The 54,819-nt window shown below is 70.5% G+C and carries 57 protein-coding genes and 1 tRNA gene (1 of these 58 only partly in view); 33 read left to right on the top strand and 25 right to left on the bottom strand.

Features of this window, described 5'->3' with window-relative positions; genetic code table 11:
• Both C5708_RS12310 and purD read right to left on the bottom strand, forming a co-directional pair.
• A protein-coding gene (locus C5708_RS12310; RefSeq protein WP_242921511.1) for a hypothetical protein crosses the window boundary here: on the bottom strand, positions 1 to 418 show its 5' portion. It extends 41 nt beyond the left edge of the window; the window shows 418 of its 459 coding nt (coding positions 1-418); the start codon lies at positions 416 to 418; the stop codon falls past the left edge of the window.
• A 7-nt stretch (positions 419 to 425) separates the two neighbouring features.
• Positions 426 to 1,697 (bottom strand): phosphoribosylamine--glycine ligase, encoded by a 1,272-nt coding sequence (gene purD / locus C5708_RS12305; RefSeq protein WP_242921866.1) that lies wholly within the window; start codon positions 1,695 to 1,697, stop codon positions 426 to 428.
• A gap of 86 nt (positions 1,698 to 1,783) precedes the next feature.
• Here purD and xseA point away from each other — a divergent pair, with 86 nt between their 5' ends.
• The 4 genes from xseA (at position 1,784) to C5708_RS12285 (ending at position 5,156) form a co-directional block, all read left to right on the top strand.
• Positions 1,784 to 3,283 (top strand): exodeoxyribonuclease VII large subunit, encoded by a 1,500-nt coding sequence (xseA, locus tag C5708_RS12300; RefSeq protein ID WP_242921509.1) that lies wholly within the window; start codon positions 1,784 to 1,786, stop codon positions 3,281 to 3,283.
• Positions 3,284 to 3,398: 115 nt separating this feature from the next.
• A complete protein-coding gene (locus C5708_RS12295; protein ID WP_242921507.1) occupies positions 3,399 to 3,629 on the top strand; it encodes a DUF2093 domain-containing protein in 231 nt (76 codons plus the stop codon).
• A gap of 47 nt (positions 3,630 to 3,676) precedes the next feature.
• Positions 3,677 to 4,474 carry a M23 family metallopeptidase gene (locus C5708_RS12290; protein WP_242921864.1) on the top strand — a complete coding sequence of 266 codons (798 nt, stop codon included), beginning with the start codon at positions 3,677 to 3,679 and terminating at the stop codon, positions 4,472 to 4,474.
• A 172-nt stretch (positions 4,475 to 4,646) separates the two neighbouring features.
• A complete protein-coding gene (locus C5708_RS12285) occupies positions 4,647 to 5,156 on the top strand; it encodes a response regulator (RefSeq protein WP_242921505.1) in 510 nt (169 codons plus the stop codon).
• Positions 5,157 to 5,177: 21 nt separating this feature from the next.
• Here the strand turns inward: C5708_RS12285 and C5708_RS12280 are convergent, their stop codons facing one another.
• Positions 5,178 to 6,107 carry a lysophospholipid acyltransferase family protein gene (locus tag C5708_RS12280; RefSeq protein ID WP_242921503.1) on the bottom strand — a complete coding sequence of 310 codons (930 nt, stop codon included), beginning with the start codon at positions 6,105 to 6,107 and terminating at the stop codon, positions 5,178 to 5,180.
• A 138-nt stretch (positions 6,108 to 6,245) separates the two neighbouring features.
• On the opposite strand from C5708_RS12280, the gene C5708_RS12275 reads away from it, so the two are divergent.
• Entirely contained in the window at positions 6,246 to 6,653 is a 408-nt protein-coding gene (locus C5708_RS12275) for a helix-turn-helix transcriptional regulator (RefSeq protein ID WP_242921501.1), read from the top strand.
• A 38-nt stretch (positions 6,654 to 6,691) separates the two neighbouring features.
• The gene (gene hisN, locus C5708_RS12270) at positions 6,692 to 7,516 is read left to right on the top strand and encodes a histidinol-phosphatase (protein ID WP_242921499.1); all 825 of its coding nucleotides are present in this window, start codon (positions 6,692 to 6,694) and stop codon (positions 7,514 to 7,516) included.
• Here hisN and C5708_RS12265 read toward each other — a convergent pair.
• The 5 genes from C5708_RS12265 to C5708_RS12245 all read right to left on the bottom strand — a co-directional run bounded on the left by C5708_RS12265 (position 7,497) and on the right by C5708_RS12245 (position 11,447).
• Positions 7,497 to 8,456, bottom strand: coding sequence for an alpha/beta hydrolase (locus tag C5708_RS12265; protein WP_242921497.1), 960 nt, complete (start codon positions 8,454 to 8,456; stop codon positions 7,497 to 7,499). The genes hisN and C5708_RS12265 overlap by 20 nt on opposite strands.
• Before the next feature lie 6 nt (positions 8,457 to 8,462).
• Positions 8,463 to 8,765: an SCP2 sterol-binding domain-containing protein gene (locus C5708_RS12260; protein ID WP_242921495.1), complete on the bottom strand. Its 303-nt coding sequence runs from the start codon at positions 8,763 to 8,765 to the stop codon at positions 8,463 to 8,465.
• Between the two features lie 135 nt (positions 8,766 to 8,900).
• Complete coding sequence (locus C5708_RS12255; RefSeq protein WP_242921493.1) at positions 8,901 to 9,569, bottom strand: hypothetical protein; 669 nt, start codon at positions 9,567 to 9,569, stop codon at positions 8,901 to 8,903.
• The gene (locus tag C5708_RS12250) at positions 9,566 to 10,426 is read right to left on the bottom strand and encodes a methyltransferase (RefSeq protein WP_242921862.1); all 861 of its coding nucleotides are present in this window, start codon (positions 10,424 to 10,426) and stop codon (positions 9,566 to 9,568) included. Before C5708_RS12250 ends, C5708_RS12255 begins: the two co-directional genes overlap by 4 nt.
• A 127-nt stretch (positions 10,427 to 10,553) precedes the next feature.
• Positions 10,554 to 11,447 (bottom strand): methyltransferase, encoded by an 894-nt coding sequence (locus C5708_RS12245; RefSeq protein ID WP_242921491.1) that lies wholly within the window; start codon positions 11,445 to 11,447, stop codon positions 10,554 to 10,556.
• Between the two features lie 242 nt (positions 11,448 to 11,689).
• Here C5708_RS12245 and C5708_RS12240 point away from each other — a divergent pair, with 242 nt between their 5' ends.
• Complete coding sequence (locus C5708_RS12240) at positions 11,690 to 12,151, top strand: Hsp20 family protein (RefSeq protein WP_242921489.1); 462 nt, start codon at positions 11,690 to 11,692, stop codon at positions 12,149 to 12,151.
• A 75-nt stretch (positions 12,152 to 12,226) separates the two neighbouring features.
• On the opposite strand, the gene C5708_RS12235 is transcribed toward C5708_RS12240, so the two are convergent.
• From C5708_RS12235 to gpmA, 7 genes are all read right to left on the bottom strand, one after another.
• On the bottom strand, positions 12,227 to 13,495 hold the full coding sequence (locus C5708_RS12235; protein ID WP_242921487.1) for a pentapeptide repeat-containing protein: 1,269 nt from the start codon (positions 13,493 to 13,495) through the stop codon (positions 12,227 to 12,229).
• Positions 13,496 to 13,535: 40 nt separating this feature from the next.
• A complete protein-coding gene (locus C5708_RS12230; RefSeq protein ID WP_242921485.1) occupies positions 13,536 to 14,183 on the bottom strand; it encodes a bifunctional diaminohydroxyphosphoribosylaminopyrimidine deaminase/5-amino-6-(5-phosphoribosylamino)uracil reductase RibD in 648 nt (215 codons plus the stop codon).
• 78 nt (positions 14,184 to 14,261) lie between these two features.
• Complete coding sequence (locus C5708_RS12225) at positions 14,262 to 14,750, bottom strand: spore coat U domain-containing protein (RefSeq protein ID WP_242921483.1); 489 nt, start codon at positions 14,748 to 14,750, stop codon at positions 14,262 to 14,264.
• Complete coding sequence (locus tag C5708_RS12220; RefSeq protein ID WP_242921481.1) at positions 14,740 to 17,148, bottom strand: fimbria/pilus outer membrane usher protein; 2,409 nt, start codon at positions 17,146 to 17,148, stop codon at positions 14,740 to 14,742. The genes C5708_RS12225 and C5708_RS12220 overlap by 11 nt, the downstream gene beginning before the upstream one ends.
• An 18-nt stretch (positions 17,149 to 17,166) precedes the next feature.
• Complete coding sequence (locus C5708_RS12215; protein WP_242921479.1) at positions 17,167 to 17,925, bottom strand: fimbria/pilus periplasmic chaperone; 759 nt, start codon at positions 17,923 to 17,925, stop codon at positions 17,167 to 17,169.
• A gap of 11 nt (positions 17,926 to 17,936) precedes the next feature.
• Complete coding sequence (locus C5708_RS12210) at positions 17,937 to 18,407, bottom strand: spore coat U domain-containing protein (protein ID WP_242921477.1); 471 nt, start codon at positions 18,405 to 18,407, stop codon at positions 17,937 to 17,939.
• A 337-nt stretch (positions 18,408 to 18,744) separates the two neighbouring features.
• On the bottom strand, positions 18,745 to 19,455 hold the full coding sequence (gene gpmA / locus C5708_RS12205; RefSeq protein ID WP_242921475.1) for a 2,3-diphosphoglycerate-dependent phosphoglycerate mutase: 711 nt from the start codon (positions 19,453 to 19,455) through the stop codon (positions 18,745 to 18,747).
• Positions 19,456 to 19,544: 89 nt separating this feature from the next.
• Here gpmA and C5708_RS19550 point away from each other — a divergent pair, with 89 nt between their 5' ends.
• The 4 genes from C5708_RS19550 (at position 19,545) to C5708_RS12185 (ending at position 23,740) form a co-directional block, all read left to right on the top strand.
• A complete protein-coding gene (locus tag C5708_RS19550) occupies positions 19,545 to 19,868 on the top strand; it encodes a hypothetical protein (RefSeq protein ID WP_347567018.1) in 324 nt (107 codons plus the stop codon).
• Positions 19,865 to 20,818, top strand: coding sequence for a KpsF/GutQ family sugar-phosphate isomerase (locus C5708_RS12195; RefSeq protein ID WP_242921473.1), 954 nt, complete (start codon positions 19,865 to 19,867; stop codon positions 20,816 to 20,818). Before C5708_RS19550 ends, C5708_RS12195 begins: the two co-directional genes overlap by 4 nt.
• A gap of 105 nt (positions 20,819 to 20,923) precedes the next feature.
• The gene (locus C5708_RS12190; RefSeq protein ID WP_242921471.1) at positions 20,924 to 22,426 is read left to right on the top strand and encodes a phosphomannomutase/phosphoglucomutase; all 1,503 of its coding nucleotides are present in this window, start codon (positions 20,924 to 20,926) and stop codon (positions 22,424 to 22,426) included.
• A 12-nt stretch (positions 22,427 to 22,438) separates the two neighbouring features.
• On the top strand, positions 22,439 to 23,740 hold the full coding sequence (locus tag C5708_RS12185) for a UDP-glucose/GDP-mannose dehydrogenase family protein (protein WP_242921470.1): 1,302 nt from the start codon (positions 22,439 to 22,441) through the stop codon (positions 23,738 to 23,740).
• A gap of 7 nt (positions 23,741 to 23,747) precedes the next feature.
• Here C5708_RS12185 and C5708_RS19450 read toward each other — a convergent pair whose 3' ends face one another.
• Together C5708_RS19450 and glmM are read right to left on the bottom strand one after the other, a co-directional pair.
• Positions 23,748 to 23,882: a hypothetical protein gene (locus tag C5708_RS19450; protein ID WP_278253946.1), complete on the bottom strand. Its 135-nt coding sequence runs from the start codon at positions 23,880 to 23,882 to the stop codon at positions 23,748 to 23,750.
• 243 nt (positions 23,883 to 24,125) lie between these two features.
• On the bottom strand, positions 24,126 to 25,478 hold the full coding sequence (glmM, locus tag C5708_RS12180) for a phosphoglucosamine mutase (RefSeq protein WP_242921468.1): 1,353 nt from the start codon (positions 25,476 to 25,478) through the stop codon (positions 24,126 to 24,128).
• 160 nt (positions 25,479 to 25,638) lie between these two features.
• Between glmM and glmS the strand changes: the two genes are divergently transcribed.
• The 5 genes from glmS (at position 25,639) to C5708_RS12155 (ending at position 30,730) form a co-directional block, all read left to right on the top strand.
• Complete coding sequence (glmS, locus tag C5708_RS12175; RefSeq protein WP_242921466.1) at positions 25,639 to 27,456, top strand: glutamine--fructose-6-phosphate transaminase (isomerizing); 1,818 nt, start codon at positions 25,639 to 25,641, stop codon at positions 27,454 to 27,456.
• 27 nt (positions 27,457 to 27,483) lie between these two features.
• Complete coding sequence (gene galU, locus C5708_RS12170; protein WP_242921463.1) at positions 27,484 to 28,356, top strand: UTP--glucose-1-phosphate uridylyltransferase GalU; 873 nt, start codon at positions 27,484 to 27,486, stop codon at positions 28,354 to 28,356.
• 97 nt (positions 28,357 to 28,453) lie between these two features.
• Entirely contained in the window at positions 28,454 to 28,879 is a 426-nt protein-coding gene (locus tag C5708_RS12165) for an organic hydroperoxide resistance protein (RefSeq protein WP_278253945.1), read from the top strand.
• 109 nt (positions 28,880 to 28,988) lie between these two features.
• On the top strand, positions 28,989 to 29,852 hold the full coding sequence (locus tag C5708_RS12160) for an SDR family NAD(P)-dependent oxidoreductase (RefSeq protein WP_242921459.1): 864 nt from the start codon (positions 28,989 to 28,991) through the stop codon (positions 29,850 to 29,852).
• A gap of 14 nt (positions 29,853 to 29,866) precedes the next feature.
• Positions 29,867 to 30,730 (top strand): patatin-like phospholipase family protein, encoded by an 864-nt coding sequence (locus C5708_RS12155; RefSeq protein WP_242921457.1) that lies wholly within the window; start codon positions 29,867 to 29,869, stop codon positions 30,728 to 30,730.
• 3 nt (positions 30,731 to 30,733) lie between these two features.
• Here C5708_RS12155 and C5708_RS12150 read toward each other — a convergent pair whose 3' ends face one another.
• Positions 30,734 to 31,486, bottom strand: a complete 753-nt coding sequence (locus tag C5708_RS12150; RefSeq protein WP_242921455.1) for an alpha/beta hydrolase — start codon at positions 31,484 to 31,486, stop codon at positions 30,734 to 30,736.
• A 66-nt stretch (positions 31,487 to 31,552) separates the two neighbouring features.
• Here C5708_RS12150 and C5708_RS12145 point away from each other — a divergent pair, with 66 nt between their 5' ends.
• The 11 genes from C5708_RS12145 to C5708_RS12095 all read left to right on the top strand — a co-directional run bounded on the left by C5708_RS12145 (position 31,553) and on the right by C5708_RS12095 (position 43,795).
• On the top strand, positions 31,553 to 32,731 hold the full coding sequence (locus C5708_RS12145; RefSeq protein WP_242921860.1) for a glycosyltransferase family 4 protein: 1,179 nt from the start codon (positions 31,553 to 31,555) through the stop codon (positions 32,729 to 32,731).
• An 8-nt stretch (positions 32,732 to 32,739) separates the two neighbouring features.
• Entirely contained in the window at positions 32,740 to 33,735 is a 996-nt protein-coding gene (locus C5708_RS12140) for a glycosyltransferase family 9 protein (protein ID WP_242921454.1), read from the top strand.
• 121 nt (positions 33,736 to 33,856) lie between these two features.
• Positions 33,857 to 34,378 (top strand): translation initiation factor IF-3, encoded by a 522-nt coding sequence (gene infC, locus C5708_RS12135; protein WP_242921858.1) that lies wholly within the window; start codon positions 33,857 to 33,859, stop codon positions 34,376 to 34,378.
• Positions 34,379 to 34,495: 117 nt separating this feature from the next.
• A complete protein-coding gene (locus C5708_RS12130) occupies positions 34,496 to 36,433 on the top strand; it encodes a S9 family peptidase (RefSeq protein ID WP_242921452.1) in 1,938 nt (645 codons plus the stop codon).
• 97 nt (positions 36,434 to 36,530) lie between these two features.
• Complete coding sequence (locus C5708_RS12125) at positions 36,531 to 37,739, top strand: MFS transporter (protein ID WP_242921450.1); 1,209 nt, start codon at positions 36,531 to 36,533, stop codon at positions 37,737 to 37,739.
• Between the two features lie 133 nt (positions 37,740 to 37,872).
• Positions 37,873 to 38,070 (top strand): 50S ribosomal protein L35, encoded by a 198-nt coding sequence (gene rpmI / locus C5708_RS12120; RefSeq protein WP_242921448.1) that lies wholly within the window; start codon positions 37,873 to 37,875, stop codon positions 38,068 to 38,070.
• A gap of 42 nt (positions 38,071 to 38,112) precedes the next feature.
• A complete protein-coding gene (gene rplT / locus C5708_RS12115; RefSeq protein ID WP_242921446.1) occupies positions 38,113 to 38,469 on the top strand; it encodes a 50S ribosomal protein L20 in 357 nt (118 codons plus the stop codon).
• A 118-nt stretch (positions 38,470 to 38,587) separates the two neighbouring features.
• Positions 38,588 to 39,700, top strand: coding sequence for a phenylalanine--tRNA ligase subunit alpha (gene pheS, locus C5708_RS12110; protein ID WP_242921444.1), 1,113 nt, complete (start codon positions 38,588 to 38,590; stop codon positions 39,698 to 39,700).
• A 10-nt stretch (positions 39,701 to 39,710) separates the two neighbouring features.
• On the top strand, positions 39,711 to 42,101 hold the full coding sequence (gene pheT / locus C5708_RS12105) for a phenylalanine--tRNA ligase subunit beta (RefSeq protein WP_242921442.1): 2,391 nt from the start codon (positions 39,711 to 39,713) through the stop codon (positions 42,099 to 42,101).
• A 147-nt stretch (positions 42,102 to 42,248) separates the two neighbouring features.
• On the top strand, positions 42,249 to 42,803 hold the full coding sequence (locus C5708_RS12100; RefSeq protein WP_347567017.1) for a TIGR00645 family protein: 555 nt from the start codon (positions 42,249 to 42,251) through the stop codon (positions 42,801 to 42,803).
• A 95-nt stretch (positions 42,804 to 42,898) separates the two neighbouring features.
• A complete protein-coding gene (locus C5708_RS12095; RefSeq protein ID WP_242921440.1) occupies positions 42,899 to 43,795 on the top strand; it encodes a cation transporter in 897 nt (298 codons plus the stop codon).
• Positions 43,796 to 43,805: 10 nt separating this feature from the next.
• On the opposite strand, the gene C5708_RS12090 is transcribed toward C5708_RS12095, so the two are convergent.
• Positions 43,806 to 44,510 (bottom strand): DUF1134 domain-containing protein, encoded by a 705-nt coding sequence (locus C5708_RS12090; protein ID WP_242921438.1) that lies wholly within the window; start codon positions 44,508 to 44,510, stop codon positions 43,806 to 43,808.
• 145 nt (positions 44,511 to 44,655) lie between these two features.
• Between C5708_RS12090 and lepA the strand changes: the two genes are divergently transcribed.
• Together lepA and C5708_RS12080 are read left to right on the top strand one after the other, a co-directional pair.
• Positions 44,656 to 46,464: a translation elongation factor 4 gene (gene lepA / locus C5708_RS12085; RefSeq protein ID WP_242921436.1), complete on the top strand. Its 1,809-nt coding sequence runs from the start codon at positions 44,656 to 44,658 to the stop codon at positions 46,462 to 46,464.
• A 104-nt stretch (positions 46,465 to 46,568) separates the two neighbouring features.
• Entirely contained in the window at positions 46,569 to 46,709 is a 141-nt protein-coding gene (locus C5708_RS12080) for an entericidin A/B family lipoprotein (RefSeq protein WP_242921434.1), read from the top strand.
• A gap of 44 nt (positions 46,710 to 46,753) precedes the next feature.
• Here the strand turns inward: C5708_RS12080 and C5708_RS12075 are convergent, their stop codons facing one another.
• The gene (locus tag C5708_RS12075; RefSeq protein ID WP_242921432.1) at positions 46,754 to 46,948 is read right to left on the bottom strand and encodes a hypothetical protein; all 195 of its coding nucleotides are present in this window, start codon (positions 46,946 to 46,948) and stop codon (positions 46,754 to 46,756) included.
• Positions 46,949 to 47,119: 171 nt separating this feature from the next.
• Between C5708_RS12075 and C5708_RS12070 the strand changes: the two genes are divergently transcribed.
• Positions 47,120 to 47,302: a YegP family protein gene (locus C5708_RS12070; protein ID WP_242921430.1), complete on the top strand. Its 183-nt coding sequence runs from the start codon at positions 47,120 to 47,122 to the stop codon at positions 47,300 to 47,302.
• 79 nt (positions 47,303 to 47,381) lie between these two features.
• Here the strand turns inward: C5708_RS12070 and C5708_RS12065 are convergent, their stop codons facing one another.
• From C5708_RS12065 to C5708_RS12055, 3 genes are all read right to left on the bottom strand, one after another.
• Positions 47,382 to 47,633: a hypothetical protein gene (locus C5708_RS12065; RefSeq protein WP_242921428.1), complete on the bottom strand. Its 252-nt coding sequence runs from the start codon at positions 47,631 to 47,633 to the stop codon at positions 47,382 to 47,384.
• Between the two features lie 155 nt (positions 47,634 to 47,788).
• Positions 47,789 to 49,618, bottom strand: a complete 1,830-nt coding sequence (locus tag C5708_RS12060; protein ID WP_242921426.1) for a DUF885 family protein — start codon at positions 49,616 to 49,618, stop codon at positions 47,789 to 47,791.
• Positions 49,619 to 49,711: 93 nt separating this feature from the next.
• Positions 49,712 to 50,923, bottom strand: a complete 1,212-nt coding sequence (locus C5708_RS12055) for a cyclopropane-fatty-acyl-phospholipid synthase family protein (RefSeq protein ID WP_242921424.1) — start codon at positions 50,921 to 50,923, stop codon at positions 49,712 to 49,714.
• A 150-nt stretch (positions 50,924 to 51,073) separates the two neighbouring features.
• On the opposite strand from C5708_RS12055, the gene C5708_RS12050 reads away from it, so the two are divergent.
• On the top strand, positions 51,074 to 52,381 hold the full coding sequence (locus C5708_RS12050) for an MFS transporter (RefSeq protein ID WP_242921422.1): 1,308 nt from the start codon (positions 51,074 to 51,076) through the stop codon (positions 52,379 to 52,381).
• Between the two features lie 11 nt (positions 52,382 to 52,392).
• Positions 52,393 to 53,175 carry a DUF599 family protein gene (locus C5708_RS12045; protein ID WP_242921420.1) on the top strand — a complete coding sequence of 261 codons (783 nt, stop codon included), beginning with the start codon at positions 52,393 to 52,395 and terminating at the stop codon, positions 53,173 to 53,175.
• Here the strand turns inward: C5708_RS12045 and C5708_RS12040 are convergent.
• Together C5708_RS12040 and msrA are read right to left on the bottom strand one after the other, a co-directional pair.
• A complete protein-coding gene (locus tag C5708_RS12040; protein ID WP_242921418.1) occupies positions 53,104 to 53,451 on the bottom strand; it encodes an MmcQ/YjbR family DNA-binding protein in 348 nt (115 codons plus the stop codon). The genes C5708_RS12045 and C5708_RS12040 overlap by 72 nt on opposite strands.
• Before the next feature lie 49 nt (positions 53,452 to 53,500).
• The gene (gene msrA / locus C5708_RS12035) at positions 53,501 to 54,154 is read right to left on the bottom strand and encodes a peptide-methionine (S)-S-oxide reductase MsrA (RefSeq protein ID WP_242921416.1); all 654 of its coding nucleotides are present in this window, start codon (positions 54,152 to 54,154) and stop codon (positions 53,501 to 53,503) included.
• Positions 54,155 to 54,329: 175 nt separating this feature from the next.
• On the opposite strand from msrA, the gene C5708_RS12030 reads away from it, so the two are divergent.
• A tRNA-Ser gene (locus C5708_RS12030) sits at positions 54,330 to 54,419 on the top strand.
• Positions 54,420 to 54,819: the final 400 nt, after the last annotated feature.

Genomic DNA, 54,819 nt, shown 5'->3' with positions numbered 1-54,819 from the left:
CGATCAGACGGGTCAGAGGGAACAGCGGCGCGCCGTTCGGCTCGCCGCTCATCGCGTAGACTTCCGAAACCGCACGAACCAGCGACGAGGCGGTGTTGGAGCTGATCTTGTAGCGGTCCCCCGACCACGCCGCGCGAGGACCGCTCGGCTCGATCAGCACGAAGGAGACCGAACAGCCCGAATAGGTCGCCTGATAGGCGATGCAAGCGCGTGCGCCGTCGCGCCGGCCGCATCGCCTTGGCATACGGTCCAGATCATAGGAGCCGTACAGATCGGAGTGATCGTAGGCCACGCTGTAGCGCCGCGTCTGAACCCGCCTTTCGAACGACAGCCCCAGGGGCGGCGTTTGCGTCGCCGGGCCGTTTTCGCCCGTCAAGCAGAGCAGCCCCAGGACCGTCAGGCAGGCGGGCGTCGGCACGACCGGCTCACCCTTTCAGCGCCCGCCAGCCGATGTCGGCGCGGTGGAAACCTTCCGGCCAGTCGATCCTGGCGATGGCGGCGTAGGCCCGGTCGCGGGCTTCCTGCAGCGTCGCGCCACGGGCGCAGACGTTCAGAACCCGGCCGCCGGCCGCGCGCAGGGTCCCGTCCGGGTCTTGCTTCGTCCCGGCGTGGAAGACGACGACATGCTCGCCGAAGTCCTGGTCGGCGCCCTTGATCGTCGAGCCGGTTTTGGGCGCGTCCGGATAGCCGTCGGCTGCCAGCACCACGCAGATCGCCGCATCATTGCGCCATTCCGGCGGGTCGAGCTCGGCCAGCTGGCCGGTCGCCGCGCACAGCAGGTAGGGCACGATGTCGCTGTCCAGGCGCAACATCAGCACCTGGCATTCGGGGTCGCCGAAGCGGGCGTTGTACTCGACCAGCTTGGGACCTTGTTCCGTGAGCATCAGGCCGGCGTAGAGCACGCCGCGATAGGGCGCGCCCTCGGCCGCCAGCCCCGCCACAGTCGGGGCGATCAGTTCGCGGCGGGCGCGCTCGACCAGGGCGTCGGTCAGGACGGGGGCCGGCGAATAGGTGCCCATGCCGCCGGTGTTCGGGCCCTGATCGCCGTCGAAGGCGCGCTTGTGGTCCTGGGCGACGCCGAACAGCACCGCCGTCTTGCCGTCGGCCAGGGCGAACAGCGAGGCCTCCTCGCCGACCATGAACTCCTCGATCACCACGCGCGCGCCGGCCTGGCCGAAGCGGCCGCCCAGCATGTCGTCGATGGCGGCCTCGGCCTCGGCGCGGGTCTCGGCGATCACCACGCCCTTGCCGGCCGCCAGCCCGTCGGCCTTGATCACATAGGGGGTCGAGAACCGGTCGAGGAAAGCCTTGGCCTCGGCGGCGTTCTCAAAGGTCCCGTGGGCGGCGGTGGGCAGGCCGTTACGGACGGCGAAATCCTTGCTGAACGCCTTGGAGCTTTCCAGGCGCGCCGCCTGGGCGGTCGGGCCGAAACAGGCGATCTCCAACGCCTCCAGTCGGTCGGCGAGACCGGCCTCAAGCGCGACCTCGGGCCCGACCACGACCAGATCGGCCTCGATCTCCTGGGCCAGGGCGACCAGGCCGTCGACGTCGGTCGCCTTGATGTCGCGGGTCTCGCACAGGGCGGCGACGCCGGGGTTGCCGGGAGCCGCGACCAGGCGAACCACCAGATCCGATTGGGCGATCTTCCAGGCCAGGGCGTGTTCGCGGCCGCCGGAGCCGACAAGCAGGATGTTCATGGCGCGGGGTGTGGCGTGGGCGGGCCGCAGCGTCAAGCCGCAGATCGACCGCGTCCGCCCCGCCGATTCGCCCCTATACTGCCGGCATGACCTTCGCCGACGCTCCCGCCGCCGGAGCCGACAACGCCCGCCCCTACTCCGTCTCGGAACTCGCCTTCGCCCTGAAGCGGACGCTCGAGGACGCCTACGGCTTCGTGCGCCTACGCGCCGAACTGTCCAAGGTGACGTTCCACTCCAACGGCCACGTCTATCTGACCCTCAAGGACGAGCGCGCCTCGATCGACGGCGTGGTGTGGAAGGGCCAGGTCAAGAACCTCAACGTCCGCCCCGAACAGGGGCTGGAAGTGATCGTCACCGGCAAGATCACCACCTATCCGGCCGGGTCGCGCTACCAGATCGTCATCGAGACCATGGAGCCGGCGGGCATGGGCGCCCTGCTGGCCCAGCTCGAACGACTCAAGGCCCGGCTGCAGGCCGAGGGCCTGTTCGAGGCCGCGCGCAAGCGGCCGCTGCCCTCGATGCCGGCGGTGGTCGGCGTGGTGACCAGCCCGACCGGCGCGGTGATCCGCGACATCCTGCACCGCATCCGCGACCGCTGGCCCTGCCGGGTGATCGTGTGGCCGGTGGTGGTCCAGGGCGACCAGGCCGCCGCCCAGGTCGCCGCCGCCGTTCGCGGCTTCAACGCCCTGGCGCCGGGCGGCGCCGTTCCCCGCCCCGACGTGCTGATCGTCGCCCGCGGCGGCGGCTCGGTCGAGGACCTGTGGGCGTTCAACGACGAAGCCCTGGCCCGCGCCGTGGCCGAAGGCGAAATCCCGCTGATCTCGGCGGTCGGCCACGAGACCGACACCACCCTGATCGACTTCGTCTCCGACCGGCGCGCGCCGACCCCGACCGCCGCCGCCGAGATGGCCACCCCCGTGCTGGCCGAGCTGCGCGCGGCCGTCATCGACTACGAGCGCCGTCTGGTCCGTAGCGGCGGCCGCGTGGTCGACGAGCGCCGCCATCGCCTGTCGGCCGCCAGCCGCGGCCTGCCCAAGCTGGACGACCTCCTGGCCCTGGCCACCCAGCGCTTCGACCTGTCGGCCGGGCGGCTGAAGGCGGCGCTGGAACGCAACACCGCCGCCCACGCCCACGACATGGCCAAGGTCGCGCCGCGCCTGACCCCGGCCCTGCTCGACCGGCCGCGCCGCCTCAAGGCCGAGCGCCTGTCCGAGCTGTCGGCCCGCCTCGACGCGGCCGTGGCGCGCGGCGCCGACCAGGCCGCGCGCCGGGCCCGGCTGCCGGAATTGAACCTGCGGCTGAACGCCGCCCTGGCCAGGCGGGTCGCCCAGGCCGAAGAGCGGCTTTCGGCCCTCGACAAGCTGCGCCTGTCGCTCGATCCGAATCGCCCGCTGCAGCGCGGCTTCGCCCGCGTCCACCGCGCCGACGGGGCGTTGGCCCGGTCCGCCGCCGTGCTGGCGCCCGGCGAGGCGGTGCGGCTGGTGTTCGGCGACGGCGAGCGCGGCGCCGTGGTCGACGGCGCGAAGCCCGCCCCCGCGCCGCGTCCCAAGGCCGCGCCCGACGCCGGCCAGGGCGACCTGTTCTGACAACCGCCCCGCCGCGCGGGTTTCAGAAGTTTCCGAATTGACAATTAACCGCGCGGCGGACGGCCAAAGCGCGTATCGAGTTTGTGAATGCGCCCGGCGGCGCTACATTGGGACCATGAACGCTTACGATCGCGATCTTTCCGGGAACCCCGCGGACCTGGCCGTCGTCCACTATGGCGACGGCGAGTTCGTGGTCATGAAGCCCGGCCGTTTTGTCGAGTGCGCGGTCAGCGGCGTGCGCATCCCTCTCGACGCCTTGCGCTATTGGAACCCCGAGCTTCAGGAAGCTTATGCGGGGCCCAAGGAGGCTTTGGCGCGGTGGCGGACTCTGAACGGACAAGCCTGATCCGGCCAAGCCGGCGCCTGCTGCTGCTCGCGGCGGCGGCGGCTCCCTTGGCCGCGCCCGCCTACGCCGCCCCCCCCTCGCTGCTGCTCACCGGTCCCTATGTCCAGGGCGGCTTCGCGTTCGGCCGCACCGCGCCCCGCGCCACCATCCTGGTCGACGGCGTGGTGGAAGGCGCGGCCTCGGCCGACGGCGCCTTCTTCGTCGGGTTCGACCGCGACTCGCCGTCCCGGGTGACCATCGCCGTGCGCACGCCCGAGGGCGAGGCCAGCCACGTCCAGTCGGTCGCGCCCCGCAGCTTCGATATCCAGCGCATCGACGGCCTGCCGCCGGACCAGGTCACGCCGCAGGACCCGGCCCTGCTCGCCCGCATCGCCGCCGAGGCGGAGCGCAAGGCGGCCGGCTTCGCCAGCCGCCTCGACCGCGAGGACTTCGTCGCGGGCTTCATCCTGCCGGTCGAGGGCGCGCGGATCACCACCCGCTTCGGCGGCCAGCGCATCCTGAACGGCCAGCCGAAGACCCCGCACTACGGCGTCGATCTCGCCGCGCCGGTCGGAACGCCGGTGCGCGCGCCGGCCGACGGCGTCGTCGCCTTCGCCGAGACCGGCCTTCATTTCGACGGCGGCCTGATCCTGATCGACCACGGCCAGGGGCTGATCAGCGCCTATCTGCACCTGTCCAGGATCGACGTGGCGCGCGGCGAACAGGTCCGGCGCGGCCAGCTCATCGGCGCGGTCGGCCAGGAGGGCCGCGCCACGGGCCCGCACCTGTGCTGGCGGCTCAAATGGCACGGCCGCAATCTCGACCCGCTGCTGATGGTCGGCGCCGAGGCCCCCGCCAAATTGTGAAGAAAACCTATCCCGCGCGGGGGCGCGGTAACGTTTCGGAAGCCAATCCCGGGCGATCCTGAGTCCGTTGATTCCTGTCGGCCGCGACGGCGCATCCCGCGTGGCCCAGGATAGCAGAATCCAGCCGTTCACGAAGAAGGGCGGCCGCAGAAGTCGCGGGAGAAACGCGCGTATGGCGTCTGGCTTGGAAGCGTTGCGGGTGTTGTTGGTCGACGACAACAAGCACATGCGCGCCATCATCACCACGGTGCTGCGCAGCCTGGGCGTCCACGACCTGAGGCAGGCCCACGACGGCGCCGAGGCGCTGGAGACCCTGAAGACCTGGCCGGCCGACGTGGCCTTCGTCGATTTCCGCATGTCGCCGGTGGACGGCGTCGAGTTCACCCAGCAGGTGCGCACCGCGCCCGACAGCCGCAATCCCTACCTGCCGATCATCATGATCACCGGCTACGCCGAACGGCACCGCGTCTGCGAGGCCCGCGACGCCGGCGTGACCGAGTTCGTGGTCAAGCCGCTGACCGCCCGCGCCCTGATCGAGCGGCTGAACGCGGTGATCTATCACCCCCGGCCCTTCGTGCGGACACGCAGCTATTTCGGTCCATGCCGCCGGCGCATCGACGACGTGGCCTATATCGGCCCGGAGCGGCGCACGGCCAATCTGCGCCCGGCCTTCGAGCTCTAGCGCGGACCGCCGCCGCCGGCCTCAGACGCCGAGGCCGGCATAGACCTCGTTGGGCCAGCGCTTGTGGACCCAGAACCATTCCTCCGGCCGTTCGCGGATGCGGTCCTCCATGAAGGTGTTGATCGCACGCACGCACGCCTCGATGTCGGCGGTGCGGTCCTCGGTGTGCGGCGGCTCGATGGGGTCGTACACCGTCACCCGGAAGCGCGCGCCGCGGGTCCGCTGCACCGACATCGGCTGCAGCACCGTGCCAAAACGGATCGCCAGCCGGCTCGGCCCCTCGGCGGTGCGGGCCTCGTGGCCGAAGAACGGGGCGGCGACGCCGCCGTTGAACTTCTGGTCGTTCATCAGGGCGACCGACTGGCCGTCCTTGAGGGCCAGCAGCATGTCGCGCGCGCCGTCGCTGCCCTTGGGCGCGAACAGCTGGATGCCGTAGCGGGCGCGGCTTTCCTTGATCCGCTTGTCGACATAGGGATTGTTGGCCGCGCGATAGGTCATGTAGCAATCGACCCCCGCCTTGACGATCGCCGCCGGCATCACCTCCCAGTTGGCCAGGTGGCCCGAGACGAACACCACCGGCTCGTTCTGGCCGGCGATCTGGCCCAGGCGCTCGCCGTTGATCAGCTCGATGCGGTCGTCGGCCAGGGCGATGCGGTCCATGATCGGGAATTCGGCGAAGGTCCGGCCCACGCTCTCCCATTGCGCCTTCAGCAGGCGCCGACGGTCGGCCTCGGGCATGTCGGGAAAAGCCAGGGCGATGTTGCGGCGGGCGGTCTTGTGCGCGCCGCTGAGCGGCCCGAGCAGTTTCAGCAGCCCGCCCCCGGCGGCCGAGGCCCAGTCCACCGGCATGGCGCGGACCATCGCCGTGAACAAATCAAAGCCGAACGCCTCGATCCGCCACAGGAAATCCTGCAGGGCGCCGGGCTGAGACGGGGAATGCGGTTCGGACATGGACCTAAATAGGCTGTCGGCTCCGCTTCGCGCAATTGGGGCGACCTTCAACCGTCACGGCATGTGGCTTGCGGGTGACTCACCCGGCCGTCCCGTTCTGGGACGGGAAGGACCGACCTTTTTGGGGGGCTTGCGCCCATGAGAAACGACATCGACCTTCACCTCGGCAAACGCCTCCGCCGCCGCCGCCGCCTGCTGGGCCTGACCCAGCAGCAGCTCGCCGGGGCCTGCGGCGTCCGCTTCCAGCAGATCCAGAAGTACGAGTGCGGCGCCAACCGCATCTCGGCCGCCCGCCTGTGGCAGCTCTCCGAAGCCCTGGAGGTGCCGGTGGCCTATTTCTACGACGGCCTGGCCGAGGACCCGCACGAGGTCGCGGTCCGCGACCGCCGCGAGGAGCGCGCCGAGAGCCAGGGCGAGGTGTTCGCCCGCAAGGAGACGCTGGACCTGATCCACGCCTATTACAGCCTCGACGAACGCCCCCGCCGCCGCCTGCTGGACCTGGCCAAGTCGCTGAACGACGAAGGCGAGGAGGCGTTGAGCGCCTGAGGCTTCTCAGCGAGCGGCCAGGAGGCTAAGCCTCGAGCATGCCTGCGCTGAGCCCCGACCGACTCGCCGAACTCGACGCCTTCCTGATCGCGCTGAACGGCGCGTCCGGGGCGGCGATCCTGCCCCTGTTCCGCGCCGATCACGGCCTGGAGGACAAGGGCGAAGCCAAGGGCCAGGCGTTCGACCCGGTCACCGAGGCCGACCGCGGCGCGGAGGCGGCGATCCGCCGCCTCATCGCCGAGCGCTATCCCGCGCACGGCGTGATCGGCGAGGAGTACGGCGAGGACCGTCCGGACGCCGAATTCGTCTGGGTCCTGGACCCTATCGACGGCACGCGGGCGTTCATTTCCGGCCTGCCGCTGTGGACCACCCTGATCGGCCTGCGCTGGAACGGCGCGCCGGTGCTGGGCTCGATCGGCCAGCCCTATCTCGGCGAGGTGTTCATCGGCTCGCAGGCGGCGGGCTCGCGGCTGATCCACGCCGGCGGCGAGACGCCGCTGCGCGTGCGGCCCTGCCCGCGCCTGACCGACGCCCTGATCGCCACCACCGACCCGGAAGCCTGCTTCGACGGCGCCGAGCGCGGCGCCTGGACCCAGGTGCGCGCCGCCGCCCGCCTGGCGCGTCTCGGCTGCGACGCCTACGCCTACGCCATGGTCGCCGCCGGCAAGATGGACATGGTCATCGAGGCCGGCTTGAAGAGCTGGGACATCGAGGCGGCGGTGCCGTTGGTCGAAGGCGCTGGGGGCGTCGTCGCCGACTGGCGCGGCGCGCCCGTCGGCCGCGACGGCGGCCAGGTGGTCATGGCCGGCGACCGCGCCTGCTTGGACGAGGCCCTGGTCGCCCTCAGGCGTTCGGCGAAATAACCGGTCCGGTCAGGGCGTCGAACTCGCGCCAGAAGGCGGACCGAACCGGGTCGGTCTCGACCAGCAGCTCATGATAGGCGCCGGCGATCTCGACATAGCGGCCGTGCGGCAGGCGCGCGGTCACGGCCTTGAGGTCGCGGTTGACCACCCGGCTGTCGTCGCCGGCCCCGACCACCACGACGGGCATGGCCACCCGGCTGACCGCCGGCGCGGCCTGCAACCAGGCGCAGGCGCTGAAGGCGAAGTCGAGCCAGCCCCAGGTCAGCCCGCCGAGGGCCAGATCGGGACAGGCGAGGATCTGGGCGTGGTAACGGTCGTAGCGCGCCTTGTCGTGGGTCAGGCGGCTGTCTTCGAAATCATAGGCCAGCGGGTCGGGCGCGTCGCCGAACAGATAGTCGCCGGCGCGGCCGGTATGGACCATCCACCAAGCCCAGGCCCGGCCGAGCAGCGGCGAGCGCCCGCCGGTGTGGAGGCCCAGCATCGGGGCCGACAGCGCGCAGGCCGCGAAGCGGTCCTCGCCGTGCGCCAGCGCCAACAGGGTCAGGCAACCGCCCATCGAATGCCCCAGCGCGATCCACGGCTTGGGCAGGCGGTCGGCGAAGCGGTCGAGCAGCAGGCCATAGTCGGCCAGGAAGGTCTTGAAGCCCCGGGCGTGCCCCTTGCTGCGGTCCGCGAGTTCGCGGTGCGACAGCCCCTGCCCGCGCCAGTCGTGGACCAGGACGACGAAGCCCCGGGCCTGAAGGTCGGCGACCACCTCGTAGTATTTTTCGATGGGTTCGGTGCGGCCGGGGCTGACGACCACCGAGCCCTTCGGCGCGCCCTTCGGCGAAAACAGAGCGGCGCGGAGGGGAGCCCCCCCCGCGCCGTCGAACCATTCCGCCGCGCCGTCGGCCGGCGCGGGCGCCTCGGATATCGAGAGCAGAGGCGCTTGCTCAGACACGCCGGATCAGCCGCGGGCCTTGGCCAGGATCGGTTGCAGTTTCATGGCGACCGACATGTCGCCGTTGATCTTCAGCTTGCCTTGCATGAAGGCCATGGTCGGGTCGAGCTTGCCCTCGGCCATCGACTCGAAATCGTCCTTCGAGATGACGATGGTGCAGTCGGCCGGCTTGTCTTCGTTGGTGACCGAGCCGCCGTCGACGAAGATGAAGCCGTCGCCCTTGAAGTCGAACTTCAAGGTCTTGCCGAGGCCGGAATCGGCGCCCACGGCTTTTTGAAGTTGTTCGGTGATGTCTTGCAGCGTGGCCATGGACCGTTCTCCTCGGAAGTGGCGTGCTGGGCTGCGCCCTGTTCAGCGGGCGCTAACTTGGCGGCTCCTGACACGAATGTAAACAACGTTCAGACGTTGACGTTAGCGTCAACATCAAGCCTCGAAAGGACGCCGTTACTTCGCCGGCGCCAGCAGGATCCGGCTGGGCGGGTGGGTGAACCTGAGGCTGCGGGCGCCGCGGATGACCGACGGGTTGAAGGCCGGCTGCCCCTCGGCCGTGGGCAAGGCGACGTTGCGCCCGTCGGCCAGGACCGCGACCCCCGATCCCGCGCCGAAGAACACCGCCCGCGACATCTTCGGGGCCATCAGGCCGAGCAGCGGGCCCGAGGCCTTGATGCCGGCGTTGGCCTGCTCGATGGCCCTGGCCACCTCGGCCGCGCCGATCTCGGGCGCCGGGGCGATCTTGGCCTGCAACTCCATGTTCATGCCGAACTTGGCCTTGGCCGGGGCGTCCAGCACCAGCTTGCGGTGCGCCTTGATCATCGGCAGGGTCGGCAGGGTCTGGACGCGGCCGTCCGCGCCGATCGGCAGGTGCACCCTGCCCTGCGGCGTCTCCACCCAGATATGGACCCCCGTGGCCGGACGGCCGTCGACCGACAGGTAGTAGACCAACTCATAGGCGGTTCGCTGCTCCGGCGGGATGCGCAGGAAGTGGTCCAGGAACGGGAACACCTTGGCGACGTCCACCGGCGGGCGCGCCGCCAGGGCCGGCGCGGCGGCGGCGGCCAGGCCGAGGGCCAGGGCCGCGCCGAGCAGCTTGCGTCTGTCGGGCGCCACGGTCATTTCGGCTTCACAAAGCGCAGGGTCATGCGGTCGCTTTCGCCTATGGCGTCATATTTCGAATGGTCGAAGCCCGGCTTGGCCGGCTGGCCGCGCGGGGCCGAGAGCCGGGTCGGCGGCAGGGTCCACACGCCGAACGGATAGTCCTTGAGGTCGGCCGGGTTGGCGTTGATCTCGCTGGACTTGTCGAAGGCGAAGCCGGCTTCCTGGGCCAGTTGCCGGACATAGGCCTCTTGCACGTAGCCGTTGCCGGCCAGCACGTCCTGAACCCCGCCCGGGGCGGCGCGATGCTCCTCGACGCCCAGCACCCCGCCCGGCTTGAGCACGGCGAACGCGTCGTGGAAGGCCTTCTCGGCGAAGCCGCCGGCCATCCAGTTATGGACGTTGCGCAGGAACAGGACCATGTCGGCGCCGCCAGCCGGCGGCAGGGGTCCCGAGGTGGGGCCGAAGGCGGCGATCTCGACCTTGCCGTAGACGCGCGGGCTGGCCTCGAGCTTGCGTCGATAGGCTTCGACGATCTCGGCGGCGGCCGGTTCGGACGGGTCGCCGACCTGCAGATCGGCCGCATAGAGCTTGCCGCCCGTCTGTTTCAGATAGGGCGCCAGGACATCGGTGTACCATCCCGCGCCCGGCCAGAACTCCACCACGGTCATGCCCGGCTTGAGCCCCCAGAAGGTCAGGCTCTCGACCGGGTGGCGCCATTTGTCCCGCGCCTTGTCGGCCGCCGGCCGCCAGTCGCCGGCGACGACCTCCTGGAGCGTGACCTCGTGCACCTTGGCCGCGGCGGGCGAGGCCCGCTCGGCCGGCGCCGCCGGCTTGCGCCCGCAGCCGGCCAACGCCGCCGCGCCGGCGGCCAGCATCAGGCCTCGCCGAGAGAAGTCGGACGGAAAAGCGTACTTCACGCGAGCATTCCCCTAAGACGTCGATCGCCCCCGCAACCGCGCGTCACACATGGCTTATCGCGCCGGGCCCCGGCGGTCAAAGCGGTCAGCCCGGCTTGCGGAACCGCAGGGTCATCCGATCGCTCTCGCCGATGGCGTCGTACTTGGCGTGGTTGAAGGCCGGATTCTCGGGCTGACCCGACGGCGCGCTGGCGCGCGTGGGCGGCAAGGTCCAGACGCCGAACGGGTGGTCCTTCGAATCCTTGGGGTTGGCGTAGAGCTCGCTGCGGGCGTCCAGCTTGAGCCCCGCCTTCTCGGCGGCGGCGATCACCGCCTGCTCGTTGACATAGCCGTCGGAGGCGTCGGGCCGCATCGGCCGGGGATCGGCGCGGTGGTCCTCGACCGCCAGCACGCCGCCGGGCTTCAGCGCGGCGGCGATGTCGGCCATGGCCTTGTCGAGATAGCCGCCGGGAATCCAGTTGTGAATCTCGCGGGCGGTCAGGATCAGGTCGACGGAGCCGGCCGGCGCCAGGGCGCCGGAGACGCCGCCGAAGTTGGTCGCCTCGACCTTGCCCCAGACCGAGGCGTCGGCGTACTTGGCCAGGAAGTTCGCCCGCCCCTTGCGGGCGCTCTCGGACAGCTTGGGATTGTCGAGATCGGCCAGGCCGGCCACGTAGCGGCCGCCGGTGGCCTTGGCGTAGGGGGCCAGGATTTCGGTCCAGTAGCCGCCGCCCGGCTGCAGGTCGATCACCACGTCGCCCGGCTGCAATCCCCAGAAGGTCAGCGCCTCGACCGGCTTGCGGACGCCGTCGCGGGCCCTGTTGGCCGCCGCGCGCTGCGGGCCGGCCACGGCCGCCGCCAGGGCGGCGTCTTCCGAGAAGGTCGGCGCGATCGCCGGCGTGGCGTTGGGGAAGGCCTTGGTGGCCGCCGAGACGGGCGCGGAAGAGACCGCCGCCACAAGAGAGACGCAGCCCAGGGCGGCCAGTCTGGAGAGGTTCATGGTGCGGTTCTTTACGGTGGACGTGCGCGAGGGTTCGCCGTCCGCCCGCCGCAAGGCAAGTGAATTAATCTCCATCCCCGTCCAGCCGCTCTCCCCTTGAACCCCCGCAGCCGCATCCCACCTAGGTTGGCGAAGGCGCTGGATGTCCGGGCCTTCCGGATCACCGCGCGAGGCCGTTCCGGCTCGCGCACGGTCCGCCCCAGAAACGCAACCTTGCTTGAACCAAGAAGGATGTGACGCACATGCGTACGATCGATTTTTCCCCCCTCTATCGTTCCGTCGTCGGCTTCGACCGCCTGGCCGCGCTGCTTGACGCCGCCAGCGCCGACAGCGCCTCGGGCTATCCGCCCTACAACATCGAGCGCACTGACGAGAACCTTTACCGCATCGAGATCGCCGTCGCCGGCTTCAAGCCCGAGGACCTGAACATCGAGGTCAAGGAGAACCTCCTGACCGTGCAGGGCCGCAAGGTCGCCAACGACGAGGACCAGGGCCGCCGCTACCTGCATCGCGGCCTGGCCGAGCGCAATTTCGAGCGCCGGTTCCAGCTCGCCGACTACGTGATCGTGACCGACGCGTCGCTGGCCGACGGCCTGCTGACCGTGTCGCTGAAGCGTGAACTGCCCGAACAGCTCAAGCCGCGCCGCATCGAGATTTCGACCGCGCCATCGGCCAGCCTGATCGAGGGCGAGAAGGCCGCCTGAGGGACCGGCCGGACCTGAAATCCACGAAGGGCGGCGCCGATGGCGTCGCCCTTTTTTCCGTCGGAGCCGACGGCGTCAGAGGATGGCGGTCTCCAGGCCCTTGGCCCCTTCGCGGAAGGCGCCGGCCAGTTCGGCCTGGCGCAGGACGGCCCCGCTGAAATTGGCCCGGCTCAGATCGCTGTCGACCAGCAGCGCCTGACGCATGTCGGCGCCGGTGAAATCGGCGCCCTTGGCGATCACCCGGCTCATGTCGCAGGGCAGCAGGCGGTCGGCCCCGAGCAGCAGAGGGCCCATCTGCGCCTCGCGCAGGTCCGCCCCCGACAGCTTGGCCCCCTTCAGCCGCGCGCCGCGCAGGTCGGCCCGGCGCAGGTTGCAGGCCCGCAGGTCCGCCCCTTCCAGGTGCGCGCCCTGCAGCTGGGCGCCTTCCATGTCGAGGCCGTAGAACACCGCCCCCTTGGCCGACAGGGCGGTCAGGTTGTAGCCGCGGATCGACTTCAGCGCCCGCAGGTCGGCGCCGTCGAAGACCGAGGGCCGCCCCTCCGCGCCGTCGGTCTCGCACCATAGGGCGTGCTCGCGGATCATGTCGCCGTAGGGCAGCGCCTCGACGTCCACCCCGGCCAGACCGTCGGTCAGCGCCCCGTCCATCTGGGCGTTGGTGATGTCGGCATGGGTCAGCGAGGCTCCGACCAGGATGGCGTCGCGCAGGTCGGCCCCAGCCAGGTTGGCCCCCGAAAGGTCGGCGCCCGCCAGGTTGGCGCCCGACATCGACGCCTGTTTGAGGTTGGCGCGGACCAGCTTGGCGTCCTTGAGGATGGCGTCGGTGAAGTCGGCCCGCACGGCGATCACGCCGGACATCCGCGTGCGCTCCAGGTTGGCGCCGGCCAGAATGGCGCCCTGCGCCTCGCTGGCCCGCTTGGCGGGCTCGATCACCCGCAGGCCCTTCTCGCGGTCGGGCGTGGTGATGGTGCCCTCGCGCAGGTCGGCCTCGAACATGTCCGCGCCGGTGAGGTCGGCGCCGCGCAGGCAGGCGCCGCGCAGGTCGGCCCGCCGCAGCGAGGCTTCCGTCAGGTCGGTGTTCTGCATGTCCGCGCCATAGAAGATGGCGTGGTCCAGGCGCGCGCCGACGAACTTGCAGCCGTCGAGCACCGCTCCGGTGAAATCGGCGTCGGCGAGATTGCGCCCCCGGAAGTTCAGCCCCGACAGGTCCATCCACGAAAACACGGCTCGGGCGCCGCCCGGCCGCGCGGCCCACAACCGGTCATGCCTTGCGCAGATCAGATCGGCTTCCTGTTGCGTGAGGCGGCGGTGATTCCCGGCCGTCCCGATCGCTGGCATGGGGAACATCACTCCGACGAATGGACCGTCCGATGCTGACAGGCCAATGTTAACGCAAGGCTGACGCCACGGCCGGGTCGAGAAGCCCCTGCCCGGCCAGCTCCCAGGCCAGCGGCCCGCCGCGCGGCGTCCACAGCCGCGTATAGCCGGCCGCGCCATAGCGGTCGAGCGCCAGGGCCAGTCCCTCGCCGGGCTGGGGCTCGAACAGGGCGTCGAAGCCTTGCCCGTCCTCGGACGCCTCGACCAGCGGCCGGCCGACGGCCAGCCGGTGGAAATAGCCGCGGTAGAGGCCGCGCGCCTCCTCGGCGAGCAGGCCGATCTCGGGCTCGAGCCCGGCCGCCCGCAATCGCGCGAGGCCACGTCCGTCGGCGTAGGGCGACGGATCGTCGCAGGCGATCACCACTCGCGCCACGCCGGCGGCGGCCAGCCGCTCGGCGCACGAGGCCAGGCCGGACGACCGCTCGCCGCAGGGTTCGAGAGTGACATAGGCGACGGCGCCCCGCGCACTCTCGCCGATCTGGTCCAGGGCCTGCTCCTCGGCGTGGGGCCGCCCGCCCGGCGCGGTGGCGGCGACGGCCGCCGCCAGACCGTCCCTGGCGATGACGCAGCCCACGGTCGGATTGGGCCAGGTGCGCCCCAGATTGGCCCGCGCGGCGGCGATGGCGCGGCGCATCAGCATGACGTCGTCGGAGATCATGACCCAGCCCGCTCGCTCGACGCCGCCCAGCCCGGCGCCAGGGGCGGTATAGCCTCCAGCGCGGCCGGCGGCGACCGTTCAGTAGGTCACCGTGACCACCAGGGTGTCGGCGTAGGCGCCGCTGGCGACGTACTGGCCGACCGGAACGCGGCCGTAAGCCGTATAGGTGATCGAGCCGAGGACCAGCACGGTCGAGTAAGACTGGGTCACCGTGCCGGCGGTGCCGTCGCCCCAGATCGTCGTCCGGCCTCCGTCGGTATAGATGTTGTAGTTCAGCCGGGAGGCTCCGAAGGCCATCTTGCGGGTCGCGAAGCTGCCCGATCCGGCGGAGATCGACACCGTGAAGGCCGGCAGCAGGTCCAGGCCGAGCCCGCAGCTGACGGTCACCGAACCGGTCGCGTCCCTGGGCGTGGGCGAACTGGCGTTGTACGAGCCGAAGGCCAGGGTGGTCGCCGACACGCTGAGCGGATCGAGGATCGTGCCGCACAGCAGGGCGTGGGCCGGGCGCGGCGCGGCCGCCAGGACCAGGGCCGGCGCCATGGCCAGGAGGCGCGGGTCAACCCTCATGGGCGGGAGCCTCTTCGCACCGCGCCGGCCCCAGGCGCGGAATCTGGTCGCCGACGGCCTCAGGCGCGGCCGGCGCCGAGAAGCGGCAGGCGCCGCCGTCGAAAATCACCGTCCCAGTCACCGGCTGCGACAGGTCCTGAAGGAAGATCTCGCCGTTCCGGCCCAGGATCAGCTCGCGCCCGTCGGCGAGGCGCACGCGCGAGCCCGCGGGCGGGGCGGCGCCATTGGCCCTTCGCAGGGCCAGCAGGGCCGGACGGCCGGCCTTGGGCGTGAAGTCGACCACCACGCCGCTGCGCGCGCGGGGCGCCACGGCCTTGACCTCGTCGTCGAGGCGGGTGGTGATCGGAAAGCTGGCCGTGTCGACCCCGATGCGGTTGGTCGCATAGGGGGTCAGGTCGGCGATCATGGCCTCCCCGCGGGCGTTGGTGGTCGCCGCCTCGCGGTTCTCGCGATAGATCTTCACCCCTGGCTGGCCGGTGCGCACCAGGGCGAACGGCCCGTCCGACGGCCGTGTGGCGAACACCGAGCCGTCGACGTCGACGATGTCGCCAGAAACCAGCGCCCGTCCCCACTGGCCGGCGCTGTTGGACAGCACGCCCACGTCGACGGTGGCGTTGGAGCCGACCCAGGTGGCGTTGGCCTGGAAGCTCTGGGTCCGGTCGGCCGAGGCGGCGACCAGATAGCCGAAACCGCCGTCCGGGTTCACCGAGCGCGTATAGGAGACGCCGGGGTCGAAGCGTCCGTCGTGGGCGTCGCCCCACACCGACGCCGCGCGGTCCTGGCCCAGGGGCACCCGGAAGAACACCTGGCCCGACCAGGCGCCCGGATCGCTGTGGAAGGCCGAGGCCCCGAAGTACCAGCCGTTGGACAGCATGCGGGTATAGGACACCGTCGTCAGCGAAATCCGCCCCGACCCGCCGGTCTGGGATATCCAGGAGGCGGCGATCGAGCCGAAGCCGGGATCGCCGTAGCTGGCCCCCAGCTGCAGACGCGACCTGGGCAAGGGCGCGCCCTCGGCCGCGGCGATGTCCGCATAGGCGCCGCTGGAGCCCGAATAGGAGCCGAACAGCCCGAGCCGCCGTCCCTGGAGCTGGGCCGAGACGGCGTAGAGCGCCCCGTCCCCGAAGCGGCTGTGGCTGCCGGCCAGGGCCGCCGTCGCGGAGCCCAGCGTCCCCAAGGCGACCGCGCCGCCCCCGCCCACCACCTGGGCGTCCTTGGTGGCCTCGGCGTGGCCCTCGAGGGTCAGCCAGCCGGTCGCGCCATAGCGGAAGGTGCCCGCCGTCATCCCGGTCCCGTAGTCGAAACTGCGCAGGCCGTAGCTGCGGCGCAGGACGCCGACCTCGACGGCGTAGCTGCTCAGCCCCTTGGCCAGCAGGTCGGCGCTGACATAGAGCGGCAAGGTGGTGGTCACGTCCCGGCCGAGGGCGTCGCGCACCACCACCACCGCGTCGCCGCGGCCGGTCACCACCGGAATGTTGCGGATGGCGAAGGGGCCAGGCGAGACGTCGGCGCTGTAGACCCGCGCGGAATCGACGAAGACGTCGACGGTGGACGGGGCGGCGACGCTGCCCATGAAATCGGGAAGCGGCAGGGTCGACATCTCGGGCCGCAGCGAGAAGTCCTTGGCGAATTGCAGACCGGCGAAGCGGACGGCGCGCGACCAGCGCAGGTCCGAGGACAGCGCGTCGCCGATCACCCACCGTTGCAGCCGGGCCGGGTCGTCGTACTGGTAGGCGGTGTCCAGCCGCACGAAGCTGTCGACGGCCGGCGAGGCCCGGGCGAGCGCCGTCGAGGTCACCACGCCCCACGGCGCGAACAGCGTCGCCGACAGCGAGCCGCCCACCGACCAGCTCCCGCCGGCGGCCGAGCCCGGGCCGGTCAGGGCCGAGATGTCGTAGCGGCCGATGAAGCCGCCGCCCGAGGCGCCGCCGCTCCAGGCCTGCACGCCGCGAGCGTCGAAGACCTGGACCGGACCGCCGGCCGGCGTGGTCAGCATCAGTTGCTGGCTGGGGCCGACCACCTGGGCGCGCCCGGGGCCCAGCGCCGCCAGGGGCACGAAGTCGCCGACGACCGCCGGGTCGACCGCCACGCCGGCGGCGGTCAGGGCCGCCCGTTCGACCTGGGCCCCGGGACCTGCGCCCCGGACCCGGGCCAGGACATGGTCGGTGCGGCCGTTGACCCAGAGCTCCAGCAGGCTGTCCTGCCCCGGCGGCGTCCTGGCCGGACGCGGCGCTATCGAGGCCTGCTGGAGGAAGGCGTCCGGCGGCGGGGCCGGCGACGCGGCGGCGGGAATGGCGCCGCGCAGTCCCAGCGACGCGGCGTCGGGCTGGATCTCCGGGCGGAGCCCGAGGGTGGAGGACGCGGCGCTGGCGGCGATGGCGGCGGCGAAACTGGCCAAACCCGCACCCATGTCGACCTAGGGCCGTATCACCACGGACGCGGCGATGAGCTTGCCGCTGTCGCCGTCCCGGCTCTCGATGGCGACGGAATCTCCTGGCTTGAGGCCGGCGGCCGGGGCGGTCCACACCCGGCTGGCGCCGGCCAGCACATAGACGGGGCCGCCGGCCACGGCGCGGCGGCCGGCGGCGGCGGCGACCAGTTGGGCGTCGGTGAACTTGCTGCGGCGCGCGCCGGAATTGGTGGCGGTCAGGACCAGCCGGTCGCCGTTCAGCACCGCGTCCCAGGCCAGGGCCGCCCGGCCGCCCGAAGGCGCCCGCTCGAAGACCGGCATGTTGAACTGCAGCAGCACGCGGACCTGCTGCTCCTGCCCGCCGCCAGGCGGCGGCAGCTCGCTGACCACCAGCCGGTAGGCGCGTTCGCTCGCCCCGCCGGCGCGCGGCGAGGCGCGCAGGCGCACGATCTGGGTGCCGCCGGGGGCCAGCTCGGCGATCGGCGGGCTGACCTCCAGGCTGATGCTGGGGGTCAGACGGTCGCCGCCGCCGTCCTGGCTCCAGTCGAAGGCCTCGACCTGGAAGGCCAGCGGCCGGTCGCCCCGGTTCGAGACGTAGAGAACGCCGGCCCGGCTGCCGGGCGCGAGCTCGATGGTGGTCGGCGCCGTCTCCAGCGAGGCCGCGCCGGCCGCCGGGGCCATGACGAGCGCGAGGACGGCGAGAGCGAGGGCGAGCGCCGCCGGCGGCGCGGGCGGATGGCGGCCGGTCGACGGGGCGGCGCGCATGTCGCTCCCCTTCAATAGGTGATCGTCACGGTCACGGTGTCGGCGTAGCTGCCGGCCGCCACGTACTGATTGATCGGTATGCGGCCGTAGACGGTGTAGGCCTGCAGCGCGCCGCTGCCGGAGCCCGCCACGGTCGAGGTCGACAGCGAGCCGTCGCCCCAGATGGTGGTGCGGGCCGAGCCCGTATAGAGCGCATAGGACAGGGCGTTCGCCCCCGAGGCCATGGTGCGGGCCGCCACCGTGGCGCCCGTGCCGGCGCCGGCGTCCAGGGCGATGGCGTAGGGCTGGCCGTTGCTGCACGTGACGCTGACGCTGCTGCTGGCGTCGTCGGGCGTGGCGTTGGTGGCCGAATAGGAGCCGAAGGCCAGGTTGGTCGCCTGCACGTTGCAGACGGCCAGCACCGTGGCGGTCACCGAGAAATTGGTGGTGGCCGTGGAGGCCAGGGCGGCGCACGGGGCGGCCGCAAGGATCAACGAGGTCAAACCGGCGACCGGCGCCCGACGCAATACGAACCTAAGCCAGTACGAATGCGGCATCGTTTTCCCCTGAATTCAACTCATCAAGAACAGAACCTCGGGTCGTCGCGGTGTTCGCGACTCAAAATTTGATACGATGATTGTATCCAATACCGGAAAATGGTGAATCGGGGGTGGACGAATACTAATGTCGCATGGAGGTTATGCGTACTCAAATCAGTGTACGCAGATCAGCGCGCCGGCGACGACACACGCCGACGGGCTCGTTCCGCCGCCGGGCGGGAGCCTGGATCGAAAGGGGATTCCCTAAGGGGTTGTGCGCGGGGGCGCCCGCCCCCGGACCTCAGATCCTGGGCAGGGCCTGGGCCCGGCCCTCGTCCAGATAGCGGGCCGAGACCGGCTTCAGGCCGGCGTCCAGCTCGACGAGCAGCGGGTTGCCGGTGGGGATCTCGACGTCGACGATGGCCTCGTCCGGCACGCCGAACAGGTGCTTGACGATGGCGCGCAGCGAATTGCCGTGGGCGGCGACCAGCACGGTCTCGCCGGCGGCCAGCTTCGGCGCGATCTCGGCCTCCCAATAGGGCAGCACCCGCTCCAGGGTGGTCTTCAGGCTCTCGGTGTCCGGGATCGGCGCGCCGGCGTAGCGGCGGTCGCGGGCGAAGTCGTATTCGCCGCCGGCCGCCAGCGGCGGCGGCGGGATGTCGTAGGACCGGCGCCAGACCTTGACCTGTTCGTCGCCGTGCTTGGCGGCGGTCTCGGCCTTGTCCAGCCCGGTCAGCCCGCCGTAGTGGCGCTCGTTCAGCCGCCAGTCCTTGGTCAGCGGAATCCACAGCTGGCCGGCGGCCGCCAGCGCCGTGTCGGCGGTGCGGATGGCGCGGATCAGCACCGAGGTGTAGGCGCGGTCGAAGGCGACGCCGGCCGCCTTGAGCAGCTCGCCGGAGCGCTGGGCCTGGGCCTCGCCTTCCGCCGTCAGGTCGACGTCCACCCAGCCCGTGAACCGGTTTTCGAGGTTCCAGCGGCTCTGGCCGTGACGGAGGAGAACGAGGGTGGGCATTGGGCGCGCTTCCGGCAGAGGGTCGACGGAGGGGCGGTAGAGCGCACGGACCGGCGCGTCAAGCTGGAGGCCGGCGCGAGGCGTGCTATATGCGGCCCATGCCCGACCGCATCCTTCTGCCGCTTTTCGCCCTGACCGCCGCGGCGATGATCGCCCTGGCGGCGATCTGGCCCCAGGGGCTGGGCGACCGCTCGCCCCGCCCGTTCGGCCACATGCCCGTGCAGCGCACGCCCGAGATGCGGGCGGCCATGCAGCGCGAGACGGCCGCCGCCGTGGCGCAGCAGCAGCGCGACAAGGAAGCCGCCGCCGCCGCCGAGACCGGCTCCTCGCAGCCGGCCCCGGGCAAGTCCCCGGCCGCCAAGCCGCCCAAGCAGAAGGGCCCGGTGATCGACCCCACCGCGCAGCTGCCGTGAGCGGCTTCGACGTCCTGGCCGTCGGCCGCCGAGTCCTGGCCGCCGAGGCCGAGGCGCTGACCCTGCTGGCCGACGGGCTGGGCGACGCCTTCGTCTCGGCCGTCGAGACCCTGTTCGCCGCGCGCGGACGAATCGTCTGCACCGGCATCGGCAAGTCGGGCCACGTCGGGCGCAAGATCGCCGCCACCCTGGCCTCCACCGGGGCCCCGGCCATGTTCGTCCACGCCACCGAGGCCAGCCATGGCGACCTCGGCATGATCGGCCCCGACGACGTGATCCTGGCCTTGTCCAAGTCGGGCGAGACCAAGGAGCTGTCGGACATCCTGGGCTACGCCAAGCGTTTCTCGATCCCGCTGATCGCCATGACGGCGGCGGCGGCCTCGACCCTGGCCAAGGCGGCGGACGTGCTGCTGCTGCTGCCCGACGCGCCGGAGGCGACCGCCGAGATCAACGCCCCGACCACCTCGACCACGCTGCAGATCGCCCTGGGCGACGCCCTGGCCGTGGCCCTGGTCGAACGGCGCGGCTTCACGCCCCGCGATTTCCACGTCTTCCACCCTGGCGGCAAGCTGGGGGCGATGCTGCGCACCGCCGGCGGCCTGGCCCACGGCGGCGGCGAGCTGCCCCTGGTCTCGCCGCGGACCCCGATGCGCGACGCCCTGCTGGTGATGACCGAGAAACGGTTCGGCTGCGTGGGCGTGGTGGACGAGGCCGGCGTGCTGGTCGGCCTGATCACCGACGGCGACCTGCGCCGGCACATCGACGGCCTGATGGATCACGTCGCCGGCGACGTCATGACCCGCGACCCGCGCACCGTCTCCCCCGACACCCTGGCCGCCGAGGCGCTGAAGATGATGGAAGGCCGCATCACGGTGCTGTTCGTCGTCGACCAGGGCCGGCCGGTCGGCATCCTGCACGTCCATGACCTGCTGCGGGCCGGCGTCATTTGAGGTGCGCCGCCGCCCGAACGCGCGCATGACGAGCGTCATAAAACCGTCGATGGCGCGCCGCCTAGCCGCCGTCTAAGAGCAAGATCCGTACACGACGAGACTCAGATGTTTTCAACGCCTCGCGCCGACCTCGCCCCCAACACCCTGGCCTATGAGAACGAACCGCTGGTCAAGGCGACGGGCTTTCGCGAATACGACGCGCGCTGGCTGTTCGGCCCGGAGATCAACCTTTTGGGCGTGCAGGCCCTCGGCCTGGGCCTGGGGACCTACATCCACGAGCTCGGCCAGTCCAAGATCGTGGTCGGCCACGACTTCCGCTCCTATTCGCTGTCGATCAAGCAGGCCCTGACGCTCGGCCTGCTGGCCGCCGGCTGCGAGGTGCTCGACATCGGCCTCGCCCTGTCGCCGGTCGCCTATTTCGCCCAGTTCGACCTCGACGCCCCGTGCGTGGCCATGGTCACCGCCAGCCATAACGAGAACGGCTGGACCGGCGTGAAGATGGGCGCCCAGCGCCCCCTCACCTTCGGCCCCGACGAGATGGGCCGGCTCAGGGACATCGTGCTGACCGGTGCCTTCAAGGAGCGGCCGGGCGGCAAGCTGACCCGCGTCGACGGCGTGCGCGAGCGGTATGTCGCCGACGTCGTCAAGCGGGTCCAGGTGCGCCGGCCGCTGAAGGTGGTCTGCGCCTGCGGCAACGGCACCGCCGGGGCCTTCGCGCCCCAGGCCCTGCGCGACATGGGCGTGGCGGTGGTGGTCGAGATGGACTGCGAGCTCGACTGGACCTTCCCCAAATACAATCCGAACCCCGAAGACCACGTCATGCTCAAGGCCATGGCCGAGCAGGTGAAGATCTTCGAGGCCGACCTGGCCTTCGGTTTCGACGGCGACGGCGACCGCTGCGGCGTGGTCGACGACGAGGGCGAGGAGATCTTCGCCGACAAGATCGGCCTGATGCTGGCGCGCGACCTGGCCCCGCACCATCCGGGGGCGACCTTCGTCGTCGACGTCAAGTCGACCGGCCTCTACGCCACCGACCCGGTGCTCGAGGCCAACGGCTGCACCACCGTCTACTGGAAGACCGGCCACAGCTACATCAAGCGCAAGAGCGCCGAGATCGGCGCCCTGGCCGGCTTCGAGAAGTCCGGCCACTTCTTCCTCAACGAGCCGCTCGGCCGCGGCTACGACTGCGGCCTGACGGCGGCGGCGGCGGTGCTGGCCATGCTCGACCGCAACCCGGACAAGAAGCTGTCGGACCTCAAGAAGGCCCTGCCGGTCGCCTACACCTCGCTGACCATGTCGCCGCATTGCGCCGACGAGGTGAAGTATCAGGTCGTCGACGGCGTGGTGAAGGAATACCAGGCCCTGGCCGCCTCGGGCGGGACCATCCTGGGCCGCGCGATCAGGGACGTGATCACCGTCAACGGCGTGCGCGTGGCGCTGGAGGACGGCTCGTGGGTGTTGGTGCGCGCCTCGTCCAACAAGCCCGAGATCGTGGTGGTGGTTGAAAGCACGCGCTCCGAGGACGATATGCGCGCTCTGTTCCGCCAAGACGTCAAGCCCCGCCTGGCCAAGCGTCCCGACGTCGGCGCCTACAACCAAGAAATCTAAGGACTCTACCCCATGCGCGTCGCGATGATCGGAACCGGGTATGTCGGCCTGGTGTCGGGAGCCTGCTTCGCCGATTTCGGCCACACGGTGACCTGCATCGACAAGGACGCCGGCAAGATCGAGCGGCTGAAGGACGGGGTGATCCCGATCTTCGAGCCGGGGCTGGACAAGCTGGTGGCCGACAACGCCCGCGAGGGCCGCCTGCACTTCGACGTCGACGCCGCCGAGGCCGTGCGCGGCGCCGACGCGGTGTTCATCGCCGTGGGCACGCCCTCGCGGCGCGGCGACGGCCACGCCGACCTGTCCTACGTCTACGCCGCCGCCGAAGAGATCGCCGCCCTGATGGACGGCTTCACCGTGGTGGTCACCAAATCGACCGTGCCGGTCGGGACCGGCGACGAGATCGAGGCCATCATCCGCAAGAAGCGGCCCGACGCCGACTTCGCCGTGGTGTCCAACCCCGAGTTCCTGCGCGAGGGCGCGGCGATCGAGGACTTCAAGCGGCCCGACCGCGTGGTCGTCGGCGCCGACGACGAGCGCGCCCGCGAGGTGATGCGCGAGCTCTATCGGCCGCTGAACCTCAACGAGACCCCGATCGTGTTCACCAGCCGGCGCACCTCGGAGCTGATCAAGTACGCGTCGAACGCCTTCCTGGCGATGAAGATCACCTTCATCAACGAGATGGCCGACCTGTGCGAGGCGGTCGGCGCCGACGTGCAGCAGGTGGCCAAGGGCATCGGCCTGGACAACCGCATCGGCTCCAAGTTCCTGCACGCCGGCCCCGGCTACGGCGGCTCGTGCTTCCCCAAGGACACCCTGGCCCTGGTGCGCACCGCCGACGACGCCGGCGCGCCGGTGCGGCTGATCGAGACCACCGTCAAGGTCAACGACGCCCGCAAGAAGGCCATGGCCGGCCGCGTCGCCGACGCTCTCGACGGCGACCTGCGCGGCAAGACCGTCGGCGTGCTGGGCCTGACCTTCAAGCCCAACACCGACGACATGCGCGACGCCCCCAGCCTGGACATCATCCCGGCCCTGCAGGCCATGGGCGCGAAGATCCAGGCCTTCGACCCGGAAGGGCACGAGGCGCGCCAGCTGTTCCGGGACGTCGACTTCAAGACCGGGCCTTACGAGGCCGCCGAAAGCGCCGACGTGCTGGTGCTGATCACCGAATGGGACCAGTTCCGCGCGCTCGACCTCGACCGCGTGAAGATGCTGATGAAGCAGCCGATCGTCGTCGACCTGCGCAACGTCTACAAACCCGACGACATGCGCGCGCGCGGGTTCAAATATTCAGGCGTCGGACGGGGCTGAGGTCCCGTCAGCCGAACCAGCGGGCGATCACCCAGTAAAGGCCGGTCCAGAACAGCGCCGCCGCCGCCAGCAGAAAGGCCAGGCAGGTGAAGGTCGCCGCCGGTTTCGGCCGGCCGCCCGCGAAGGCGAGGTTTCGCCGCATCGTGTCTCTCTCCCGTGCGCCGCCTATGCTCGCGACGTCACGGAAGCAATGGTCTCACCGTTCTCCCCGGCTGACCAGTAAAATGAACATCGGATGAAGCCTCGGCGCTCCAAGGCTGGGCCATGGGGCGTCGTCCCGAGATGAGGTCCAAGCAAGCGGTGAACGCGACGCCGTCTGGAGCCTCTTCAAAAGCCGGGCGCGCGCCGGGCGGGTGAGCCAGCTTCCACTTCACCCAGGCGCGCTCTAGACGGCCGCGCTCTTCACCGCCCCGGCGATGTCGCTGACGATCTGGGACACCAGCTTCTCGTCGTCGCCCTCGGCCATGATGCGGATCAAGGGCTCGGTGCCCGAGGCGCGCACGACCACCCGGCCCGAGCCGTTGAAGCGGGCCTCGGCCTCGGCGATGACCTTCTTGACCTTGGCGTCCTCCAGCGGCTTGCCGCCGGCGAAGCGCACGTTCTCCAGCAGTTGCGGCGCCGGTTCGAACTGGTGGGCCAGCGCGCTCATCGGCTTGTCCGACTGGACCAGCACGGCCAGGATCTGCAACGCTGCGATCAGCCCGTCGCCGGTGGTCGAGAAGTCCGAAAGGATCATGTGGCCGGACTGCTCGCCGCCGACGTTGAAGCCGCCCTCGCGCATGCGGGCCATGACGTGGCGGTCGCCGACGCCGGTGCGCTCCAGCTTCAGGCCCCTGGCGGTCATGAAGCGCTCCAGGCCGAGGTTCGACATCACCGTCGCCACCACGCCGCCGCCCTTCAGCGTGCCGGCCTCGGCGAAGGCGGCGCCGATGACAGCCATGATCTGGTCGCCGTCGACCGCCACGCCCTTCTCGTCGCAGATCACCAGCCGGTCGGCGTCGCCGTCCAGGGCGATGCCGATGTCGGCGCGATAGGCCTTGACCGCGTGGGCCATGGCGTCGGGATGGGTGGAGCCGCACTCCTCGTTGATGTTGAAGCCGTTGGGCGCGACCCCGACCTCGATCACCTCGGCGCCCAACTCGTAGAGGGCGGTGGGGGCGACCTTGTAGGCGGCGCCGTTGGCGCAATCGATCACCACCCGCAGACCGGCCAGGGACAGGTTGCGCGGGAAGGTCGCCTTGACGATCTCGACATAGCGGGCCTGGGCGTCGTCGATGCGGACCACGCGGCCGAGGTCGCGCGGCGCGGCCAGGCCTTCCTGCAGGCCCTCGTCCATGTGGGCCTCGATCTCCATCTCGCGTGCGTCGGACAGCTTGTAGCCGTCGGGGCCGAACAGCTTGATGCCGTTGTCGGCGAAGTTGTTGTGCGAGGCCGAGATCATCACGCCCAGGTCGGCGCGCATCGAGCGGGTCATCATCGCCACCGCCGGGGTCGGCAGCGGGCCGAACAGGCGCACGTCCATGCCCAGGCTGGTGAAGCCGGCCACCAGCGCCGGCTCGATCATGTAGCCCGACAGGCGCGTGTCCTTGCCGATGACGACCAGATGGCGGCGGTCGCTCTTGGTGCGGAACAGCTTGCCCGCCGCCAGCCCGACCCGCAGCGCCACTTCGGCGGTCATGGGGTGGCGATTGGCTTCACCGCGAATGCCGTCGGTGCCGAAATAGGCTCGCTTGCTCATATGATCAGATAGTCCCGCGAAACGATCGGTAATGCAGATTTATTCCAGAAGCCGCCGCCCCGATGGTAAAGGCGGCTCCCGAACTGGCCGGGCCAGTCGGTCAATCTAAACCACAGCCCGCGCCTACGGAAGAAATTGCGGCGTAACGGAAACCCAGAGCATGTGCGGCATCATCGGCATCGTTGGAACCAAGCCCGTCGCGGAACGGCTGATCGAGAGCCTGAAGCGCCTCGAATATCGCGGCTATGACTCAGCGGGGATCGCGGCGATCGAGGACGGCCACGTCGTGCGCCGCCGCGCCGCCGGCAAGATCAAGGCGCTGGAGGAGGTGGTCGCCGCCGAGCCGGTCGTCGCCACGGTCGGCATCGGCCACACCCGCTGGGCCACCCACGGCGCCCCGTCCGAACGCAACGCCCACCCCCACGTCGCCGGCCGCGTCACCCTGGTCCACAACGGCATCATCGAGAACTTCGCCGAGCTGAAGGCCGACCTGACCGCCGAAGGCGAAACCTTCGAGAGCGACACCGACACCGAGGTCATCGCCAAGCTGATCAATCGCCGCCTCGCCGCCGGCGACGCCCCCCTCGCCGCCTTCAAGCACACGCTCGACCGGCTGACCGGCGCCTACGCGCTGGGCGTGCTGGTCGACGGCGAAGACAAGCTGGTCCTGGGCGCGCGCCGCGGCTCGCCCCTGGTGGTCGGCCACGGCGACGGCGAGATGTTCATCGGCTCCGACGCCCTGGCGGTCGGCCCGTTCACCAACCGCGTCACCTATCTGGACGAAGGCGATTACGTCGCCATCGACCACGACGGCGTCCAGATCTTCGACGTGGCCGGCGCGCCGGTCGAGCGGCCGGTCCGCACCGTCTCCAGCTCGGCCGCCCTGGTCGAGAAGGGCAACTACCGCCACTTCATGGAGAAGGAGATCCACGAACAGCCGGAGTCGGTGCAGCGCACCCTGGCCGCCTATGTGGATCCCGTCACCAAGAAGGCCGCCGCTCCCGGCGACTTCGACTTCTCGCTGATCAGCCGCGTGCAGATCATCGCCTGCGGCACCGCCTTCTACGCCGGCTTGGTCGCCAAGTACCTGTTCGAGCGCCTGGCCGGCCTGCCGGTCGACGTCGAGATCGCCTCGGAATTCCGCTATCGCGACCCGGCCGTCGCGCCGGGCACCCTGGCCCTGGCCGTGTCGCAGTCGGGCGAGACCGCCGACACCCTGGCCGCCCTGCGCTGGTGCAAGGCGCAGGGCCTGAAGACCGCCGCCCTGGTCAACGCCCATGAATCGACCATGGCCCGCGAGGCCGACGTCATGTGGCCGACCCACGCCGGCCCGGAGATCGGCGTCGCCTCGACCAAGGCCTTCACCGCCCAGGTCTCGGCCCTGACCGCCCTGGCCGTCGCCGCCGGCGTCAAGCGCGGCAAGCTCAGCGCCCACGAAGAGGTGCGCCACGTCCGCGCCCTGCTGGAGGCGCCGCGCCTGCTGGCCACCGCCCTGCAGGACGACAGCGCCATCCGCCAGCTGGCCTATGAGTTGTCCAAGGCCCGCGACGTGCTCTATCTCGGCCGCGGCGTGATGTATCCGCTGGCTTTGGAAGGCGCGCTTAAGCTCAAGGAAATCAGCTATATCCATGCCGAAGGTTACGCCGCGGGCGAACTGAAGCACGGCCCGATCGCCCTGGTCGACGAAGAGACCCCCGTGGTGGTCATCGCCCCCTTCGACGAGATGTTCGAGAAGACCGCCTCGAACTTGCAGGAAGTCGCCGCTCGCGGCGGCAAGGTGGTGCTGATCACCGACGAGGCCGGACGCGCGCCGCTGGAACAGGCTTACCGTGTGCTGGAATCGCCGCCCTGCGACAGCCTGATCGCGCCCCTGGTGTTCTCGGCCCCGATCCAGCTGCTCGCCTACCATGTGGCGGTGCAGAAGGGCACCGACGTCGACCAGCCTCGCAACCTCGCCAAGTCGGTCACCGTTGAGTGACGGCGCCGAAGCAGGCATAGGGGGCGCATGACCAAGCCGATCCGCAAAGCGGTCCTGCCGGTGGCGGGACTGGGCACCCGCGTTCTGCCCGGCACCAAGATGGTGCCGAAGGAACTGCTCAACGTCGTCGACCGGCCGATCCTGGCCTACACCGTGGCGGAGGCGCGGGCGGCGGGCATCGAGCACTTCGTGTTCGTCACCGGACGCGGCAAGCAGGCGATCGAGGACTATTTCGACCACCACGTCGAACTTGAGGCCCAGCTCGCCGCCAAGGGCAAGACCGGTCAGCTCGACGAACTGCTGGCCGAGTTGCCGCGTCCGGGCGAGATGAGCTTCGTGCGCCAGATGCAGCCGCTGGGCCTGGGCCATGCGGTGTGGTGCGCGCGCGACGTGGTCGGCGACGAGCCGTTCGCGGTGCTGTTGCCGGACGACATCGTCGACGGCGAGACCTCGTGCCTGAAGCAGTTGGTCGACGCCTTCGGCCAGACCGGCGGCAACCTGGTCGCGGTCGAGGAAGTGCCGCACCAGGAAACGCGCAAGTACGGCGTCATCGACCCGGCCGGGCGCGACGGGCGGCTGATCTCGATGAAGGGCATGGTCGAAAAGCCTTCGCCCGACCAGGCGCCGTCCAACCTCGCCATCATCGGCCGCTACATCCTGCAGCCCGAGATCTTCGATCTGCTGTCGGCCCAGGAAAAGGGCGCCGGCGGCGAGATCCAGCTGACCGACTCGATGGCCAAGTTGATGACTCGCCAGCCGTTCCACGCCTACGCCTATGACGGCGTGCGCTACGACTGCGGCGACAAGATCGGCCTGCTGCGGGCCAATGTCGCCCTGGCCCTCAAGCGGCCCGACCTGGGCGCGGCCGCGCGCCGGGCGATCGAAGACCTGCTCGGCTAGACGCCTTCCGACAAAAAAGTCGCCATCGGACGCCTCTGCGCCCTTGATCTAATTACATTGTGCACAATTTAATTTTGACCAAGCCATGGAGACCGAAATGTCCGACATCCTCTACCGCACCCGCGCCACCGCCGTCGGCGGCCGCGACGGCCACGCCCGCTCGGAAGACGGCGCGCTCGACGTCACCCTGTCGACGCCCAGGGAAATGGGCGGCCCCGGCAAGGCCGGCGCGACCAATCCCGAGCAACTGTTCGCCGCCGGCTACGCCGCCTGTTTCGAGAACGCCGTCCGCTTCGTCGCCCGCCAGCAGGGGATCAATGTCGGCCAGACCTCGGTGACCGCCGAAGTCGGCATCGGCCCGCGCGCCGACGGCCCCGGCTTCGGGCTGGACATCGGCCTGGCCGTGAGCCTGCCTGACCTCGACCGCGAACAGGCCGAAGCCCTGATCGCCGCCGCCCATCAGGTCTGCCCCTATTCCAACGCCACGCGCGGCAATGTCGACGTCCGCCTGACGCTCGCCTGATCCGCGGCGGTCGAGCCCGCCCCTCGCGTTTCTGGGGCGCGGACTTGGCCCGACGCCGCCGAGGCCCTACTCCTTTAGCACAGGAGCAGGGTTTCGGTCGGAGGGGGATTTGCCCCGTCTTTTCGTGTTCGGATACGGCTTCGCCGGGGCGGCGCTGAGCCGCCGCCTGATCGGCGAAGGCTGGGAGGTGTTCGGCGCGGCCCGCGATCCGGCCCGCCGCGCGGCCATGGCCGCCGAGGGCGTCGTCGCGGTCGACCCGGCCTCCCCCGACGCGATCGCCGACGCCGTGGCCCAGGCCCGGGCCCTGCTGGTGGCCGCGCCGCCGGGGCCGAACGGGTGTCCGGCGCTGGAGGCCGTCGTTCCGCAGATCGCCCGCACCGGCGCCTTCCCCGACTGGATCGGCTACCTGTCGACCACCGGCGTCTATGGCGACCGCCGCGGCGGCTGGGTGAACGAGCGCAGCCGGCTCGCGGCCGCCTCGCTGGAAGGCGCCCGGCGGGTGGCGGCCGAGCGCGACTGGCGCCAGGTCGGCCGGGGCATGGGCCTGACCGTCGCCGCCTTCCGCCTGCCCGGCATCTACGGCCCCGGCCGCTCGCCCTTCGACCGCATCCGCGCCGGCGCCGCCCAGCCGGTGACGCGCCCCGGACAGGTCTTCTCCCGCATCCATGTCGACGACCTCGCCGCCGGCCTGCAGGCGTCCATCGCCCACCCGCGCGCGGCCGGCGTCTACAATCTGGTCGACGACGAGCCGGCCCCGTCGGCGACGGTGCTGGCCTATGCGGCGGCGCTAATCGGCGCGCCCCTGCCGCCCGTCGTCGACGCCGACGATCCGAGCCTGTCCGAGGCCAGCCGGCGCTTCTACGCCGAGAACAAGCGGGTTTCGAACGCCCTGGCCAAGGCCGAGCTGGGCTGGCGGCCGGCCTATCCCACCTATCGCGAGGGCCTGAAGGCGATCCTGGCGGCGGGCGGCTGAACATGGAGAAGCGAATGGATACGCGCGCGCTGGTGCTCGGCGGCGGCGGGCCGGTCGGCATCGCCTGGGAGAAGGGCCTGCTGGCCGGCCTAGCGGCCGAGGGCGTCGATGTCGAGGCCGCCGACCACATCCTCGGCACCTCGGCGGGCTCGGTCGTCGGGGCCGAACTGGCTTCGGGGCGCGGCCCCGCCGCCATGCTCCAGGCCGAAATGGCCTACGCCGCCCGCGCCGCCGAGGCCGAGGGCCGCCATGGCCCCGCACCCGACCTGGGCCCGGCCCTGGCGCTGATGGCCCGGCGGCCGCTCGACCGGGAGACGCCGGTCGATCTGCGGATCGAGTTCGGCGCCATGGCCATGGCCGCCCGCACCGTCTCCGAGGACGCCTATCTGGCCGGTTTCGGCGGCCTGGCCGACGCCCATCGCCCCTGGCCGCCGCGGTTCGCCTGCACGGCCGTGGACGCGGTCACCGGCGCGTTCGTGGTCTGGGACGAGGACGCCGCCGCCCCGCTGGGCCGGGCCGTGGCGTCGAGTTGCGCGGTGCCGGGCGTGTTCCCGCCAGTGACCATCGACGGCCGCAAGTACGTCGACGGCGGCGTGCGCTCGGGCTGCAACGCCGACGTCGCCCACGGCCATGGCCGCGTGTTGGTGGTCGCGGTCGTCCCGCCCCTGCTGGCGGGCCTGCTGCTGCCCGGCGTGCGCCGCGAGATGGAGGTCATCGCCGCCGCCGGCGGCCGCGCCGAGTTGATCGTCCCGGACGCCGAGGCGGCCGCGACCTTCGGCCCCAACCTGCTGGACGGGGCGCGGCGCGGCGACGTCGCCCGCGCCGGAGAGCGTCAGGGCCGGGCCGAGGCGGCCCGTATCAAGGCGTTCTGGAACTGAGGATCAGGCCGAGGCCAGCTCCTCCACGGCCGCGATCAGCCGGGCGATGTCCTGCGGCCGCGACAGGCGGTGGTCGCCGTCGCGGATCAGGCTGAAGACCACGTCCTCGCCCTCCAGCGCCTGGGCCAGGGCCAGGGCGTGCCGCCAGGGCACGTCCGGGTCGGCGCCGCCCTGGAGGATGCGGACCGGCGCGGCGATCCCCACCGGCCCCGGCAGGATCGACCAGCGGGCGCCGTCCTCGATCAGCCCTCGCGTGATCGGATAGTCGCCGTCGTCATAGGCCGAGGACCGCAGCCACACGCCCTGCTCCACGATGTCGCGGCGGGCCTCGTCGGTCAGGTTGGGCCACATCAGCTTCTCGGTGAAGTCGGCGGCCGGCGCGATCATCGCCAGCCCCTTGACCCGGTCGGGACGCGACAGGGCCGCCAGGCACGACAGCCACCCGCCCATGGACGAACCGACCAGCACCAGCGGCCCCTCGGTCAACTCGTCGATCACCGCCAGGGCGTCCTCGCGCCAGCGGCTGATCGTCCCGTCGCGGAAATCGCCGGACGAGGCGCCATGGCCGAAATAGTCGAACCGCACGAAGGCGCGGCCCGACGCGCCGGCCCAGGCGGCCAGGGCCTCGGCCTTGGAGCCGGCCATGTCCGACTTGAACCCGCCGAGCCAGACCACCGTCGGCCCCCGCCCGGCCACGCGCCGCCAGGCCAGCCGCTCGCCGCCAGGCCGCGACAGAAATCCCTCGGCTTCGCTCATGGCGCCCGGCTCCCTGGTTCGCTATTAGGCGTTCCTGATAGCGTATCGCCGACCAGGATCGCCACCCTGCCCCTTCCCCCCGATTTCACCCTGCTGCAGGTCGCCCCCGAACTGGAGACCGGCGGGGTCGAACAAACCACCGTCGACGTCGCCGCCGCCGTGGCGCGCGCCGGCGGCCGCGCCCTGGTGGCCTCGCGCGGGGGTCGGATGACGGACCGGCTGCTGGCGGCCGGCGGCCGGCTGTTCGCCATGCCGGCGCACTCCAAGAACCCGCTGACCATCGCGGCCAACGCCGGCCGGCTGATCCGGCTGGTCCGTCGCGAGGGCGTCAGCCTGATCCACGCCCGCTCGCGTGCGCCGGCGTTCAGCGCCCTATGGGCGGCCCGCGCCACCGGAACGCCGTTCGTGGCCACCTATCACGGCGTCTACAACGCCCGCTCCGGCCTCAAGCGCTGGTACAATGCGGTCATGACCCGCGGCGACGTCGTCATCGCCAATTCCGAATTCACCCGCGCCCACGTGATCGCCGAGCACGGCGTCGCGCCCGAACGGGTGATCGCCATCCCGCGCGGCGTCGACCTGGCCCGCTTCGACCCGGCGGCCGTGTCCGACGAACGGGTGGGCGCCCTGCGCCGGGCCTGGGGCGTCGAGGCTGAAGACCGGCGCGTGAAGGTCCTGCTCGCCGGCCGGCTGACCCGCTGGAAGGGCCAGGCGCTGCTGGTCGAGGCGGCCGCGCGGCTGAAGGCGCAGGGGCGGGAGGACTTCCTGATCCTGCTGGCCGGCGACGACCAGGGCCGCGCCGGCTATCGCGCCGAGCTGGAGGCGGCGGTCGCCGCCGCCGGCCTGGGCGGCCAGGTCAGGCTGGTCGGCCATTGCGACGACATGCCGGCCGCCTATCTGCTGGCCGACCTCGCCGCCGCGCCGTCGCTCGATCCCGAGGCGTTCGGGCGGACCGCCGTCGAGCCCCAGGTCATGGGCCGCCCGGTGCTGGCGGCCGACCACGGCGCCTTCCGCGAGACCATGCGGCCGGGAGAGACCGGCTGGCTCATCGCGCCTGGCGACGCCGCGGCCTGGGCGGCGGCGCTGGCCGCGGCGATCGCCCTGCCGGCCGAGACGCGGCGGCGCATGGGCGAGGCCGGTCAGGCCCGCGCCCGGCGGCTCTATTCCGTCGACGCCATGTGCGCGGCGACGCTGGATGTTTACGAAGGCGTGCTAGAGGCGCGTCGAAGACAACCGAGGTCTTGAGGACGGGCGTGGCGAAGGAGATCAAGAAGATCCTGGTCATCAAGCTGGGCGCCCTGGGCGATTTCGTCCAGGCGCTGGCGGCGATGAAGCATATCCGCCAGGCCCACCCCAAGGCCAAGATCACCCTGCTGACCACGCCGCCGTTCGAGGCGCTGGCCAAGGCCAGCCGCTATTTCAACGCGATCGAGACCGACGGCCGGCCCAGCGGGATCGCCGACACCCTGGCCCTGGCCCGGCGGATCAAGGCCGCCCGCTACGACCGCGTCTACGACCTGCAGACCTCGGGCCGCTCCAGCTTCTATTTCCAGTTGCTGCGGCCGTTCCCGCCGCAATGGTCGGGCATCGCGGCGGGCGCCTCGCACCCGCACCGCAACAAGAACCGCAACGCCATGCACACCCTGGAGCGGCAGGCCGACCAGCTCAAGGACGCCGGCATCTGGCCGGACGCGCCGGTGACGCCGGGCAGCGCGCCGCCGCCGGACCTGTCCTGGATCCTCAAGCACCATCCCGCCGGCAAGGCCGCGCCGGGCGCGGGCGCGCCCAAGCCCTATGTCCTGCTGGTGCCGGGAGGATCGGCGCACCGGCTGGAGAAACGCTGGCCGACCGAATCGTTCGGCATCCTGGCCGCCAACCTGCGCGAGCAGGGCTACGACGTCGTCATCATCGGCGGCGTCCAGGAAAGCGCCCTCGCCCGCCAGATCCAGAAATACGTGCCCCAGGCCCGCGACCTGACCGGGCGGACGGATTTCGCCCAGCTGGCCGTGCTCGGCGCGCGCGCGGCCCTGGCCGTCGGCAACGACACCGGGCCGACGCACCTGATCGCCGCGGCCGGCGCGCCGACCATCGCCCTGTTCTCCAGCGCCTCCGATCCCATCCTGTGCGGGCCGCGCGGCCACGTCGCCGTGCTCCAGGCGCCCGACCTCAAGGACCTGCCGGTGGCGGCGGTGCTGACCACGGCCAAGTCGCTTGCGCCGCCGCCGGGAAAATTCCCCGGAAAGTCTTGAATATCTTTGGCCCCGCTTGATCCGCGAGGCGCCTTTAGTCATATACGGATGACGCGGGCCCGCACGTTTACGGGCGCGTGCAGTTCCATGGCTTCAGGAGAAGACGCCTATTCGCCGCCCCATCCAAGCGCCGCCCGTCAAGGACGGTCCGCGCATGAACGAAGACATCCGCGTCCCCCGCGTCCTGCTGATCGACCAACACGGCGAAAAGCAAGGCGTCATGCCGACGTCGTCCGCCCTCGAGGCCGCCGAGGAGGCCGGGCTGGACCTGGTTGAAATCGTTCCGACCGCCGATCCGCCCGTCTGCAAGATCCTGGACTACGGCAAGTTCCGGTTCCAGGAGCAGAAGAAGAAGAACGAAGCGCGCAAGCGGCAGAAGATCGTCGAGATCAAAGAGATCAAGCTGCGGCCCAACATCGACAAGCACGACTACGACGTTAAGGCGCGCTCGATGCACCGCTTCTTCGAAGAAGGCGACAAGGTGAAGGTCACCCTGCGCTTCCGCGGCCGCGAGATGGCCCACCCCGAACTCGGCATGAAGCTGCTGCAGCAGGTCAAGGCCGATTTCGACCCGGTGGCCAAGGTCGAGTACGAACCGCGGATGGAAGGCAAGCAGATGATCATGATCCTGGCCCCGCGCTAGGAGCCGGCTTCCGGCGATCATCCGCCCTCCAACAATCGACAGCATGTGGAGCGCTTCGGGCTTGATCGGCCCGGAGCGTTTTTCCATTGTGGGTCGAGCTTCGGGGGGGCCTCAACCATGATACGCATCTTCGCGGCGGCCGCGGCCGCCACCGCCGCTCTGGCCGCCGGGACCGCCGCCGCCGCGCCGCTGGAAGCCTATGGCAAACTGCCCAGCATCGAGCAGGTCCAGATTTCTCCGGACGGAACACGGCTGGCGATCGTCGTGGCGACGGACGGCGTCAACCGGCAGATGCGGGTCACCACCATCGGCGAGAAGTCGACCGTGATCGGCGGCGTCAATCTGGGCGACGTCAAGCTGCGCGGGATCGACTGGGCCGGGTCCGGCCACGTCATCATCACCGTCTCGACCACCGCCTACGCCCAGGGCGTGATCGGGCGGCGCCAGGAATATTTCATGGCGAGCGATTACGACATCGCCACGGGCAAGCAGTTCAACCTGCTCGACAACGCCGACAACGGCATGAACGTCGTTCTTGGCCCGCCGCAGATTCGCCAGGTCGATGGAAAGCCGACGATCTTCGTGCCGGGCGTCTATTTCCCGCCCGATCAGCCCAGCCACGTCGCCCTCTACCGCATCGACCTCAAGCAGCGCAGGCCGCAGAGGATCGAGGACGGCTACGACGACACCACGGAATGGCTGGTCGGCGCCGACGGCCGCGCCCTGGCCGAGACCGAATATGTCCAACGGACCGGCAAATGGACCTTGAAGATCAAGGACAAGAGCGGCTGGCGCGTCCACCGGACCGATGACGCGCCCATCGACACGCCCGATCTGCTGGGCCTTGGCCGCGACGGAAGCTCGGTCCTGATCGGCGACTGGAACGAGGAAGAGGAGCGGCTGAGCCTCACCGAGTACACGGCCGCCTCGGACAAGGGCGAGCCGCTGCCGCCTTCGGAAGTGCGCGGCGTCATCCACGACCCGGCCCTCCACACCCTGATCGGCGGCCGGGCCATGGTGGGCGACGAACTTCGCTACACCTTCTTGTCGCCTCAGGGCCAGGCGCAGTGGAAATCCGTCGCCAAGGCCTTTCCGGGCGCGCAGGTCGAACTGGTCTCCTGGTCCGACGACCGGCGCAAGATCGTGGTCAAGGTCGATAGTCCGAAGGAAGGCGCGGCCTACGCCCTGATCGACGTCGACGCCAAGCGCGCCAGCTGGATCGGCGAGGTCTACGACGCCATCAAGCCCGAGGACGTCTCGCCGACGCGCCCGATCCGCTACAAGGCCCAGGACGGACTGGAGATCACCGGCTACCTGACCGTGCCCGCCGGCCGCGAGGCCAAGAACCTGCCGCTGGTCGTGCTGCCGCACGGCGGCCCGGCCGCGCGGGATACGCCGGAATTCGACTGGTGGACCCAGGCCCTGGCCTCGCGCGGCTACGCCGTGCTGCGGCCCAACTTCCGCGGCTCGACGGGCTTCGGGTCGAAGTTCCTCGCCGCCGGCTTCGGCGAGTGGGGCCGCAAGATGCAGACCGACCTGTCCGACGGCGTCGCCGACCTGGCGGCCAAGGGCCTGATCGACCCCAAGCGGACCTGCATCGTCGGAGCCAGCTACGGCGGCTACGCCGCCCTCGCCGGCGCCACCCTGCAAAGCGGGGTCTATAAATGCGCGGTCTCGGTGGCCGGTGTGTCCGACCTCAAGCGGTTCATCGTCTGGCGACAGGCCGACTACCGCAGCCGGGACAACGTGTCGCTGCGGTTCTGGACCCGCTTCATGGGCGCCGATGGGATCAAGGACCCCAACCTCGCCGACATCTCCCCGGCCATCCACGCCGACCGGGCGAACGTTCCGGTGCTGCTGATCCACGGCAAGGACGACACCGTGGTCCCCTATGTGCAGAGCGAGATCATGGCCAAGGCGATGACCAAGGCCGGCAAGCCGGTCGAGTTCGTCACCCTGGAAGGCGAGGACCACTGGCTGTCCAAGGGCGTCACCCGCCTGCAGATGCTGAAGGCGACAGTCGCCTTCCTGGAGCGCAACAACCCGCCCAACTGAGGCATGAACAACACGGCGCCGTTGCAAAAATAACGCCACCACTCGAAGAACGCCGTCACGCCATGGCGGGCGGGCGGGCGCGGTCGTATAGGCGGACATGGCCGCCAATCCGACCGCTTCCGACGCCGGCGACAGCCGCGCGCTCTACGTCCTCCTGCTCGTGGTGTTCATCAACATCGCGGGCTTCGGGCTGGTCCTGCCGCTGCTGCCCTTCTACGCCCTGGCGTTCAAGATCTCGCCGGCCCTGATCGGGGTGCTGTTCTCGGCGTTCTCGGTCGGCCAGTTCCTCGGCGAGCCGTTCTGGGGGCGGATGTCCGACCGCATCGGCCGCCGCCCGGTGCTGTTGGCGACCATCTTCGCCGGGGCGCTGACCTATGTCGCCTTCGCCTTCGCGCCGAACTTCGCGGCGGCCGTGGCCATCCGCCTGGCCAGCGGCTTCCTGTGCGGCAACATCTCGACCATCCAGGGCTATATCGCCGACATCACCCCGCCGGCGCGACGGGCCGGCCGGCTCGGTCTGCTCGGCTCGTCGTTCAGCCTGGGCTTCGTCACCGGCCCCGGGATCGGCGGACTGCTGGCCCACCCGTCGGAAGGAACGGCCGGTTTCCACGCGCCGTTGCTGGCCGCCGCCGCCTTCGGCCTGGCCTCGGCCGCCGGCGTGCTGCTGTTCGTGCGCGAGAGCCGCGCGCCGCGGCAGGCCGGAGCCGCGCCGCAGCGCCGCACCGCCGTGCTGGCCGAGGCCCTGGGCCATCCGCTGATCTCGCGCATCCTGGTCATCAGCCTGATCATCATCGCCGGCTTCGCCGGGGTCGAGGCCACTTTCGGCCTGTGGAGCCAGAGCCGGTTCGGCTGGGGCCCGCAGCAGATCGGCTTCTGCTTCATGGTCGTCGGCGGCGTCGCGGCCGTCACCCAGGCCGCCGTCACCGGCCGGCTGGTCCGCCGCTTCGGCGAGGTCGCAACCCTGGTCGGCGGCCTTGGCCTGATCGCCATAGGCATGACCACCCAGGGCCTGTCGCCGAACTGGCAGGTCGCCACCGCCGGCTTCGTCCTGGTGGCGTTCGGCCAGTCGCTGACCTTCCCCAACATCGCCGCCCTGATCTCCAAGGCGACCGCGCCCGACCGCCAGGGCGAGATGCTGGGCCTCAACATGTCGACCGGCGCCCTGGCCCGCATCGTCGGCCCGCTGATCGCCACGCCGCTGTTCGGTCTCGCCGCCGCCCTGCCCTTCCTCAGCGGCGCGGCGCTGGTCGCCGGCTCGCTGTGGATCGCCGCCCAGGTCGGCCGGCGCCTGAAGACGGCGGTATAGGCCGCCTCGCCGTCCTTGCCTTGGCGGCCGGTTTCGCGTATTGACCCCGCTCTTCGGAGTCGCCTGGCCATTGGCATGCCACGGCGGCTCATCAATGCTGTATTAGAGGACGGCTCCCCGGAGCCGCTGCAAAATGCCGAAGTTGAAGACCAAGTCGGGCGCCAAGAAGCGCTTCAAACTGACTGCGACGGGCAAGGTGAAGGCTGGCGTCGCCGGCAAGCGCCACCGCCTGATCAGCCACAACGGCAAGTACATCCGCTCGAACCGCGGCACCAAGGTGCTGAACGATTCCGACGCGCGGATCGTCAAGTCCTACATGCCGAACGGCTGATTTCGCCCCTCCCACCGCATTCTGATCTGAAGGTTTACTGACATGGCGCGTGTGAAACGGGGCGTTACGTCCCACGCCAAGCACAAAAAGGTTCTCGAGCAGGCCAAGGGCTTCTTCGGCCGCCGCAAGAACACCATCCGGGCCGCCAAGGCCGCGGTCGACAAGGCCGGCCAATATTCGTACCGCGACCGCAAGGTCCGTAAGCGCAGCTTCCGCGCGCTGTGGATCCAGCGCATCAACGCGGCGGCTCGCCTGGAAGGCTTCACCTACTCGCAGTTTATCCACGGCCTTGAACTGGCTGGCGTCGTCATGGACCGCAAGGTCCTGGCCGATGTCGCGGGTCAAGACCCGGCTGCGTTCAAGGCCATCGCCGACAAGGTTCGCGCCGCGCTGGCTTAAGGCTGTGGGACGACACGTCCCCTACGCTTTTCGAAAAGCCCTCCGGTCGCGAGCCGGGGGGCTTTTTGCTGTCCGGCCCATTCTTGAATTTGGCAAAGCGCGCTAGAGCACACCCGCCATGACCGACCTTTCCCAACTCGAAGCCGACCTGTCGGCCCAGATCGCCGCCGCCGGCGACCTTTCGGCCCTGGAGGCCGTCCGCGTCGCCGCCCTCGGCAAGACCGGCTCCGTCTCCGCCCTGCTCAAGACCCTGGGCGCGATGAGCCCCGACGAGCGCAAGGAACGCGGCCCGCAGATCAACGGCCTGCGCGACCGCGCCACCGCCCTGATCGCCGAGCGCAAGGCCGCCCTGGAGGCCGCCGCCCTCGACGCCCAGCTGGCGGCCGAGCGCCTGGACCTGACCCTGCCCGCCCCGCCGCGGCGCAAGGGCGGCGTCCATCCCACCATGCAGGTGATGGACGAGATGGTCGCCATCTTCGCCGAGATGGGCTTCTCGGTCGCCGAGGGGCCGGACATCGAGGACGATTTCCACAACTTCACGGCGCTGAACTTCCCGCCCAAGCACCCGGCGCGGGAGATGCACGACACGTTCTTCTTCCATCCCGGCGAGGACGGCGAACGCAAGCTGCTGCGCACCCACACCAGCCCGGTGCAGGTGCGCACCATGCAGCGCACCAACACCCCGCCGCCGGCCCCGTGGATCGCGGGCGGCCAGGAGCCGCCGATCCGCGTGATCGTGCCCGGCCGCACCTATCGCAAGGACTCGGACCAGACCCACACGCCGATGTTTCATCAGGTCGAGGGCCTGGTGATCGACAAGGGCGTCCACATGGGCCACCTCAAGTGGACCCTGGAGACCTTCATCGCCCGGTTCTTCGAGACCGACAGCGTAGTCACCCGCTTCCGGCCGCACCACTTCCCGTTCACCGAGCCCAGCGCCGAGATGGACGTCGGCTGCGACCGTTCGGGCGGCGAGTTGCGCATCGGCCAGGGCTCCGACTGGCTGGAGATCCTGGGCTGCGGCATGGTTCACCCCAACGTGCTGCGCGCCTGCGGCGTCGATCCTGACGTCTATCAGGGCTTCGCCTTCGGCATGGGCGTCGACCGGCTGGCCATGCTGAAATACGGCATGCCCGACCTGCGCGACCTGTTCGCGGGCGACGGCCGCTGGCTGTCGCACTACGGCTTCTCGGCCTTCGCCGATCCCAATCCCGCCTCCGGCCTGAGCTGAGAGCGAACCAATGAAATTCACCCTGTCCTGGCTCAAGGACCACCTTGAGACCACCGCTTCCGTCGACCGGATCGTCGAGGCCATGACCATGGCCGGCCTGGAGGTCGAGGACGTCGAAGACCCGGCGACCAAGCTGGCCGCCTTCTCCGTCGCCAAGATCGTCGAGGCCGTCCAGCACCCCAACGCCGACCGCCTGCGCGTCTGCCAGGTCGAGACCAGGGACGGCCGCAAGGAGATCGTCTGCGGCGCCCCCAACGCGCGCGCCGGCCTGACCACCATCTACGCCCCCATCGGCGCCTATGTGCCGGGCCTGGGCGTGACCCTGGTCGAAAAGCCGGTCCGCGGCGTGGTCTCCAACGGCATGATGTGCTCGGCCTCGGAACTGGAAGTCGCCGAAGAGTCCGACGGCATCCTGGAACTGCCCGACAGCCTCGCCGTCGGGACCTCGGCCGCCGAGGCCCTGGGCCTGGAAGCGGTCATCGACTTCGAGGTCACCCCGAACCGCCCCGACTGGCTGGGCGTCGCCGGCATCGCCCGCGACCTCGCCGCCGCCGGCGTCGGCCGCCTGAAGGACCTGTCCGTGCAGGCCGTTGCGGGCAAGTTCCCCTGCCCGGTCGAGATCCGCCTCGACGGCTCGGACGCCTGCCCGGTGTTCGCCGGCCGTCTGGTGCGCGGCGTGCGCAACGGCCCCTCGCCCGAATGGCTGCAAGCCCGCCTGAAGGCCATCGGCCTTCGGCCGATCAGCGCCCTGGTCGACATCACCAACCTGCTGTCCTACGACCGCGCCCGGCCGCTGCACGTCTATGACGCCGCCAAGCTGACCGGCGGCTTCATCGAGGCCCGCCTGGGCCGCGAGGGCGAGGAAGTCCACGCCCTCGACGGCAAGACCTACGCCGTGACGCCGGACATGTGCGTGATCGCCGACGCCAAGGGCCCGCTGGGCCTGGGCGGGGTGATGGGCGGCGAGGACAGCGGCTGCTCGGAAACCACCACCGACGTCTTCATCGAAAGCGCCTGGTTCGATCCGCTGCGCACGGCCCAGACCGGCCGCGTGCTCGGCATCACCTCCGACGCCCAGTATCGCTTCGCCCGCGGCGTCGATCCGGGCTTCGTGGTCCCCGGCCTGGAGCTGGCCACCAAGCTGGTGCTGGAGCTGTGCGGCGGCGAGGCGTCCGAGGTGCTGGTCGCCGGCCAGATCCCCGCCGCGCCGGTGCCGATCGAATTCGACCCGAACTACGTCCATCGCCTGTCAGGCCTGTCCGTGGCGCGCGAGGGCGTGCTGGAGATCCTGCACAAGCTGGGCTTCGAGACGAAGGGCGACGGCGCGAGCGTCGTCGTCACGCCGCCGACCTGGCGCCGCGACGTCGAGGGCAAGGCCGACCTGGTCGAGGAAGTCGCCCGCATCGCCGGCTACGGCGCCCTGCCCTCGACCCCGCTGCCGGAAGTCGCCCGCGCCGTGGGCGGCGTGCTGACCGTGCGCCAGGCCCGCGCCCGCGTCGCGCGGCGCGCCCTGGCCGCCGCCGGCTATTCCGAAGCCGTCACCTGGTCGTTCACCGCCCGCAAGACCGCCGAGCTGTTCGGCGGGGGCCAGGACGCCCTGGTGCTGGCCAACCCGATCGCGGCCGAGCTCGACTGCATGCGCCCGTCGATCCTGCCGAACCTGATCGAGGCCGCCGGCCGCAACGCCAAGCGCGGCTTCGCCGACGCGGCCCTGTTCGAGATCGGCCCGGTGTTCGGCGGCGACCAGCCGCAGGACCAGCGCCTGGCCATCAGCGCCATCCTGGCCCCGCACGGCCCGCGCCGCTGGGACGGCGCCCAGGCCGAGGACGTGTTCACCATCAAGGCCGACCTGATCGCCCTGCTCGACGAGCTCGGCGCGCCGACCGCCAACCTCCAGGTGGCGCAGGGCGCCGCCGCGCCCTGGTGGCACCCCGGCCGCTCCGCCCGGCTGCAGCTCGGCCCCAAGGCGGTGATCGCCGAGTTCGGCGCCCTGCACCCGGCGGTGCTCAAGGCCCTGGACGTCGACGGCCCGGTCTATGGCTTCGAGGTGTTCGTCGAGACCATTCCCGAGCCCAAGAGGAAGCCGACCAAGACCAAGCCGGCGCTCGCCCTGTCGCCGCTGATGCCGCTCAGCCGCGACTTCGCCTTCGTGGTCGCCAAGGACAAGGCGGCCGGCGACCTGACCAAGGCCGTGGCCGGCGCCGACAAGGCGCTGATCGCGGCGGCCCGCGTGTTCGACGTCTATGAGGGCAAGGGCGTCGAGGACGGCTTCAAGTCGCTGGCGGTCGAGGTGACCATCCAGCCGCGCGAGGCCACCCTGACCGAGGCCGAGATCGAGGCCCTGTCGGCCAAGATCGTCGCCGCCGCCGAAAAGGCCACCGGCGCCAAGCTGCGCGGCTGATCGCGGAAGCGGAACCGGGGCCCTTCAGCGCACAGCGAAGGGTCCCGCACCCATTTTCACGGGGTCCGCGCTTGCGCGGCGCGGCTCGGGTTCTACCTTATTCCCTCAGGCCGCGTGGGGACATGCGGCGCCGAACGAGGGAAATTCGTGGACCAGCCGCCCGCCCACAAGCCCGCCAAGCCCAAGGCCGAACTCTGGCTGGAGCGCGGCATCTTCGCCTCGCGCTGGCTTATGGCGCCCTTCTATGTCGGGCTGGTGCTGGCGCTCGCCGCCATGCTGCTGGTGTTCTGCCAGGAGCTGGTGCACGCCCTGCCGCAAATCGTCTCCGGCCATGCCGAGGCTGACGACGCGATCCTGGTGGCCCTGTCGCTGATCGACCTGTCGCTGGCCGGCAACCTGCTGCTGATCGTGATCTTCTCGGGCTACGAGAACTTCGTCTCCCACATCGACGTCGGCGACAACGACCGGCCCGACTGGATGGGAACGGTCGATTTCTCCGGCCTGAAGATGAAGCTGATCGCCTCGATCGTGGCCATCTCGGCCATCGCCCTGCTCAAGGCGTTCATGGCCCTGACCGAGCGCGGCGCGGTGCTGGACACGGCCAAGCTGACCTGGCTGGTGATCATCCACCTGACCTTCGTGCTCTCCGGCGTGTTCCTGGCGACGATGGACTGGATCGCCAGCAAGACCGCCAAGCATTGAGCCCCCTGCGCCTTCCGCGCCGCGCCGGGTGAAACCGCTCCCGCTTTCGCCCGGCTCGTTCTAGTCTGGACGTTTCCCTCCCGGGAAAGGCGTGGATGGACACCGGCAAGGAGCAGGGCCTTCTCAAGCTGTCGATCGCCGTGACCTTGGCGACCGGCGCCCTGGGCGTGGTCATCGGCGTCGCCTCGCGCTCGCAGTCCATCCTGTTCGACGGAATCTACGCCGGGGTCGACGTGGCGATGACCGTCCTGGCCCTGCTGGTCTCGCGCCTGCTGGCCAGCGAGGGCAGCCGCCGCTTCCAGTTCGGCTACTGGCACCTGGAGCCGCTGGTCACCGCCGCCAACGGCGTGGTGCTGGCCCTGGCCTGCCTCTACGCCTTCCTGACCGCCCTCGGTTCGGTGCTGGAGGGCGGCCGCCATGTCGAGTTCGGCTCCGCCGCCCTCTACGCCTTCCTGACCAGCGTCGTCGACCTGGCCCTCGGCGTCTATGTCGGCCGCCAGGCCCGCCGGCTCGATTCCGACCTGCTCAGGACGGACGCCCGGGCCTGCCTGATCGGCGGGGCGCTCAGCGGGGCGCTGCTGGTCAGCTTCATCGTCGGCGCGGCGCTGGAACGTGGCGGGCGCGCGGACCTGACGCCCTATGTCGACCCGCTGGTGCTGATGCTCCTGGCCCTGGCCATGATCCCGGCCCCGCTGGGCGGGGTCCGCCGGTCGCTGCGCGAGGTGTTCCAGGTGGCGCCCGAGGCGCTGGACACGCGGGTGCGGGCGGTGATGGACGACGTGGTCGCCCGTCATGGCCTGGGGCGCTACACCAGCTATGTCGCCAAGGTCGGGCGGGCGCGGTTCATCGAGATCGCCGCCCTGGTCCCGCACGGCTATCGCGTCGAGCAGGCCGACGCCGTGCGCCGCGAGATCGCCGAACGGCTCGGCGGCCCGCCCCACGGCGGCCAATGGCTGACCGTGATGCTGACCGCCGAGGACGAGTGGCTGTAGGCGCCAGGCCTCAGATCGGCAGGATGTGGCGCGTGCGGCTGTAGGACAGGTAGCCGATGTTGGCGCCCAGGCGCAGGCCCAGCCCGGCGCGGATCGGGGCCAGGGTGATGTCGTCGGCGCGCTGATAGTTCACGCCCAGGCCGCCGACGAAATAGGCCGATCCCTCGACGCCGGGGAAGCGGCGGAACACCGCGTCCGGATACTGCAGGCCGTAGCACAGGGTGAACACCCGGCTGGCGTTGCCGCCCCAGTCCCAGCCGATGGACGGTCCCTGCCAATAGACCTCCTGGGTCGGACGGTTCTTCATATAGAGCAGGCCCTTGCCGTAGCGCACCCCGCCGAGGAAGGCGGCCGAGCCCTCCTGCCCCGCCAGATAGGCCGTCGGCTGACCGTTCTCGCGGAACGCCCGCTCGACGGCGGCGCCGGCGCTCTCGGCGGTGACGCCCATGAAGTCGGACACGGCGTTGACCGTCTCGTCGCGGGTGTAGGTCTCGGCCCGGCCGGAAGACGGATAGCTGGGAGCCGGACCGCCGTCCTGCGGCGCGCCGGGCTGGCCCGGATAGGACCGCGGCGGCGGCGGCGAATAGGGCTGCGACGCCGGCGGCGGCGAATAGGGTTGCGAGGAATAGGGCTGAGACTGGGCGCGGCTCGCCGAAGCGTAAGCGCCAGTCCCCGCGGCGGCGAGGCCGGAAATGATCAGGGCGCGGCGGTCCATGGGGCCGAATCTCCATATGCGGCTGAGGACGCGAGGCTGGCGTCCTAATGAGTCCTGTTTTGGGCCAGGGCGCTTTAACGCCTGGTTAAGCATGTGCGGGCGGGCGGCCTCGCGTTCGGCCCATAATGTGATAGAGGCAGGCGCCATGACGTCGACGCCCCTCTCCAACATCCGAAACTTCTCGATCGTGGCCCATATCGACCACGGCAAATCGACCCTGTCCGACCGCCTGATCCAGGAGACCGGCGCCCTCACCGCGCGGGAGATGACCACCCAGGTGCTGGACTCGATGGACATCGAGCGCGAGCGCGGCATCACCATCAAGGCCCAGACCGTCCGCCTGCACTACAAGGCCAACGACGGCCAGACCTATGTCCTGAACCTGATGGACACCCCCGGCCACGTCGACTTCGCCTACGAGGTCAGCCGCAGCCTGGCCGCCTGCGAGGGCTCGATCCTGGTCGTCGACGCCTCGCAGGGCGTCGAGGCCCAGACCCTGGCCAACGTCTATCAGGCCATCGACAACAACCACGAGATCGTGCCGGTCCTCAACAAGGTCGACCTGCCCGCCGCCGACGTCGACCGGGTCAAGGCCCAGATCGAGGACGTCATCGGCCTGGACGCCTCCGACGCCGTGCAGTGCTCGGCCAAGACCGGCCTCGGCATCCACGACGTGCTGGAGGCCATCGTCACCCGCCTGCCGCCGCCCAAGGGCGATCCGGCCGTGCCGCTGAAGGCGCTGCTGGTCGACGCCTGGTACGACGCCTATCTGGGCGTGGTGGTGCTGGTGCGCGTGTTCGACGGCACGCTGAAGGTCGGCCAGCAGGTCAAGATGATGCAGACCGGCGCCACCCACCGCATCGACAAGGTCGGGGTGTTCCGGCCCAAGGCCACCGACGTCGACATGCTCGGCCCCGGCGAGGTCGGCTTCATCACCGCCAGCATCAAGGAAGTGGCCGACGCCGCCGTCGGCGACACCCTGACCGACGAGAAGAAGCCCACCGCCGCCGCCCTGACCGGGTTCAAGGAAGTGCAGCCGGTGGTGTTCTGCGGCCTGTTCCCGGTGGACGCGGCCGATTTCGAGGACCTGCGCGCCGCCGTCGGCAAGCTGCGCCTCAACGACGCCAGCTTCACCTACGAGATGGAGACCTCGGCGGCCCTGGGCTTCGGCTTCCGGTGCGGGTTCCTCGGCCTGCTGCACCTGGAGATCATCCAGGAGCGGCTGCAGCGCGAGTTCAACCTCGACCTGATCGCGACGGCGCCGAGCGTCGTCTACAAGATCGCCATGACCAACGGCGACGTGATCGACCTGCACAATCCGGCCGACATGCCCGACCCGGTCAAGATCGACACCATCGCCGAGCCGTGGATCAAGGCCACCATCTTCACCCCGGACGAATACCTGGGCGGGGTCATCAAGCTGTGCCAGGACCGCCGCGGCCAGCAGCGCGAACTGTCCTATGTCGGCAGCCGGGCGATGGTCGTCTACGACCTGCCGCTGAACGAGGTGGTGTTCGACTTCTACGACCGCCTGAAGTCGATCTCGAAGGGCTACGCCAGCTTCGACTATCAGATCGAGGACTATCGCGAGGGCGACCTGGTCAAGATGTCGATCCTGGTCAACGCCGAGCCGGTCGACGCCCTGTCGATGCTCGTCCACCGCACCCGCGCCGAGACGCGCGGCCGCTCGATGGTCGAGAAGATGAAGGAGCTGATCCCGCCGCACATGTTCCAGATCCCGATCCAGGCGGCCCTGGGCGGCAAGGTCATCGCCCGCGAGACGGTGCGCGCCCTGCGCAAGGACGTGACGGCCAAGTGCTACGGCGGCGACGCCAGCCGCAAGCGCAAGCTTCTGGACAAGCAGAAGGAAGGCAAGAAGCGCATGCGGCAGTTCGGCAAGGTCGAGATCCCGCAGGAAGCCTTCATCGCCGCCCTGAAGATGGACGAGGATTGATCCCGCCTCCGGATCGCGCATTGTCCGCATGCGCACGGCGCCATAAATTCACCATGGCGGTCGCCGATGCGGCCGCTTTCGGGGATTCATCTGAGAGATATCTGATGCGCAAGGTTCTGGTTTCGGCCGCCCTGATGGCGGCCGCCCTGGTCATCGCCGGCTGCAACACCATCGCCGGCGTCGGCCGCGACGTCTCGGCCGCCGGCCACGCCGTGAGCAGCACGGCGGACGACGCCAAGCGCTGATCGGCGCCATTAAGGTCCGGGCGGGCCCGCCCGTCCGTTCCGCCTCAGGCGTCGTCCTCCCGGGAGGCGGCGCGGGCGGCCTCGCCGGCGTCGGGATGGCCTGACGCGGCGTCGGGGCGGCCTGGGCCGGCCTGACCGGACGGCGTCGCCCCGTCGAGCAGCCGCTTGAGCGCCCGCCCTTCCGGATCGGGCGGCTCGGCCGGTTTCTCGACCTGTGGTTTGGGCTGGGGCCCAGCCATGCGCGCCTCCTTCGCCGACGCCTCCGCGCCGCGCCTCGATCCTAGCACCCCGCCGCCGCGCGGAAAGACGCTCGCCCATTCGTGAACGGCGTGCGGTTGACGCTTGCCGATCTTGCGGCAAGCCTTGCCGCGTACCGGAAGCGAGGCTTCCGGCCGAGCAAGGAGAGGCGCGTGGCTCACAAGTTCGAGATCTACAAGGACAAGGCCGGCGAGTTCCGGGTGCGCTTCAAGTACAATTCCGAGATCATCTTCTCGACCGAGGGATACTCGTCCAAGGCCTCCGCCAAGAACGCCATCGAGTCGATCAAGAAGAACGGTCCCGAAGCGCCCGTCGAGGACAATTCGGCCAGCTAGCCGCCGCCCGGCGCGGACGGGGCGACGCCGCGCGTTCCCCCGTCTCTCCGCGCCCGCCCCTTGGCCGGAGCGCGCGTGGTCATCCGGGCTCTATCACGTCGCGCAGCAAAGCCGCCGTGGCCGCCGCCAAGGCGCCTTCCTCGGCTTCGAGCTGGGCGATTTCGGTCATCAGGGCCGCCTTCAGCCGCTCGGCCGCCGACGGCGCCGACTGCAGAGCCTCGGCCGTCGCCCGCGCCAGGACCATGGCCGCGCGCAGGTCGATGTCCATGGCCGCCGCCCAGGCGTCCGGGTCCCGTCTCCAGATCGGCGAGTCTTCGTTCCTGCCGTCCATCCCCGCCTCCGAAAGAGTCGATGGAAACGCACATGAACCAGGGGCGGCCTTGCGACAAAGCCCGCGCCCGACTGGCCTACGGGGCGCTCGCGCCGGTTAACCGCGTCCTAATTTCACCCCTCTGAGCCAATCCGCCGCAGGCGACGGCCGATGCTTCAGCGCGCCGGTTGCGGCCGTCCGCCGGCGGCGATCCAGGCGTCCGTGCGCCGGTCGAGCAGGTTGAGCGGCAGCGGCCCCGAATCGAGGATTTCGTCGTGGAAGGCGCGAACGTCGAACTTGTCGCCCAGCCGAGCCTCGGCGCGGCGGCGCAGCTCCAGCATCTTGAGCTGGCCGATCTTGTAGGCCAGCGCCTGGCCGGGCCAGGAGATGTAGCGGTCGAGCTCGACGTCGACGTTCTTCTCGGCCAGGGCCGAGTTCTCCATGAAGCAGGTCTTGGCCTTCTCGCGGCTCCAGCCCTTCCAGTGGATGCCGGTGTCGGCGACCAGGCGGCAGGCGCGCCACATCTCGAAGGACAGGCGGCCGAACTGCTCGTAGGCGTCGCGATAGATGCCCATCTCCTGGCCCAGGTGCTCCGAATAGAGCGCCCAGCCCTCGACGAAGGCGGTCACGTCGGCGTTGCGCCGGAACCACGGCAGGTCGGTGCGCTCCTGGGCCAGGGCGATCTGGATGTGGTGGCCGGGGACGGCCTCGTGCAGGGTCAGGGCCGGCAGCTCGTACAGCGGCCGCTGGTTCAGGTGGCTGGTGTTGACCATGTAGCCGCCGGCGACGCCGAGTTGCGGGCTGCCGTTGAAGTAGCGGCCGCTGGTGTAGCCGTCCTCGATCTCGGGCGGCACCGGCCGTACGCCGTAGGTCAGGCGCGGCAGCTTGCCGATCTCGCCGGGCAGCTTGTCGTCGATGCGCTTGGCGATCTCGCTGGCCTTCTCCAGGAGCTGCTGGCGCGAGGTCGGATAAAACTTCGGGTCGGTGCGCAGATAGGCCAGGAACTCGGGGAAGCTTCCCTTGAACCCGGTCTCGGCGATGGTCTTGTCCATCTCGGCGCGGATGCGCGCCACCTCCTTGAGGCCCAGCGCGTGGACCTCGTCGGGGGTCATGTCGGTGGTGGTGTAGCGGCGGACCAGATAGCGGTAGTACCGCTCGCCGTCCGGCAGCTCGCGCGTGGCCAGGGTCGTCCGCGCCTTGGGCAGGTATTCGGTCTGCAGGAAGGCCAGGAACTGGCGCTCGGCCGGCTTGATCCTGTCGGCGACCACGGCCAGCGCCCTGGCCCGCAACGCCTCCTGCCGCGCCGCCGGAATGGTCGACGGCAAGGTTGCGAACGGCGCCAGCAGCGGGCTGGCCGACGGCGCGGCGTCGGCGTGGGCCTTGGCCTGGACGATCACCGCCTCGACGGTGCGCCTGGGCTGGACGAAGCCGGTGGCCAGCCCCCGCCGGGCGTTGGCGGTCTCGACGTCGTAATAGGCCGGCAGGGCCTCCAGGCGGGCGATCCAGGCCTCGGCGTCGGCGAGGTCGCGGACGCGGGTCGAGCTGGCGACATAGTCGGGCGTGGTGAAGAACGAGGAGTCGCTGTTGATCGGCTCGCGCTCCTCGTCGAAGGACATCCCCTCCAGCCGGGCGTCGACGACGCGGGTCAGGAAGTCGCGGTTGAGCGTGTCCTCGTCGCCCAGGCTGGCGCCGGCCAGGGCCTTGAGGCGCTTCTGCAGGCCCTGGAGCGTCGCCTTGCGCTTGGCCACGGCCGCCTGGCTGTCGTCAGGCCAGCGCCGCAGCGCCTCGCGGTCGCCCTCCATGCCGGCGCTGATCGGGTCCTGCGCCCGGTCGTAGGCCTCGAAGTCGGCGATGACCGCGTGCAGCTGGGCGGCCGGCCCGGCGACGGCGCGCGCCGTCTTGGCCGGGGCCGCCTTGGCGGGCGGCGTCTCGGCCGCGGCCGGATGGATCGCGGTCAGGGCGGAGGTCAGCAGGGCGGCGGCGGCCAGGGCGGGGAGCTTGGACATGGCCCGAGCCTAGGCGGCGAACCGGACCGGCGCCAAGACCCCCGCTCGCGGTTTTGTCGCGGGGCGGCCGGTTTCGCGCCCCGGACGAGCCGCCTAGGCCCGCCGCCGCGCCGGCGGCGCCAGTTCGACCTCGTGGATGTAGTCGCGGGTCAGCGGCAGGGCGTCGACGCGCTTGGACAGCTGGACCTGGAAGACCATGCAGTCGAGGTAGCGGAAGGCCAGCTCGCTGACGCCCAGATAGAACTCCCACATCCGGCAGAAGCGCTCGTCATAGAGCTCGGCGATCGCCTCGCGCTGGGCAAGGAAGCGCATCCGCCAGCAGCGCAGCGTCTCGGCGTAGTGCAGGCGCAGGACCTCGATGTCGGTGATCCACAGCCCGGCCTCCTCCACCGCCGCCGTCACCTCCGACAGCGCCGGGATGTAACCGCCGGGGAAAATGTACTTGCGGATGAACGACTGGGTGATCCCCGGCGGCGAGCGGCGGCCGATCGAGTGGATGACCGCCACCCCGTCGTCGGTCAGCAGGTCGGCGATCCGCTGGAAGAAGGCGCGGTAGTTGGGCGCGCCGACATGCTCGAACATGCCCACCGAGACGATGCGGTCGAACGGTCCGACGACGTCGCGATAGTCGGTCAGCTCGAAGCGGGCGCAGGCGGCCAGCCCCGCCGCTTCGGCCCGCGACCGCGCCACGGCCAACTGCTCCTCGGACAGGGTGACGCCGGTGACCTTGGCGCCGTAGCGGCCGGCCAGCTCCAGCCCCAGCCCGCCCCAGCCGCTGCCGATGTCGAGCACCCGCTGGCCGGGCGACAGGTCGAGCTTGGCGGCCAGGTGCGCCTTCTTGGCGGCCTGGGCCTCCTCGAGGCTCATGTCGGGCCGGGCGAAATAGGCGCAGGAGTACTGCATGTCGGCGTCGAGGAAGCGCCGGTAGAGGTCGGTCGACAGGTCGTAATGGACATGGACGTTGCGGCGCGACGCCGCCCGAGTGTTCCACTGCTCCAGCCGGCGCTCCAGGGCGTGGACCACCCGCATGACCGCGCCAGGCCGCGCCGGAACGCCGGTGCGGTTGCGGCCGACCATCTCCAGAAGGTCCCACATCGCGCCCTGCTCGAGTTCGAGGTCGCCCTCCATCCAGGCTTCGCCGAGGCCGAGGTCCGGGTCGCGCATCAACCGCCGCACGCCCCGCGCCGTCAGGCGGACCGTCACCGGCGGTCCCGAACCGTCACCATATTCCTCGACGCGGCCGCCCGGATAGACGATCGAAAGACGCCCGACGCGAATCAGGCGACGGATCAAGCCCTGCAACATGCTTGCCCCTTGCACGCTCTGTTCGGCCCTAACGGATTTGAAGCTGGGAAGGTTGCGGCCGGGGTTCAAGACCCGCCCCGCGGGCGGACGCCCCTTCACAAACCCGGCGGCGCCCGGCAGCTTGGGGCCGCCACGATCAGGGGAGCGCGCATGAGCGCCACGGACACCGCCGTCGACGCCGCGCCCGCGCGCTCCTTCGTCGGCCGCCTGAGATCCATCTTCGGCGGGTCGGTGGGCAATCTGGTCGAATGGTACGATTGGTACGCCTATTCGGCCTTCGCCCTCTATTTCGCCAAGGCGTTCTTCCCCAAGGGCGACCAGACCGCCCAGCTGCTGCAGGCGGCGGGGATCTTCGCGGTCGGCTTCGTCATGCGCCCCATCGGCGCCTGGCTGATGGGGGTCTACGCCGACCGGCGCGGGCGCAAGGCGGCCCTGACCCTGTCCATGCTGATGATGTGCGCCGGCTCGCTGCTGATCGCCCTGACGCCGAGCCACGCCCGCATCGGGGCGGCGGCCCCGGCGATCCTGTTGATCGCGCGCCTGATCCAGGGGCTCAGCCTGGGCGGCGAATACGGCGCCAGCGCCACCTACCTGTCGGAAATGGCCAGCCGCCGGCATCGCGGCTTCTGGTCGAGCTGGCAGTACGTCACCCTGATCATGGGCCAGCTCGCCGCCCTGGCCGTGCTGATCGTGCTGCAGCGGACCATGACCCAGGCCGACCTGGAGGCCTGGGGCTGGCGCATCCCCTTCGCCATCGGCGGCGCGCTGGCCCTGACCGGCCTCTGGCTGCGGCGCAACATCGCCGAGACCGCCGCCTTCGAGAAGGTCCAGGCGGCCGGGACCAAGGGCGGCCTCGCCGCCCTGCTGGCCCACCCGCGCGAGGCGGCCATCGTCGTCGGCCTGACCATGGGCGGAACCTTGGCCTTCTACGCCTTCACCACCTACATGCAGAAGTTCCTGACCAACACGGCGGGCTTCTCCAAGTCGGCGGCGACCGAAATCTCGGCGGCCAGCCTGATCGTCTATATGCTGCTGCAGCCGCTGGTCGGCCTTCTGTCGGACAAGATCGGCCGCCGGCCGGTGCTGACGGCGTTCGGCGTCCTGGGAACCCTGTGCACCGTGCCGATCCTGACGGCGCTGTCGCACACCCGCGACCCGCTGGTCGCCTTCGCCCTGATCACCGCCGCCCTGGCCATCGTCTCGGGCTACACCGCCATCAACGCGGTGGTGAAGGCCGAGCTGTTCCCCGCCCATGTGCGCGCCCTGGGCGTCGCCCTGCCCTACGCCCTGGCCAATTCGCTGTTCGGCGGCACGGCCGAATATGTGGCCCTGTGGTTCAAGCAGGCCGGACGCGAGCCCTACTTCTATTGGTACGTCGCCGGCGGCGTCGCCGTCTCGCTGGTGGTCTACGCCCTGATGCGCGACACCCGCGACCACAGCCGCATCATCGAGGACTGACCCGCGACGCCATGAAGATCCTGTCCCAGATCGCCCCGACCGACATCGCCGCCTTCGTGCTGTTCGCCCTGTGCTGGCTGTTCTACGAGCCGCTGCTGCGCCAGCTCTCGCGCGGGCGAGGCGCGATCAACACCGACATGACCGTGGTGCGCCGCGCCTGGATGGCCAACATGGTCGGGCGCGAGAACCGCTTCCTCGACAGCAACCTGATGGGCCACGCGCTCAATTCGGCGTCGTTCTTCGCCTCGGCCAACCTGATCGTCATCGCCGCGGCGGCCGGGGCGCTGTTCGGCGGCGAGGCGACCTACCGGTCCGTCACCGCCCTGGCCATCCTCGACCGGGTGCCGCGCATCGTCTTCGACATCAAGCTGGCGGTGGTCACCATCACCCTGGCGCGGGGCTTCCTCGACTTCATCTGGTCGATCCGCCAGATGAACTACTGCCTGGCGGCGATCGGGGCCGCGCCCGAGGGCGCGCCGCGGGCCCAGCTGAAGGCCTATGGCGAGGCGGCGGCCCAGTTGCTGAACCCCGCCCTCTCCTCCTTCAACGCCGGGGTGCGGGGCTACTATTTCGCCCTGGCCGCCGCGGCGTGGCTGCTGGGGCCGGCCCCCTTCGCCGCCGCGACGCTGGGGGCCAGCGGCCTGCTGCTCTGGCGCCAGCGCCATTCGCGCGCCGCCAGGGGCGTGCAGGACATCCGCCGTCTGCTGGAGGCGCGGGAAGCCTCAGGCGAGGCCGAGCCGCCGGCGCTCGGCCCGGGGGAGCCTGGCGGCGACCAGGGCGTGGGCCGCCGCTAGATAGGCCTGCGTCTCGTCGTCCGGCAGGACGTCGAGGGCTTCGAACCGGATCCACTTGGCGCGCGCCAGATAGGGCGCGGGCCGGCCGACGCCCTCGGCCGCCAGCATCTCGAAGGCGGCGTCCGACGCCTTGAACGACCAGCCCCCCGCCGCCGCCGGCCCGGCCACGGCGAACATCTTGCCGCCGACCTTGTAGACCCGGCTGCCGCCCCACTGCACCGTCAGGGTCGCGGCCGGCAGCGACAGGCTGAAGGCCTCGAACTCGGCGGGGCTCATGCGCGCGCCGAGAGAGGCCGCACCGGAAGAAACCGCGCCGGCCTCGCCGTCACGCCTCGACCCCGACGCCCACCGGGCAGGTCACGCCGGTGCCGCCGATGCCGCAATAGCCGCCGGGGTTCTTGGCCAGGTACTGCTGGTGATAGTCCTCGGCGAAATAGAACGGCTCGGCCCGCCGGACCTCGGTGGTCACCGGGCCCAGCCCCCGCTCGGCCAGAGCCTTGGCGTAGGCCGCGCGCGAGGCCTCGGCCGCCGTCGTCTGGGCGTCGGAATAGGTGTAGACGCCCGAGCGGTACTGGGTGCCGATGTCGCCGCCCTGGCGCATGCCCTGGGTGGGGTCGTGATTCTCCCAGAACGTCCTGAGCAGCGCCTCGTAGGAGATCACCGCCGGGTCGAAGACCACCAGCACCACCTCGGCGTGGCCGGTGCGGCCCGAGCACACCTCCTCGTAGGTGGGGTTGGGCGTGAAGCCGGCGGCGTAGCCCGCGGCCGTCACCCAGACGCCGGGAATGTTCCAGAACAGCCGCTCGACGCCCCAGAAGCAGCCCATGGCGAACTGCGCCAGCTCCAGGCCTGGCGGATAGGGCCCCTTGAGGGCGTGGCCGTTGACGAAATGCGCGGCGGAGGTGGCGATGGCCTCGGCGCGCCCCGGCAGGGCCGTCTCGGCGGTGGGGGTTTCGAGGGGCTTCTTGGCGAACAGCATGGCGAAAATCCCGAGGAGAATGGAGCCCGCTAAAGATAGTGATGCAAACGCGTTCGGAAAACTTGTCCCGAGCGCGGTCCTCAGTATATTGCGCGCCTTCCGCGCCGGCAGAGCTCAACCGCCTGCCGCGACGGACTCGCCGGGGCCCGCGCCCCACGCGATCCGCGAGTGGTGTGGTGAGGTGGCCGAGTGGTTGAAGGCGCACGCCTGGAACGCGTGTATAGGGGAAACTCTATCGAGGGTTCGAATCCCTCTCTCACCGCCACCCATTCCCCCGCTGGTATCGACAGGTTAAGTTCTAGGCGCTGGTTGTAACCGTGCGGAGCAGCCCGTCCATGCGAGAAATCTTAGCAAAATCAATGCAGCGTCGGGGTCGCAAAATCGCTGAGCGCGCGAGAAATTCCCGTGCGAAGCGAATTGTAGCCTTAACCTGTCAATGCCCAGGGGATTGCAGATCCGTTCCCAATTGTTGGACAGGCTGAGGCTGGAGTTTTCCGGCCTTGATCACGACGGCGGGCTGGTGGCGCCGTCGGAAAGCGAAGGCTGGCAGCGCGCGTCAGCGTAAGGCGTTTCTTCCGTCGGGCGGTGCAATCCAGAGTGATGAGCAATCGTCTTAGAGACTGGACAATGCCGAAGCGCCCAAATTGTCAAACGGCTTGCAAAAT

The organism is Caulobacter sp. CCUG 60055 (assembly GCF_022750545.1).
Taxonomy (GTDB): Bacteria; Pseudomonadota; Alphaproteobacteria; order Caulobacterales; family Caulobacteraceae; genus PUIC01.
This window is presented reverse-complemented; position numbering and strand designations above follow the sequence as displayed.

Bases quoted from the DNA above. Each gene is read 5' to 3' on its own strand.
- purD (WP_242921866.1), bottom strand. From the start codon at position 1,697: ATGAACATCCTGCTTGTCGGCTCCGGCGGCCGCGAACACGCCCTGGCC.
- xseA (WP_242921509.1), top strand. From the start codon at position 1,784: ATGACCTTCGCCGACGCTCCCGCCGCCGGAGCCGACAACGCCCGCCCC.
- C5708_RS12295 (WP_242921507.1), top strand. From the start codon at position 3,399: ATGAACGCTTACGATCGCGATCTTTCCGGGAACCCCGCGGACCTGGCC.
- C5708_RS12285 (WP_242921505.1), top strand. From the start codon at position 4,647: ATGGCGTCTGGCTTGGAAGCGTTGCGGGTGTTGTTGGTCGACGACAAC.
- C5708_RS12280 (WP_242921503.1), bottom strand. From the start codon at position 6,107: ATGTCCGAACCGCATTCCCCGTCTCAGCCCGGCGCCCTGCAGGATTTC.
- C5708_RS12275 (WP_242921501.1), top strand. From the start codon at position 6,246: ATGAGAAACGACATCGACCTTCACCTCGGCAAACGCCTCCGCCGCCGC.
- hisN (WP_242921499.1), top strand. From the start codon at position 6,692: ATGCCTGCGCTGAGCCCCGACCGACTCGCCGAACTCGACGCCTTCCTG.
- C5708_RS12260 (WP_242921495.1), bottom strand. From the start codon at position 8,765: ATGGCCACGCTGCAAGACATCACCGAACAACTTCAAAAAGCCGTGGGC.
- C5708_RS12255 (WP_242921493.1), bottom strand. From the start codon at position 9,569: ATGACCGTGGCGCCCGACAGACGCAAGCTGCTCGGCGCGGCCCTGGCC.
- C5708_RS12250 (WP_242921862.1), bottom strand. From the start codon at position 10,426: ATGCTGGCCGCCGGCGCGGCGGCGTTGGCCGGCTGCGGGCGCAAGCCG.
- C5708_RS12245 (WP_242921491.1), bottom strand. From the start codon at position 11,447: ATGAACCTCTCCAGACTGGCCGCCCTGGGCTGCGTCTCTCTTGTGGCG.
- C5708_RS12240 (WP_242921489.1), top strand. From the start codon at position 11,690: ATGCGTACGATCGATTTTTCCCCCCTCTATCGTTCCGTCGTCGGCTTC.
- C5708_RS12235 (WP_242921487.1), bottom strand. From the start codon at position 13,495: ATGTTCCCCATGCCAGCGATCGGGACGGCCGGGAATCACCGCCGCCTC.
- C5708_RS12230 (WP_242921485.1), bottom strand. From the start codon at position 14,183: ATGATCTCCGACGACGTCATGCTGATGCGCCGCGCCATCGCCGCCGCG.
- C5708_RS12225 (WP_242921483.1), bottom strand. From the start codon at position 14,750: ATGAGGGTTGACCCGCGCCTCCTGGCCATGGCGCCGGCCCTGGTCCTG.
- C5708_RS12215 (WP_242921479.1), bottom strand. From the start codon at position 17,925: ATGCGCGCCGCCCCGTCGACCGGCCGCCATCCGCCCGCGCCGCCGGCG.
- gpmA (WP_242921475.1), bottom strand. From the start codon at position 19,455: ATGCCCACCCTCGTTCTCCTCCGTCACGGCCAGAGCCGCTGGAACCTC.
- C5708_RS19550 (WP_347567018.1), top strand. From the start codon at position 19,545: ATGCGGCCCATGCCCGACCGCATCCTTCTGCCGCTTTTCGCCCTGACC.
- C5708_RS12190 (WP_242921471.1), top strand. From the start codon at position 20,924: ATGTTTTCAACGCCTCGCGCCGACCTCGCCCCCAACACCCTGGCCTAT.
- C5708_RS12185 (WP_242921470.1), top strand. From the start codon at position 22,439: ATGCGCGTCGCGATGATCGGAACCGGGTATGTCGGCCTGGTGTCGGGA.
- C5708_RS19450 (WP_278253946.1), bottom strand. From the start codon at position 23,882: ATGCGGCGAAACCTCGCCTTCGCGGGCGGCCGGCCGAAACCGGCGGCG.
- glmM (WP_242921468.1), bottom strand. From the start codon at position 25,478: ATGAGCAAGCGAGCCTATTTCGGCACCGACGGCATTCGCGGTGAAGCC.
- glmS (WP_242921466.1), top strand. From the start codon at position 25,639: ATGTGCGGCATCATCGGCATCGTTGGAACCAAGCCCGTCGCGGAACGG.
- galU (WP_242921463.1), top strand. From the start codon at position 27,484: ATGACCAAGCCGATCCGCAAAGCGGTCCTGCCGGTGGCGGGACTGGGC.
- C5708_RS12165 (WP_278253945.1), top strand. From the start codon at position 28,454: ATGTCCGACATCCTCTACCGCACCCGCGCCACCGCCGTCGGCGGCCGC.
- C5708_RS12155 (WP_242921457.1), top strand. From the start codon at position 29,867: ATGGATACGCGCGCGCTGGTGCTCGGCGGCGGCGGGCCGGTCGGCATC.
- C5708_RS12150 (WP_242921455.1), bottom strand. From the start codon at position 31,486: ATGAGCGAAGCCGAGGGATTTCTGTCGCGGCCTGGCGGCGAGCGGCTG.
- C5708_RS12130 (WP_242921452.1), top strand. From the start codon at position 34,496: ATGATACGCATCTTCGCGGCGGCCGCGGCCGCCACCGCCGCTCTGGCC.
- C5708_RS12125 (WP_242921450.1), top strand. From the start codon at position 36,531: ATGGCCGCCAATCCGACCGCTTCCGACGCCGGCGACAGCCGCGCGCTC.
- rpmI (WP_242921448.1), top strand. From the start codon at position 37,873: ATGCCGAAGTTGAAGACCAAGTCGGGCGCCAAGAAGCGCTTCAAACTG.
- rplT (WP_242921446.1), top strand. From the start codon at position 38,113: ATGGCGCGTGTGAAACGGGGCGTTACGTCCCACGCCAAGCACAAAAAG.
- pheS (WP_242921444.1), top strand. From the start codon at position 38,588: ATGACCGACCTTTCCCAACTCGAAGCCGACCTGTCGGCCCAGATCGCC.
- pheT (WP_242921442.1), top strand. From the start codon at position 39,711: ATGAAATTCACCCTGTCCTGGCTCAAGGACCACCTTGAGACCACCGCT.
- C5708_RS12095 (WP_242921440.1), top strand. From the start codon at position 42,899: ATGGACACCGGCAAGGAGCAGGGCCTTCTCAAGCTGTCGATCGCCGTG.
- C5708_RS12090 (WP_242921438.1), bottom strand. From the start codon at position 44,510: ATGGACCGCCGCGCCCTGATCATTTCCGGCCTCGCCGCCGCGGGGACT.
- lepA (WP_242921436.1), top strand. From the start codon at position 44,656: ATGACGTCGACGCCCCTCTCCAACATCCGAAACTTCTCGATCGTGGCC.
- C5708_RS12080 (WP_242921434.1), top strand. From the start codon at position 46,569: ATGCGCAAGGTTCTGGTTTCGGCCGCCCTGATGGCGGCCGCCCTGGTC.
- C5708_RS12075 (WP_242921432.1), bottom strand. From the start codon at position 46,948: ATGGCTGGGCCCCAGCCCAAACCACAGGTCGAGAAACCGGCCGAGCCG.
- C5708_RS12065 (WP_242921428.1), bottom strand. From the start codon at position 47,633: ATGGACGGCAGGAACGAAGACTCGCCGATCTGGAGACGGGACCCGGAC.
- C5708_RS12060 (WP_242921426.1), bottom strand. From the start codon at position 49,618: ATGTCCAAGCTCCCCGCCCTGGCCGCCGCCGCCCTGCTGACCTCCGCC.
- C5708_RS12055 (WP_242921424.1), bottom strand. From the start codon at position 50,923: ATGTTGCAGGGCTTGATCCGTCGCCTGATTCGCGTCGGGCGTCTTTCG.
- C5708_RS12050 (WP_242921422.1), top strand. From the start codon at position 51,074: ATGAGCGCCACGGACACCGCCGTCGACGCCGCGCCCGCGCGCTCCTTC.
- C5708_RS12045 (WP_242921420.1), top strand. From the start codon at position 52,393: ATGAAGATCCTGTCCCAGATCGCCCCGACCGACATCGCCGCCTTCGTG.
- C5708_RS12040 (WP_242921418.1), bottom strand. From the start codon at position 53,451: ATGAGCCCCGCCGAGTTCGAGGCCTTCAGCCTGTCGCTGCCGGCCGCG.
- msrA (WP_242921416.1), bottom strand. From the start codon at position 54,154: ATGCTGTTCGCCAAGAAGCCCCTCGAAACCCCCACCGCCGAGACGGCC.